This is a genomic window from Pseudomonas sp. R1-6, assembly GCF_051132115.1.
Taxonomy (GTDB): domain Bacteria; phylum Pseudomonadota; class Gammaproteobacteria; order Pseudomonadales; family Pseudomonadaceae; genus Aquipseudomonas.
The window spans coordinates 1,371,305-1,427,720 of the sequence record NZ_CP071662.1 but is presented as its reverse complement, the minus strand read 5'-3'; the positions used below and the strand labels follow the sequence as shown (position 1 = coordinate 1,427,720).

Below are 56,416 nucleotides of genomic sequence, written 5' to 3'. Positions count from 1 at the left end.
CCCCGCACGCAAGACAAGCTGCGAGGCTTTCTCTGCGGCTTGATGGTGACCGGCGCGCTAACCCCTGAGCAGGCCCGCGAGTTCACCCAGCGCGTGAACGCGGGCCGCCAAGACGGGTGGTTGTGATGAGCGGTCGTGACGTTCACGCATCCAACGACCCCTTGGCCGCGCTGGCTCTGCCGGCTGAGGTCCGGGCGCGAGCCCTAAATCTGCTGGAGCGCATCCAACAGGCGCACACGGCGGAAGAGCTGTTTCGCGCCAGTGACCGCGCCGAAGGCTTTGTTATGGGCGTCGAAACCGTGAAAGCGTTAAACCCGGCGAGCATCGAGGCGCTGTATGTGCTCTTTGACAATGCGGCCACGGCGCGGCGCCAGGAACATGAGCAATGATTGCCACCGACTTACCGTATAGGTAAGCCTGCGGTAAGGGCGATAGCCTTCCCTTCTTTATCCAAGGGAGCACCGCACATGACCGAGACACCGGGTAGCCTGGACCGAAACGCAATAAGCCTAACAACCTCAGGCAGGTCCACTGAAAGCGAGTTTTTGACAGGATCTGAAACCATGGCCCTCGCGCAATTTGTGAAGCGCGTCGGCTGGTTCGAATTCAACAGCCACGCAGCCAACGAAGATGAGGCCCATCTCGTTAAACAGGCCGTCGATAAGCTGCAGAACGTCCTATCGCGCTCCGGCTACGATCCGCAATAACCACTCCGGTTCGGCAATGCTTATAAGGCTCCTACCTGCAGACAGATTAGGAGCCTTTTTTATGGGCGGGATACGTCATCTATGACCGCAGGTAAGCGACCACGCTCTTCAGTCATTACTTGCTGGAGCAGATGTAGCGCCGTGAGGTTGCCGCCTAGCTGTTCACGCCACGCCTGGTGCGTGACTTTGTACAGACGATCGATCTCTGCGATCACGCGCCGGTAACGCTCGACCTCGAGCACAAGTCGCCCGCATTCAGGATGATCGGTCCAGATGCATCGCAGTTCGGCCTGTGTCACAGGTTGGAATGGAGGCAGGTCTCGTGCCATTGAAAATCGCCTATACTGTATGGGTTAACAGTAGTCTTGCATGTGAGTGGTGGTCCGTACAGGTCCACCGGGCGCATTGCAAGGTAACCTAGGCCCGACGGCAATGCTCTCCCAAGCCGGTTGGCGCTTAGCAACTGAATCTTGATATCTGAGTACAGGTCCGCATGCACGAGACACTCGATCGAACCGTTGAGATCCGCACATTCAATACCATTGCTGAGATTGAGGCGCTGCCTGGCTTCAAAAAAGAAAACCCTGTGTCGCCGACGAACTATAAGCATCTGCTCGGCGATTACTTCTTTAGCGATGAGGTGAAGTGCTGTCTTCTAAAATCCAATGATAAGTTGTGCAACGAAGGCCACAAGTGGGGGTTCGTTGCTGTACTAACGGACGGCAGCATTACTTTGGTTGGAAACGAGTGCGCCCAAACCAAGTTTGATGGTGAGTCTCGACTCAGTGCCGATCGTTCGAAGTACCTGAATCAGAAGAAGCATGAAGAAGGGCTTGAACGACTCCGAGCTTTGGTAGCGCAGAAACAGTCTGCGCTAGAGGAAGTCCTGCAAGTAAAGTCGGATTTGGCCACTGTTCAAGCTCGTGTTCATGCCATGCGAGAAAAACTCGGGCCTCAGACAATGAGACATCTTGAGGCGATCGCCCGTACCGGTGCCTACGCGCTGTCAGTGATCGGCGTGACAACCAAAGAATACATAGACAAAAAAGGGAAAAAACAAACTGACCGTCGTACACAGCGGATGACGCTGGGTACGATAGCAAACACCTCATTTCTTCTTGAGGAGAGATACCGTGACGTTTTGCACAATCTCTCTGACGTCAAAAAAGCCTACGATGAGGCAGAAAAAATAGAGCAAAACGTCACGACACTGAAACTCAATGCTCTCACGAAAAAGATGGATATTATCGATCAGGCAAGAGCAAGAGCATTTGAATTGATCGAACAAGAGCGAAAATTTGCCGGCAGTGATTTAAGCCTGTTGTGCTACATCACTCCGGACAAAGTTGAGCGATACAAGTCGGCAAAATACGCTTTGGAACAAGCCGATCAAGATGCGGGAAAAGAAAAAGCGAAGGAATGGTTTACTGAGAGGGATCGCTTTTTCCGTGCTCAGTTGAATGTTACAAAAATCGACGTTTTGTAACTGATGAGAGGGCGCTAGTTGCGCCCTCTGCCAAGGCTCTACCAATTGGAATAAACCAACTCGTTCACCTCAATGCCGCCGTTACCGCCTACGGTATGCCTGAACGGCACCTCCTTCAGGCGCAACCCCGCAAACACCTCTCGGATCTTCGGATGGTCGCGGTACCGAAGGACCGGCCCTTTGCCTTGCCGCCAAAACACAGGGTCTGCAGGTAGAAAAAGCGCGCTGCGCGCTGGATATCGGTCAGCGTGCGCGGCGCCTGCTCTTTTGCCCATTCGAACATGGTGCGGCTCACCAATGCCCATTTGAACTGGCGCACGAACTCCTCCAGGTGATTGGCCACGACCCGATAGAGGTTTACCACCTCGCCGTCAAAGTCGTTGATGACCTCCACCCGGCTGGGCTCTTTCATAAAAAACAATGCCGCGCCGCCGCAGAACGGTTCGACGTAGCAATCATGGTCTGGAAACTCCGGCAGGATGTGTTTCGCCATGCGGCGCTTGCCACCCATCCAAGGGAAAATCGGTGCAGACATTGGTGATCCTTATTTCGGATTGATAAAGGGCGGCAGCTCCAGTGAACAGCCACCCGGGCTGATCATTGTTCGGAAACAGGTTCCAGCGGCCTCCAGCGAATCACCTCTTCGCCCAACCATTCATTGACCTGCTCCAGGCGTGCCTGGATGGGCTCGAGCTCGTTCATCGCCCAGATCTGCGCGGCCTCTTTGATCGAGCCGAAGCCGCCCGCGTTCTGCGGCACGATGCCCATCAATTGGGGGGGGATGGACGCCCCCTCTGCTGCCTTCCAGAAGACATTCGTCAACGCCGCTGCCGCTGTTGAAAAGCTGACGAACAAACACAACGCTCAGCGATCGGAGCTGCAGCGCCTGATTCCGCTAATAAAATCGACCGGCGCCGATACCCGCAACTTGGGGACCACTGAACGGCGCTTGAAAACCGAGATCGAGGCGGCCAACAAAGCCATCCAGTCGCAGAAGGATCGCCTTACCGCGCTCGCCAAACAGCAGGAGCGCGTATCACGCGCACAGAGAAACTACTCCCAAGGCCGCGAGCTAGCAGGCAACGCCGCTGTCGCCGGCGCGAGCGCCGGAGCTGTGGGCGCAGCCACGGGCATGCCCATCTTGGGGATGGTCAAAAACTACTCCCGCTTCGAAGATGCGATGGCGGGCGTAGCCAAACAGGTCGAGGGCGCCCGGGATGGGAATGGGCAGCTGACCCAGACCTATTACGAGATGGCCGCCGCCATCAAAAAGATGGCTGAAACCATCCCCATGGCCACGACGGACATCGCTGCCCTGGTAGAAGGCGGCGCCCGGATGGGAATTCAGGGCAAGGATGACCTGCTGGAATTCGCCCGGGTCGCAGCAACTGCCGCAACAGCGTTCGATCTGCCGGCCGAGGAAGTCGGCGAGAACCTGGCGCGGATCGCAAACCTCTACAAACTGCCCATCAAGAACGTCAATCAGCTCGGCGATGCGATCAACTTCCTTGACGACAACGCTATGTCCAAAGGCGCGGACATCATTGACGTGATGCAGCGCACGGCGGGCATTACGGCCTCGGTCGGCATGTCGTTAAAGGATGCCGCTGCTTTGGGTTCGACCTTCTTGACGCTCGGCGCATCATCGGAGATCGCCGCATCAGCCACGAACGCCATGATCCGTGAGCTCGCGATCGCCACGCAGCAACCGAAGCGGTTCGTCGAGGGGTTGAAGTCGATCGGTCTAGAAGCGAAGGCTGTCCAGGACGGCATGTCCAAGGATGCAACAGGCACCATCAACGCCGTGCTCGATGCCGTCAACAAGCTGCCCCAAGGCGAACAGCTTGGGGTGATGACCCAATTGTTCGGCAAAGAATACGGGGATGACGCGGCGAAACTCGCCGCCAACATGGAAGAATATCGTCGCCAGCTGGAGCTGGTGAACGGGGCAGACAACGCGCCCAAGCGCGATGGATCCATGCAGCGTGAAGGTGATATTCGCGCAGACCAGCTCTCTGCTCGATGGGAGATGTCCCAAAACCGCATGTTCAACCTGAGCAGCGCCTTAGGCGCCACGCTGCGTCCAGCGTTGATCGAGCTGATCACCGGTTTCAACGGCGTCCTCGAGCGCGTCAACGCGTGGGCAACGGCTAACCCCGGCCTGGTATTGGGAATCCTGAAAGTTGGCGCCGGCGTCGCCGCATTATCGATCGGCTTCAGCACGGTCGCCCTCGCCCTGGCGACCACTCTCGGACCGTTTCTCGCTGTACGGTACGGTCTCTCACTAATCGGGATCCGCCTGCCTTCGCTGATCGGGCTGTTGGTCAACCTTGGCTCCAAGGTGTTGCCCTTGGTCGGCCAGGCATTCATGTGGATTGGCCGGCTGTTCATGGCAAACCCAATCGGGCTGGCAATTACGGCAATCGCCGCCGCTGCGTATTTGATCTATGCCAACTGGGACAAGGTGAAGGCCTATTTCGCAAGTGCCTGGGCCGAGATCAAGCTGGGTTTCAGCGGCGGTATCAGCGGCATCCTGCAGACCCTGGTCAATTTCAGCCCCATCGGCTTGATCTACCAGGCCTTTGCGGCGGTGACGAGCTACATGGGCGTCGAGCTGCCGGCCCGATTCACCGAGTTCGGAGGAATGATTATCGCCGGCCTGGTCAACGGCATCACCAACGCCATGGGATCAGTAAAGACCGCCATTTCTGACGCCGGCAGCAGCACCGTCGACTGGTTCAAGGAAAAACTGGGCATCCACAGTCCGTCCCGGGTGTTCGCCGAGCTGGGCGGTTTCACTATGGCCGGTCTGGCGCAGGGCGTCACTGAAGGTCAGAGCGGACCTATGGAAGCCGTCAAAGCCGTGGGCGAACTGATGACCCAGGCGGGAACCGTGAGTGGTTCCGGTCTGTGATTCCAGTAAGCAGATCTGCTCATCGGTTACCTGCAGAAGAAAATCACTGATACCGGGTATCCGCCCCGTGATTGGGTAGCGCTGCACACCCAGCTATGGGAGGAACACCACGGGCCGGTGCCTTCCGGGCACTGTCTGTCCTTCAAGGATGGCAACAAGGAGAACATCGAGCTCGACAACCTGGAGCTAATCACCAGGGCAGAGCGAATGCGGCGAAACACCATCCACAGGTACCCACCTGAGCTCAAGGACACCATCCGCCTGCTGAACAAACTCAAGCGCCAAATCGAGGCTACCGATGAAGAATAAGATGACAGACCTGCGAAACCACCTCTTCGCCACGCTCGAGGCTCTGCAGGACGAGAGCAAGCCGATGGACATCGATCGGGCCAAAGCCATTGCCGAGGTCGGAAAAGTGCTGGTGGACTCTGCCAAGGTGGAAGTCATGTATTTAAAAGTGATGGATGGCGAGGGGCACAGCACCGGTTTCATTGAGTCGGAAAAACCTTTACCAGCGCTGCAGGGGAGATAATCGAAGGTGAGTAAGCTGGATCGATTTATGAGGGAGCGGGACGTTATCGCCGTTACCTCCCTGTCACACGCAACGCTTTGGCGGGCAATGAAAAGCGGAAGATTTCCACGCCCAGTTTCGATTTCCCCCGGCAGGGTGGGATGGCGAGAATCTGCGATCGTCGCCTGGCAGCAGAACCCAACGGAATGGAAACCTACCGAGGCCGCTTAAGCGGCCTCTTTGTTGTCACAGCTATACCTGATCTCCGAGCCTATATGGCAATATGCAATCCCACGTATGGTCATCTGCATCCACTTGACCTTTAACATCTGCGGAGCGAATCAGATTGTTCAACAAACAGGAAATAAAGGACGGAGTTAAAGAATACGGAAAGAGATGGTTATTTCCTGACTTCACCAACAAAGTCACGTGGCTTGTGGTTGGCGCAGGAGTAACAATACTCCTAACCCCGACGCCTCTAAAAGTACTTTTCTACAACTGGGTACTTGATACCGCCAATTTAAACTCCGTTGGACACTTCACATTTGCAGATTTAAAACCAGACTCTGCGGACTACATTTTTGGCGCAGTTATAATCGTGGCAGGACTGGCCCACAACATCCTCAACAGATACTTCCTATACAAAGAAAAGACAATAACCGAACAGCCTACAGAAGCCTTTAGTCCGGCTGATAAATTGCTATTCGAGAAATTCCTTGCAGAATTTCCGAGCAATTCTTCTTCCATACACATGCTGAAACATCATGACTGGGGCGGCTCATTCAATATGGACTACCTCAATGATATGGAAAAGTTCGTAACCGAATGGAACACACTGGAACGAGAGTTCCATAGCGAAGAGTTAGAAGAAAAGCGAAAGAGCCTGTGGGTGGTGTGCGATGACTTCTTAACCAAGCTATCTTTAGGTGCTTATCAGCTTCATGGGCCAATGTATAGCTGCATCCCGGATCTGTATCGAGGGACTGACAACTGGCCGCAGCATGTCGACGTCAAGTTAAAAGAGCTGAGCGACTTGGCAGACCAGAGCTGGGAAATGTATCGAGATTTTGTGCAATTTGGGCGTAAGCAGTTTCGTTGCTAGATGCTGGATACGCCTTCAAATCCATTATTAATCCAAAGCAAGTAATGGTGTGACACGCTGCTGTTTTGGCTGCGAAGCTACAACGTTTTTTTCCAGCCAGTCACACCAACGCTTCATGGCTTTCTTTTTTTCTGGAAAATAGGTGTAGCGGTCATAATGTTTGGAGGCTACGTCACCGAACGCGTGACCTTGAATACGATCTTTAAGTTCTTTGTTTAAGCCAGCTACTCCCATAAGGGTCTTACATGTCCGTCGAATATCGCGCAATGTGAAAGGGCCGCTAAACTTTTTTGCGTGTCGGCCGTACAGTTTCGTAACCGCTCGCGACAACGACTGAGTATGCAGCGCCTTGCCGTCTGCCTTACCCATAAAGGGATAAGCACTGAACGCATTCACCTCGTCCATCACTTTCAAGCTTTGGCGCATCAGCTTGTTGAACGGGACGACGTGTAACGAGCGCTCCCCTTCAACTCCCTTCCCACCGCTTTTTCCCTTTCTATTTCGGATTATCAGATGGTCCTTCAAGTAGTTGCTCCGCTCAGTTGCTAAGACCTGCTCTGGCCGCTGACCACCGGATGCTATGAGGAATTTCAGCAACTCAGATGTCACCAGGCTCAAATGCTCAGGTAATAACTGCCAGAGTGTCGCCAGCTCCTCCGTAGAAAGGGCCCGATCACCAGGCTGCTCCCAATCGTCCTGGACCGGCACGCTGGCCACCGGGTTACTCACCAGACCGAACCGCACCTGAACCTTGAGATAACTGCGCGGGTTGTATTCCTGCTCCAGCCCCACCTGGAAAGCTGCATGCAGCTGAGACCTGACACGATTGCAATAAGTGGTGATGCCAGCGTTGATCATCTTCACGATGATGTTGCGAATCTGGACGGGGCCGATGAGCGAGGCAGGCTTACTGACCAAGTCCGGGAACGGATCACTCACATAATGCTTGAGAGACCATTTAACATCGCCGGCCGATGCAGCACCTTCGGTTTCGAGCTTCTTTACATACAGATCAAGCAGATGCTGGAACGTACCAGGTGAGGCTCGCACTCCCTTTTCTTCACGGCATTTATCCCGCGCGGTCGTAAGTTTCATCTCGGGCCATGTACCGAGCTTGGTCAGTTTCTTTTTACCGGCGATATGCCGCTGAAAGTAAAACTCTTTTGTCCCGCTGGGGCGCACCTTAAGGACGAGCACCCCTTCGCCTTTTGCCGTGCGGCCATCTGAAATGACGTAGTCCCTCTCGCGAGGTTTCAGCGATTGAATCTGCTTTTCCGTGAGCATTGGTGACAGTTCCTGGTGACAGTCGGCCAGATCTAAGGTGATAGCGCGTGAAACAACACGATTGAACACCACCCTCTGAGAGCCGCGATTCTACTGGGCTACAGATAGAAATTGATATCCCCTGCGACACCATGAGACAGCACTAGTACAAGCTTCCCAAGCTGATAACGAGGGTTCGATTCCCTTCACCCGCTCCAATCGAATTCTGGTCTCGCGTCGTGGTGGTTTTTGACGGGAGATTGAAAAAACCGGCTCTTGGTGGCCGGTTTTTTTTGGTCTGGGGTTTGTGGGGCGCCCCTAATTGCGAAGCTTTATGCGCTGTTTATTGGCCAAGGCCTTAACCGTCGCTCAGACAGCACATGTTAGATCCGCGACGTTCGTTTGCTCTCAAGGGACAGGGTTAAAACTTTTGCCCGGTCAAGCAATACCGGGCAAAAGCGACACACTAGAAGACTAATGACGACAACCGCGCCCAATAAAGTAGCGGCAAAAATGCTGGCTTAGCTGTCAAGAAAACAGATCATCGGCATACGTCTTAATGCCTGACAGATTAACGAACTGCATATCAGCTGTCTGGATCTGTTCGATGCTATCGTAACCTGCGTACCAATCCTTGAGACGCACTCCTTCTTGCGGCGCCTCTCCTGGAGTGAAGCTCGATCGGTGCAGATAAAGGTCGTCGCCGATGCGATCAGCCAACAGTTCAGAGCTGCTGATATATGACAAAACCAATTTGTCGCCACTACTGATGCCGTCGTCCTGAATCGTCACGAATGTTGGAGTATTGATGGTGTATGTGTCGCCCCCCTCACCACCATTAGCAAAACCGCCGGCCTGTAGTACCAGTCTGTCGTCCCCCTGGCCTCCCGATAATGAGAAGCCAGCGCCTGTACCGGTCAATAGGTCACTGCCTTCCCCACCATCAGCCATGCCATGGGCCACAGTGATGGTGTCGCTTCCGGCCTCACCGTAGGCTTGAGTCCCCTCGTCGCTGGCAGCCGTGACGATGGTGTCGTTACCGTTTCCACCATACAAGATGTCTGCCTGCGGCCCATTCGCCGAGCTATCGAATGTGAAAGGTCCTATCCATGAAGTCAGCCCACCATAGAGAAAATCATCGCCGTCCCCGCCGTCGATGACGTCGCTGCCCAATCCGCCCTCCAGATAGTTAACACCCGTGTTTCCAACCAAGACATCGTTGAAGTGACTGCCCAGCACATGTTCGATGTTGAGCAATACATCACCTTCGGCATCGCCACCTTGATTGACTTGAGTCTGAAAGTTGATCGAGACGCCTGTCGCGCTTGTAATGTAAAAAGCACTGTCTAGACCTACGCGACCATCGATGACATCTGCCCCGGCTCCACCAATGAAGATGTCCTTTAGCCCAGAGCCCGTTAGCGTGTCGTTGAAATCGCTGCCTTGAAGCATTTCAATGTTGACGTAGGTATGACCAGCGGCCTCCCCTGTGTTAGTACCGTTGGTCAGGTCGATCGTTACCGCGCTGCCAGACTGCTCATAAGTGACTAGATCGATGCCACCCGCGCCATCGTGCTTCATGGGCGAGCTACCGCCATAGAAAATGTCGTTGAAATTCGATCCTCTGATCACCTCGATACCGGTATAGGTATCACCTGCCGCGATCCCGGTATGTACACCCGTCTTGAGGTTGATGGTGACAGCTTCTTCGCTGTCGATATAACCCGCTACGTCAGTGCCCGCACCACCGATGAACTGATCCGCGCCCGCCCCACCGTACAGCGTGTCGTTACCTGAACCGCCGGTAATGACGTTGTCGCTGTCGTTGCCGTAACCCGTGAATGCGCCAGTGCCGACGTAGGTCAGGCGCTCGACGTTCGCCGCCAGGACCGTGCCGCTGGTATTGAGCACCGACACGCGGACTTCATCGTTGCCGCCACCGGCCTGTTCGACGATCGTAGGGGTCTGGCCCATGTTGATGTTGTAGATGTCATCGCCGGCCCCCCCTTCCAAACGTATCCCTACGGCCGTGCTGTACGGACCTGCGGAGAACACGTCGTTGAAAGCAGAGCCTATGACGGTTTCGATCTCCGCCAAAATGGTGCCTTCGGCATCTCCGCCCGTTCCTGCGGTTCCCACCCCGCTACGGACATGGACGGTTACCCCGGTAGTCGAGCCCGAATAGTCGACCGTGTCGACCCCGGCTCCGCCATTGAAATCGATCCCCCCACCATCGCCAACGAACGTGTCGTTGAAATTCGATCCTATGATCGCCTCGATATCGGTATAGGTATCACCTGCCGCGATCCCGGTATGCACGCCCGTCTTGAGGTTGATGCTCACAGCTTGTTTGCTGTCGACATAACTCGCTATGTCATAGCCGGCGCCGCCGATGAGTTGATCCGCGCCTGCACCACCGTACAGTGTGTCGTTACCCGAGCCGCCGGTAATGACGTTGTCGCTGTCGTTGCCGTAACCGGTGAATGCGCCAGTACCGACGTAAGTCAGACGTTCGACGTTGGCCGCCAGAACCGTGCCGTTGGTATTGATCACCGACACGCGGACTTCATCGTTGCCGCCACCGGCCTGTTCGACGATCGTAGGGGTCTGGCCCATGTTGATGTTGTAGATGTCATCGCCGGCCCCCCCTTCCAAACGTATCCCTACGGCCGTGCTGTACGGACCTGCGGAGAACACGTCGTTGAAAGCAGAGCCTATGACGGTTTCGATCTCCGCCAAAATGGTGCCTTCGGCATCTCCGCCCGTTCCTGCGGTTCCCACCCCGCTACGGACATGGACGGTTACCCCGGTAGTCGAGCCCGAATAGTCGACCGTGTCGACCCCGGCTCCGCCATTGAAATCGATCCCCCCACCATCGCCAACGAACGTGTCGTTGAAATTCGATCCTATGATCGCCTCGATATCGGTATGGGTATCACCTGCCGCGATCCCGGTATGCACGCCCGTCTTGAGGTTGATGCTCACAGCTTGTTTGCTGTCGACATAACTCGCTATGTCATAGCCGGCGCCGCCGATGAGTTGATCCGCGCCTGCACCACCGTACAGTGTGTCGTTACCCGAGCCGCCGGTAATGACGTTGTCGCTGTCGTTGCCGTAACCGGTGAATGCGCCAGTACCGACGTAAGTCAGACGTTCGACGTTGGCCGCCAGAACCGTGCCGTTGGTATTGATCACCGACACGCGGACTTCATCGTTGCCGCCACCGGCCTGTTCGATAATGTAAGGGGTCAGCCCCAGATTGATGTTGTAGATGTCGTCGCCAGCCCCCCCTTCCAGCCGTACTGTTGGGATTACGGTGTATGGGCCAGAGGAAAGCACATCATTGAAGGCAGAACCTATGACGGTTTCGATATTCGCCAAAATGGTGCCTTCAGCATCTCCGCCCGTACCTGCGGTTCCCGCCCCGGTTCGGATATCGACGTTTACCCCGGCAGTCGAGCCCGAATAATCGACCGTGTCGATCCCGGCACCACCGTCGAAATCCATACCGCTACCATCGCCAACAAACGTGTCGTTGAAATTGGATCCTCTGATCGCCTCGATATCGGTGTAGGTATCACCTGCCGCGATCCCGGAATGCACACCCGTCTTGAGGTTGATGGTCACAGCTTCTTTGCTGTCGGTATAACCCGCTGTATCAGAGCCGGCACCGCCAATGAACTGATCCGCGCCCACACCACCGTACAGTGTGTCGTTACCCGAACCGCCAGTAATGACGTTGTCGCTGTCGTTGCCGTAACCGGTGAATGCGCCAGTGCCGACGTAAGTCAGACGTTCGACGTTGGCCGCCAGGACCGTGCCGTTGGTATTGATCACCGACACGCGGACTTCATCGTTGCCGCCACCGGCCTGTTCGATAATGTAAGGGGTCAGCCCCAGATTGATGTTGTAGATGTCATCGCCAGCCCCCCCTTCCAGCCGTACTGTTGGGATTACGGTGTATGGGCCAGAGGAAAGCACATCATTGAAGGCAGAACCTATGACGGTTTCGATACCAATGAGAATATCCCCCTCCGCGTCGCCACCCTGTCCAACCAGTCCAGCTCCCTGGCGCAGATCTATACTGATACCTTCAGCAGATGCCGAATAATCAACGGTATCTAAACCCGCACCGCCGTCAATTTTGTCCGCGCCAGCGGTGCCCCTGATTATATCGTTCCCACCCAGAGCACTAATTTCATCATCCCCGGCGGTGCCAATTAGCGCGTCTGCGCCAGCTGTTCCATTAATAACTGCCATTTTCTTTCCTTGCTTTAGGGATGGTAGGGAGCCCCGTGAATCAGTGTTCGGCTAGACCTGAAACATGAATCTCGGCGGTATTATTTTCGACAGTGACCATTAAAGCTTGAGCGGGGATTCATCTATCGATGAAAGGCTAAAGTGCCGTTCACTAAATTTCAGGCACGACAAAACTGCCCGAATTAAAGAAACGGACAGGTTTGATTTTTTACGGTTAATTAGCCATTGACGCAGGCGACCCATGCTGAGCTCCATCCGGCACCCTTTGGCCCCATTCGGAGGCTGACTGGGCACTGAGCGTCCTTCGTGATAGCACGACAATATCTCCTTGGTGATGCCCTATGTCAACGGTTGTTCGACGCTCCTCGAGCACGACGAGCCGCTCCAAATACCGCTCAAAGGCTGGGCAGATGCCCCAACGGCAACGGCCCCGGCGCCTTCACCGTGTTGATCGCGAAATTGCTGCGATTATCACTGACCCCCGGCAACTTCAGCAGCTTGCCCGTGACAAAACGGTCATAGGCTCGTAGGTCAGGCACCACCACTTGCAGCAGGAAGTCGGACTCACCGGACACCAGGAACGCCGAGATCACTTCGGGCAGCGCGGTCACCGCCTGACGGAAAGCCTCGGCTCGCTCGTCGGTGTGCCGTTCGACCTTGATGCCAACGAAAATCGTCATCCCAAGTCCCACTTCATCGCGATCCAGGATGGCTTGATAACCGCGAATCACCCCCGCCTCTTCAAGCATCCGCACGCGACGCAGACAGGGTGAGGGAGACAAGCCGATTTCTTCGGCCAGTTGCACGTTGCTCAGCCTACCGTCCCGTTGCAGTGCCGTCAGGATTTTGCGGTCGAACGTATCCAATTTCATAATTTGGCATTATCCGTTTCTATTACCCGATTATGTGGCAGGTTATGCCAATTTCAAGAGCTTTAGAAGCTGACTACGCAACCACCTGCCCTGCCCTTCGACCCTAGACTGGCGTCTCCAATCTACAGAATGCGGAGGGCTTGCAATGACAGGGCTCTGGTTGTTTTTCATGGCATTGACGGTGGCGTATCTACTGCCTGGGCCGGACATGATCCTGGTGCTGCAAACCGGCGCTCGACAGGGCAAAGGCGTGGCATTGGCAACGGCGCTGGGATTGGGCGTTGCCCGGGCATGTCATGTCGCGCTGGCAGCGATGGGCCTTTCGGTATTGTTCAAGACGGCGCCGTGGACGTTTGATGCGGTGCGCCTGGCCGGAGCTGCTTATCTGGCCTGGATCGGGTTTCAATGTTTGCGGACGACGTTGTTGCCCCGCTTCGAGGGAGCCGCCGCTGAAATCGAGAAGCGGCAATGGCATCAGGCGATCCGGCGCGGTCTGTTGACGAATTTGCTCAACCCCAAGGCGTTGCTGTTCTGCTCGGTGTTGCTCCCGCAATTCATCGATCCACAGGACGGGCCGGTGTTGGGGCAATTCGCGATATTGGGTGTAGTACTGGTCGGCGTTGGCCTGCTGTTCGACAGCGCTTATGCATTGATCGGTGTAGCGCTTGGGCGATGGCTCCAACGCTCGCCTTCGGCCCAGCGCGTGCAGCGGTGGGTGTTTGGTGGTTTGCTGATCGGTTTTGCGGTCCGGCTGACGTTTGTGCAGCAGTCGTGAGTCCTATGGATTTGTAGCGGATACGCTGAAAAACCAGGGCTGCTCCGCAGCCCAGCGGCAGCAAGCTCCCTCGCCACGTCAATATCAACCACCCCGTCTCACATCCCGAAATAAAGCCAACCCGCCCTTTCCCACCCTAGCGTGACGCTGCTCCTAGACTCCAAGCAAAGAGCTCGCCAGCCCCAACCGTCCTCAATGGTGGTTATGGTGTTGATCATTTTTCTTCAGTAGGTATAGTACTTACCGATGACACCACAGGGAGGTGTTGTGAACAGCCGATTTTTGATAAGCCAAATTGTTGCGGATGGTTGGTATCTGGTGCGTATCCGAGGCAGTCACCATCACTTCAAACACCCAACCAAACCGGGGCTGGTTACGGTTCCTCATCCCAAGAAGGACCTGCTCAAGAAGACGGCTATCAGTATCTTGCAACAGGCCCTTCTCCAGACGCCTGGTTGCCGCGCTTTTCCAGAGGACGATTGAATGCTTTACCCAATTGCGATTTCCATGGGCGATGACAAGCACGCCTGGGGTGTGGAAGTGCCGGATATTCCCGGTTGTTTTTCCGCAGGTGACGACCTGGACGAGGCCATGGCGATGGCGCGGGAGGCCATCGAGGGTCATTTCGAGATTCTGGCCGAAGACGGTTCGCCCATTCCATCGGCCAACACCGTTACCCTGCACGCAGCCAACCCACAATACGCCGGTTGCACCTGGGCGCTGGTGGACATCGATGTGACCAAGTACCTGGGCAAGGCGCAGAAACTCAACATCACGTTACCCGGCTACCTGCTCAACCGGATTGATGAATATGTATTGCACCATCCCGAAGAGAAGAGCCGCTCCGGCTTCCTCGCGTCGGCAGCGCTGAAGGTGCTGCAGCAAGGGAGATGAGCAATCACTGACGAAACACGAACCGGTGTGAGCGAGCTTGCTCGCGATGGCGTAGGGTCAGCGATATCAGGTTGTCTGACACAAAGCCATCACGAGCAAGCTCGCTCCCACCGTTTCACCGATTTTACTTGCTCTCCGACTTGGACTCCTGCATCTGCACCGAAGACTTGCTGCCGTCGGTGTTGTCCTTGGTCTCGTTACCCGAGTTGTCGAAGCAGCCTTGCAAAGCGAACAGGCAGCAGGCGAGGCAAAGGGTGCGGGCGATATTCATGATGTACTCCAATGCTGAGGGCTTTCATGAGTGACCCGTGGCAGCGGCAATGGTTGCGACTGTCATCGTGCTGCACGATGAACGTAAGGGACCTTGCGATTGAAATGTAAGTAGAATTTTCACCGCCTCGTTGCTGTCTCACCAGACAGGTGCATCCCAAAAGGAAACACAGCAATGACGTTCGCCAAAATCGCTCAAAAACTATCCCTCTGGGCCGGGAGCCCCAAGACCTTCCTAGGGGCCATCGTGCTGTTGGTGCTCTGGGCTGCCAGCGGACCTTTGTTCGGTTTCAACGATACCTGGCAACTGATCATCAACACCTCGACCACGATCATCACCTTCCTGATGGTGTTCCTCATCCAGAATACGCAGAACCGCGATACGGATATCCTGCACCTGAAAGTGGATGAATTGCTTCGGGCGTCCAAGGACGCGCAGAACGCAATGCTCGGTCTCGAATCGCTTGATCTCAAACAACTTGAAGCGTTGAGGAAGCGGTATCAGGACATGGGCAAGGTCGACGCCAAGAGCCTTGATGGCGTCGAACAGGAAAAAAAGGTAGACCTGAACCAATGCTGATACTGATGCGCGAGGGGCCCATGCCACTCGCGCACTCCCTTGGGCATCAGGGCAACGGGTTGCCTCCCGTCACGCCAAATACTTCTCCGGTGATATAGCTCGACTCCTGGGAAGCGAGCAGTACATAAAGCGGCGCGCATTCAGCGGGTTGGCCCGGACGTTTCATCGGAACCTGGGAGCCGAACGTAGGAATCTTCTCCCTAGGTTGTCCGCCGCTGGGTTGCAGCACGGTCCAGATTGGACCCGGCGCGACTGCATTGACACGAATGCCCTTGCTGATGACTTGCCCGGCCAGCGCCTTGGTAAACGCCACGATTGCCGCTTTGGTGGTGGCGTAGTCCAGCAGCGTCGCGGACGGATCGTAGGATTGGATAGAGGCGGTATTGATGATGGTTGCCCCAGCCGGCATCAGCGGAACAGCAGCCTTGCAGATCCAGAACATCGCATAGATGTTGGTCTTCATGGTGTCATCGAATTGCGCGGTGGTGATGTCGGCAATGTCTTTTTGCGCCTCCTGCTTACCGGCGACATTCACCAGGATATCCAGGCCATCGAGTTGCTGCTGCGCCATCTTCACCATCTGGACACAGAACGCCTCATCCTTAAGGTCGCCTGGTATGGCGATGGCCTTGCGGCCCTCAGCCTTGATCAGTTCGACGACTTGTTGTGCATCGCGCTCTTCGCTGGGCAGATAATTGATTGCGACATCGGCCCCTTCCCGGGCGTAGGCGATGGCAGCGGCGCGACCAATCCCCGAATCGCCGCCCGTGATCAAGGCCTTGCGCCCCTCCAGGCGACCAAAGCCTTGATAGCTTTTTTCACCATGATCCGGTTGCGGTTCCATATCCTGATCAATGCCAGGGGGTGACTGCGGCTGGTCGGGAAATTCCGGACGCGGGTATTGGGTCAGCGGATTCTGCATCGCGTATTGGTTGGGTTCTCGGCGTGTAGACATCGAGGTTCTCCTTTTCAGCGGGCAAAACAAGCCGGGACGTTGGCGCCCCGGCCCTGGAATTGACACAGGTGCAGCGAAGATCAACGGCTGGCTTGCAGGGCCCTGGCCATTTCAAGGTGCGTCTGCAATTTAGGCAGGGTTTCGTCGGCGAATGCCTTGATCTCCGGCACGTCAGTGGTCTGGGCCTGCTGCTGGATCTGCGCGATGGCGTCCTCAGTGGCCTTGACCTGGCTGGCGGCATACGCCGCTTCAAACGACTCGCCCTCGGCGACTTGCGGCTGCAGGGTCTTCGCTTTGTCCGCCACTACTTCCCGCGGCGCGACAGGCAAGTCGAGTTTCTTGGCGATCTTCGCCAGATGTTGGTTGGCGGTGGTGCGGTCGTTGATCACCATGATGGTGTAATCCTTGACTTCCCGTGACTCCGCCTTCGAATGTGCCTCGCGGCTGGCTTCGATGTCGGCCATGCCTTTGGCGGATGCATCGTTGATGAATTCGACAGGTGACTGGGCCCACGCACTGTTGGCACCCAGGCCCATCAGTACAACAACACTGGTGGTGCGTAAAAAGGTGGCCATCCGGCTCATGGTCGCGCCCTCCTCTGAAAGATATTGCGACGGGATTTTGCGCCGCAGAAATCAGAACCACCGTTGAACATTCAGCGAGACGTCCCGCCCGGCTTGCGGCCAATCTCGGCTTTCAGCGGACTTTTATCGACACTCGCGATGGTGGTTCTCCCACTTTTGCGACCCGCTTCGGACACCTTCGTTCGATCGTGGGCAATGTTTCCCGGATAAATGTTGCTTGATCCGCCCATAATCCAACCCTCCGTAAACAAAGAATGATGGGCACGCTTACCCCGTATTCATTTGAAGTGACGTGGGATTCAAGGTTTGGAAAAAACGCCCACGCCACGACGAACGGTGGCGCGAATTCAAATGCCGAAAGCCCTATGATTGTGGCGCTTGGCTGCGTACATCGCCTCATCGGCATGGCGGAACAGCGTTACGTCTTCGGTCCCGTGGTCAGGAAAACAGGCCAGACCGATGCTCGGCTCGATGCTGAGACAGTGGCCGTCCAGCCGCAGAGGTTGGGCCAATGCGAGACGAATTTTCTCCTGTACCCTGCCGGCATCTTCCACGCTGTGGACGCTATGGAGCAACACGACGAACTCATCGCCACCGATGCGCGCGACGGTGTCGGCGTCACGTATGCACCCCTTCAATCGGCTGGCGACCGCTTGCAGCAGCATATCGCCGACGCCATGGCCGTAGGTGTCGTTGACTTGCTTGAAACGATCCAGGTCGATGTACAACAACGCCATCCGTCCGGAGACAACACGGGCCGTGGCCAACGCGGCCTTGAACCGATCCCGCAGCAACTCACGGTTGGGTACCTGGGTCAGTTGGTCGTACTGCGCCATGTGCTGAAGCCGGGCGTGCAGTTGCTGGCGCTCGATGGCGAGGGTGATCTGGGCGCAGACGTATTGCAGCAATTCCTTGTCCTGCTCCGTATAGCGACCACTGTCCGGAGCACTCTTGACGATCAATGCGCCGATCGTACTGCCTTGCGAATTCAGCGGTACACCCAGCCAGCAAGGCGCATCAGGCTTCGCCACGAGGTCGCAGAATTCCACGGGCGACGAGCTGCAACCGGGCGTGAGCAGGATCGGCTGGCCGCTGCGTACCACTTCGGCGCACAAGCGCCCGATAGCCGTGCCAGGCAGCTCGGGCTGTCGTTCTCGATCGTCGACGTGATAGGCAAAGTTGAGCTGTGCGCACTGCTCGTCATACAACGCCACCGAGAAATTCAGCGCCGGCAACCACTCGCCAATGATGAGGTGGATACGCTTGAATAATGCCAGCAAGTCGGCGGCGGCATGGGCCGCCTCGGAAATTGCATACAACGCGGCCTGCCTGGATTCCGCCTGCTTGCGCTCGGTGATGTCGCGAGCCACGGCGATCCGAAGCTGGTCAGCCTCCGACCAGCGCGCCGACCACAAGATGTGCACCACGCCACCGTCCTTGCGCAGATAGCGGTTTTCGAAATTGAGCTTGGGCTCGCCCCCCATGATCTCCCGCGCCGCCTCGAGGGTCCGTTGGCGATCGGCGGGATGAACCAGCTCGATCATCGACCGACCGATCAGTTCCTGGGGGGTATAGCCGAAAATACGCTCGCAGGCGGCGCTGACGAATACGAAGCGTCCCTGGGCATCGACGGCGCAGACGGCATCGAGCAGCAGGTCGAGGTAACTGGCCAACGGCGTGGAGTTTCGGGTGTCCATGACGCGCAAGCCATCCGGGTAATCAAGCAATGGGCGAACCGGGTCGCCCCCGTTCATGACGCCGACGGAGCATGCAAAGCCGACGCGCCCCCCACGGTACCGATGAGGATAGCGCAGGGTATCGACACGCGGGGTGCCCAGACGCCTGAGGATAGCAAACGCCCCGGGCTCAGAGGCCAGGAAGCAGCTCCGACATGGCAAATGGATTTCCCGGCCAAGGTCCTAGGCAGGGTCCTACGCAGAAGTCTCCGGTAACACTCAAACACGCCGGAATCAGCCGATTCAAAGCCCCACCCATCGGTCTGTAAAGTCTGGACACACAAGCCCCACGGACAGCAACGCTAACCAAGGAATGTATTCACGCCATGAACCAGATTGCGCAGCCCACTCAGCACTTCAGTAACTATCGCAAAATCATTTCCCTGGCGGACCGGGACTGGCAGAACGCCGAAAACGGAAAGATCGCTGGACTGAACGTCGAGGTCCAGTCTCCCAACGTGCTCATCGACCAATATGGTCGCACCTTGCATCACTTTTGCACCACGTCGTACCTGGGCCTGGATTACCACCCCGCCTTGCTGGATGGCGCCATGACCACGCTGTGGGAAACAGGAACACTGCGTGTCGCCAACTCCAGAAACCGCAGCCGGCTAGCAATCCTGGACCAATACGAAACCCAGCTGTCGGAGCTGTTCGGCGCCAGCTGCCTCAGTGCGCTGTCCTGCAGTGCGGCGAGTGCGGGAATCCTGCCGCTGCTGGCCAGCGGCGCGCTGACGAAAAACCGCCCGCCGGTGATGGTGTTCGACAAGCACGCCCACTACTCGATGAACCATATCAAGGCCGCGTGTGCGGATGAAACCCAGGTCCTCACCTGCCCACACAACGACATGGATTTTCTTGAGGACGTCTGCAAACGCCAGGGCAACGTGGCCTACGTGACGGACGGCGCCTACAGCATGGGCGGCATGGCGGACCTGGACAGTTTGTTGTACCTCAGACAGCGCTATGGTCTGTTCCTTTATTTGGACGATTCCCATGCCGTGTCTACCGTGGGGCCCTGCGGCATCGGTCGGGTACGCTCACGGATCCACGCCTTGGATGAGCGAACCCTGATCGTGGCCTCGCTGGCCAAGTCTTTCGGGGCCAGTGGCGGGCTGGCCATGTTCGGCAGCGAGCGGCACAAGACGCTGGTGCAGCGTTACGGCGGCCCCGCCAACTGGTCGCAGAGCCTCAATTCGGCGGCTATCGGCGCCGGCATGGCCTCGATCCGCTTGCATCGCAGTCGAGAATTCCACGCCTTGCAAGAACGTTTGCAGGCTAATATCCGTTTTTTCGACAGCCTCATCCGCACCGAACAGTATGCAAGCCCCATGGCAATCCGCCTGGTGCGCTGCGGTGAGGCAGCCCTGGCTACCCGCCTGGCGGTGGAGTTGGCCGACCTGGGATATTTCACTTCAGCGGTCTTTTTCCCCGTGGTGCCGCAAGACAAGGCCGCGATCCGCATCACCCTGCGCGCCGACATGGAGCCGGACGTGATTCGTTCGTTCTGCGAACAGCTGACCAGTCTTTTGGTGGCCCACGGCCGTGATATCCGTCCTTGAAACGAGCCCTTGATGAAAAACCGTACAACACTGATCGTCACCTGCACCACGGTCTTCCTGGCACAGCTGGGCATGAGCATCTATCTGCCAGCCCTGCCGGATATCGCCCAGGCCCTGGGCGCCGATGCATCCCGAGTGTCGTGGGGGTTGTCGGTGTACCTGGTCGGCATGGCCTTGCCGATGCTGATGTGGGGCAGCCTGAGCCAGCGTCTTGGACGCAAACCGGTGCTGTTGGCGGCATTGACGCTGTACGGCCTCGCAAACCTGGCGCTGCCGTTGGGTACGACGATAGAAACGTTTCTGGCGTTCAGGTTGGTCCAGGGCGTCGGCGCCAGCGGTATTTCGGTGATGGCGAGGGTGCTGATCCGTGACAGCTTCAGCGGCGACCTGCTGGCCAAGGCCTTGTCCTGGATATCGATCGCCTTCGTGGTTGCCCTCGGCATCGGCCAGTACCTCGGCTCACTGATCCAGGCTGCGTTTGGATGGGAGGCGATTTTTCTCGGATTGGGCGCGGCCAGCCTGGTCATGGCCGCCGCGGTGTCCACGGCGGAGTTCCCGGTACTTGCCGAAAACAGCAATGGACAGTCGGCTTGGCGGATCTACGTACGGATACTCCAGCATCGTGGTTTTCTGTTGCCTGCGTTGGCGGGCGGGTTGGGTTATGGCGTGATCATCGCCTTCAACACCGCCGCGCCGCTGATCCTGCAACAGGGCTTTCACTGGTCTGCCATCGAGTATGGGCTGTTGGGCTGGCCGATCAGCGGCGCGTACTTGCTGGGCGCGCTCGCGGTCAATGCCTTTGTGCTGCGCACGGGCCAGCGCCGGCTGATGGGTTGGGGCATTGCCCTGGTCCTGGGTGGCAGCGCGACCATGCTGGCAGGAAGCGTTTCATTGAGCAGCGTCGCGCTTTTGTTCTGGTTGCCATACTGCTTCGCGGTGTTCGGCCAGTCGTTGAATTATCCGATCAGCCTGTCGCTGGCAAACGAAGGCTCGCCGATCGCCGGCGCTTACGCCATGGCGTTAAGCGGTTTCCTGCACCAGCTGATGGCGTCTATGATCGGCGCGATTGCCAGCCTCTTGCTAAGCCAACAGGCGTGGCCACTCGCGGTTTTATGCATGTTATTGGCGACGGCGGCGACGCTGTGCGCCATGTTCACGCCAAATGGACCGGGTCGGTAAAAACACAGGAAATCGACTGTTCAAAACGCATCTCGATCTGGCTCAAGACTGGGTCGTGATAAAGTCACGCCCTGCCTTAGCCACGTTTTGAGATGATTTTCGCGATGACCGATTTCCAGGAATACGACGCCCGGCTCGAAGATTGGGAGACCTTGCGCGCCGACACCGCCTTCAGCGGCTTGTTGGTGGGCAATGGCGCCAGCCGCGCCGTGTGGGATGATTTCGGCTATGACTCGTTGTTCGAGAACGCCCGCACCGTCGAGGAAAAACCCTTGAGCGCGTCGGAACTGAGCGTCTTCGACGCGCTGCAGACACGCAGTTTCGAACAAGTGCTGGGGGCGCTGAAAACCACCAGTCGGGTCAACAAGGCCTTGGCCGTCAGCTCCGCGGCGCCGCGCAATCGTTATTACGCGATCAAGGAAGCGCTGATCAACACCGTACATGCGGTGCATATTCCTTGGCGGTTGGTACAACCGTCGACCCTGGAGAACCTCAATCAGGAACTGGGTAGCTACCGTACGGTTTTTACCACCAACTACGATCTGCTGAGCTATTGGGCGATCCAACAAGCGCCCGAAACCCTCACCGATCTGTTCCTGGGGGCCGACCACAGCTTTGACCTGAGCCAGGCCCACCTCGACAAACCCCGTCTCTTGTACCTGCACGGTGGCCTGCACCTGGTGCGCAACCAGGACGGCACGGCACGCAAGCTCACCTCCACCGAAGGCACGCTGCTGGGCAGCTTCGCCATCAACAACACCATCAAGACCCTCGACGATGTGCCGTTGTTGGTCAGCGAAGGGCCGAGCCAGGACAAACTCAAAACGATTCGCAGCAGCGACTATCTGTCGTTCTGCTACGACCAACTGCTGCATCACCACGACAATCTGTGCCTGTTCGGCCACGCCCTGGGCGAGCAGGACAGCCACATTGTCGATGCCTTGCGCCTAGCCGCGCCGAAGACCGTCGCCATCTCGATCTACCCACGCAGCCAGGCGTTCATCCAGCACCAGAAACGGCATTACGCCAAGCTGTTCCAAGGTTTGGACACAGAGCTGCGTTTCTTCGATGCCAAGAGCCATCCACTGGGCGATCCGAAGCTGTCGGTGCCGGTGGAGGTCTAGACCGCTCCGATTGGCCCGGCGCCCTATAGGGTAATCGCCGTACCGAGCAACGTCAGGAACCCCGCCAGCCAGCTCGGGTGCGCCGGCCAGGCCGGTGCCGTGGCGAGGTTGCCCTGGACATGGCCTTCGGTCACCGGGATGTCGATGAACGTCCCGCCGGCCAAACGCACTTCCGGGGCACAGGCCGGATAGGCGCTGCACTCGCGCCCCTCCAGGATGCCCGCCGCCGCCAGCAATTGCGCCCCGTGGCACACCGCCGCGATCGGCTTGCCCGCCAAGTCAAAATCGCGCACCAGTTGCAAGACTTTTTCATTCAGCCGCAAGTATTCCGGAGCGCGACCGCCTGGCACCAGCAACGCATCGTAGTCGGCCGCCTCGACGCTGGCGAAGTCATGGTTGAGGGCGAACAGATGTCCCGGTTTTTCGCTGTAGGTCTGGTCGCCCTCGAAGTCATGAATCGCCGTGCGGACAGTCTGCCCGGTCGTTTTATCCGGGCACACGGCATGGACGGTGTGGCCGATCATCTGCAGGGCCTGAAACGGCACCATGACTTCGTAATCTTCGACGTAATCGCCGACCAGCATGAGGATTTTCTTGGCGGCCATGGAATGGGCTCCTTTGGAATGCGTGAGAGTGGACGCATTAAAGGTAGACCGCTGTAACGACAGCCCGCCATTAACTGACAGACTGCACCACTTGATGGGTGGGAGCGAGCAGGCTCGCGAATCAGGCAGCGCGGTTTGTCAGATATTCCGCGTTATCGTTCTTCGCGAGCCGGCTCGCTCCCACAGGGTTCAGGTCGGTTTGTCAGGCCAGGTAGCCATCCGCCCGCAGCAGCGTTTCGAGGCAGTGCTCGGTAATGTGGTAGAACGCCTTGAGTTCGTCGATCCTGGCCAGCAGTTCGGTAGGCTCCACCGGTTCGGGGCGTTTGACCGCCAGGATCATCTTGTTCTTGTTGGTGTGGTCCAGGGAAATGAACTCGAACACCTTGGTCTCATAGCCGCAGGCTTCGAGGAACAACGCCCGCAAACTGTCAGTGACCATTTCCGCCTGCTGGCCCAGGTGCAGGCCATATTGCAACATCGGCTTGAGCAGCGCCGGGCTCTGGATTTGCAGGCGGATCTGCTTGTGGCAGCACGGTGAGCACATGATGATCGAGGCGCCCGAGCGGATGCCCATGTGGATGGCGTAATCGGTGGCGATGTCGCAGGCGTGCAAGGCGATCATCACATCCACCGCGCTCGGCGCCACGGTGCGCACGTCACCGTGCTGGAAACTCAGGCCCGGATGCTCCAGTCGTGCCGCGGCTTCATTGCACAGCTTGACCATGTCTTCGCGCAGCTCGACACCCGTCACCACGCCTTCGGCCTGCAAGGTGTTGCGCAAGTAATCATGGATGGCGAAGGTCAGGTAGCCCTTGCCCGAGCCGAAATCCGAGACTCGCACCGGCTTGTCCAAGGCCAATGGCGAAGATGTCAGCGCGTGGCTGAACACTTCGATGAACTTGTTGATCTGCTTCCACTTGCGCGACATGGCCGGGATCAATTCGTGCTTATGGTTGGTCACCCCCAGGTCGGCCAAAAAGGGCCGATTCAGATCGAGGAAGCGGTTTTTCTCGCGGTTGTGCCCGGCGGACGGTACTTCCCGCAGTTGCTGCGGCTTGCTCTTGAACAGCGAGCTCTTGCCTTTCTTGCTGTATTCCAACTGCGCCTCGTCGGTAATCGCCAACAAGTGAGCATTCTTGAACGAAGTCGGCAACAGCGTGGCGATGGCATCCACGCCTTCGGACAGCGAAAAATTCTTGGTGATGTCGCGGGTCTTGTAGCGATAGACAAAGGACAGGCACGGCTGGTCCTTGACGGTCAGTTGCTTGATGACCAGCCGCTGCAGATCGCTTTCGTCACCGACGTACTTGGCCAGCACCAGCTTGATGAACGCGTTTTGTTCGAGACTGGTTTGCAAAAGCTCGATGAACTGAGCGTGGTGATCCGGCCCGGGACGGGTGGGAGTTGCGGTGACGGACATGGAAAAGCGGCCTCGGGGCGGGCGGATCGGGAATGACGGGTATTTTAGGGGGGATCGGATGCGGGGGCACGGGGAATTTCCCCAACGGTGCGAATGCGCAGCGCAATCTAGGTGGCAGCGCGCTTTGTGGCGAGGGAGCTTGCTCCCGCTCGGCTGCGAAGCAGTCGTCGATGTGCGAGCCCGTTGCCTGACCCTGGAATCGATGGGGACCGCTTCGCGGTCCAGCGGGAGCAAGCTCCCTCCCCATAAGGCGCCTTCGCCATGGTGGCCGGCAGCCAATCAGCCCAACACCACCAACCGATTCGGCAGCTCATTACGCGTATGGGTCACCGGCACGTGCTCCTTGAGCAATTCGCCGCAAGCCTCGATGCACGCCACAAAACCTTGCAACGTCTGGCCCTGGCGAACCTGCTGGGTGAACGTACCGACAATGGCGTCCCAATGGCTGTTGTCGAGTCGCTTGGAAATACCCTCGTCCACCAGGATTTCCACATACCGCTCGGCCTCGCAGACGAAAATGAGCATGCCGGTGCTGCCTACGGTGTGATGCAGGTTCTGTTCGAGGAATTGCCGGCGCGCCAGGTTGGAAGCCCGCCAGTGGCGTACCGAGCGAGGAATGAGGTGCGTGGTGACGGCAGGAATGCGAAACATCAGGCACAGCACGATGAAACCACCCCATTGCACCCACAACAGGCTATGCACGCTCAGCCATCCCGTCACGTAATGCAGGATGCCCGGCACCACCAGCGCCAGCAGGCTGGCCCAGAGCAAGGGGATATAGGCGTAGTCATCGGCGCGGGCGGCGAGCACCGTGACCAGTTCGGCGTCGGTGTCGCGCTCGACCCGAGCGATCGCCTCGGCCACTTTGCGCTGTTCATGTTCAGTCAGTAATGCCATGTTTGAAAATGCCCGCTCATTGTTATTGTCACCAGCCGCCGGACGAACCGCCGCCGCCGAAACTGCCGCCACCACCGCTGAAGCCACCGCCACCACCGCCGCCGAAGCCGCCTCCTCCGCCTCTATAACTTGCGCCGGAGCCCCCTCCGCTGGGCAGGATACCGAGCACTTGGCAAACGAAAATCGTCAGGATGAAAAGCATCGCGAGGAAGATGAACAAGCCTGGGTGGCGCTCGACGAAATCGCCCTCGTCCGCACTGCCCGCGCTGTATGCCGCAGCCGGTTCATCGAGGGGGTTGCCACCCAACACCACGAGCATCGCCGCCACACCGTCACTGATGCCCTTGTTGAAGTTGCCCGTCTTGAACGCCGGGGTGATCACCTGGTTGATGATCACCGAACTCTGGGCGTCGGTCAGGCGATCTTCCAGCCCGTAACCCACTTCGATGCGCAGTTTACGGTCATCGCGGGCGACGATCAGCAGCGCGCCGTTGTTTTTATCCTTTTGCCCGATGCCCCAATGGCGCCCCAATTGATAACCGAAGTCTTCGATGCTGGCGCCTTGAAGGTTCGCCAGCGTAACGACAACCACCTGCTCGCCGGTGGCCTGTTCATGGGCCTTGAGTTGCGCATCGAGTTGCGTGCGCACCGATGGGTCGAGCAACTGGGCGGTGTCCACCACCCGCCCGGTCAGCGCCGGGAAGCTCAATTCTGCCTGGGCCGTGGCTGCAAAAGCCCAGAGCAACAGCACGAACAGCTTCAAGCTTCGAGCAGCAAGCCTCAAGCCGAAAGCCGTACGCGTTACCTGAGCTTGCAGCTTGCCGCTCAGAACTTGAGGCTGCTCCATCAGAACTTCACTTCAGGCGCTTTTTCGGCATTCGGGCTGGTGGCCTCGAAAGTCTCGCGAACTGGCAGATCGCTGTACATCACGCTGTGCCACAGGCGACCCGGGAAGGTACGAATCTCTGTGTTGTATTTCTGCACGGCCAGGATGAAATCACGACGGGCCACGGCGATGCGGTTCTCGGTGCCTTCGAGTTGCGATTGCAAGGCCAGGAAGTTCTGGTTGGCCTTCAGGTCCGGGTAGCGCTCGGATACCACCATCAGGCGGCTCAATGCGCCACTCAACTGGTCCTGGGCCTGCTGGAACTGCTTGAGTTTTTCCGGGTTGTCCAGGGTGCTGGCATCGACCTGAATGGACGTGGCCTTGGCCCGGGCTTCGATCACCGCCGTCAAGGTTTCCTGCTCATGCTGGGCATAACCCTTGACGGTCTCCACCAGGTTGGGAATCAGGTCGGCGCGGCGCTGGTATTGGTTCTGCACCTGGCCCCAGGCCGCCTTTGCCTGCTCGTCCAGGGTCGGGATGTTGTTGATGCCGCAACCGGCCAGCAGCGTGGTGAACAGCATCAGGGCCAGCATTTGCAGCGCGCTGCGGTGGTTCAGTCGTCGAATCATCGGGTGAAGCTCTCCCTTGCATTGCATTAAGAAAACACCGCCACCTATCTTACCGGCGTCTGGGGCATAATCGCCGCCGCACTGGATCGAATCGGGTCTATGGGCTAAAAGATGCGCAGTGCGAAACTAAGTTCATCGGCACAGGTTCGAAAGTGTGCTGCATTTAACTGGATAACACCCGAACAACAATAGCCGTTCCTCACATTTAGGCTGACCGGCGTGTCCTGATCACCGCCCTTTAGGCTTGCGAGAAAACTATTCATGAAGAAGCTGTGTTTGCTGGGCCTGTTTGTCAGTCTGGCCAGTCAATCCGTATTAGCCGACAACCTGCCAGCCCCCATAGAGAACAAGGACGCTTTCATCAGCAGCCTGATGAAGCAAATGACCCTCGAGGAAAAGATCGGCCAGCTGCGCCTGATCAGCATCGGCCCGGAGATGCCCCGGGAGATGATCCGCAAGGAAATCGCCGCCGGCAACATCGGAGGCACATTCAACTCCATTACCCGCGATGAGAACCGTCCGATGCAGGACGCGGCCATGCGCAGCCGGCTGAAGATCCCGATGTTCTTCGCCTATGACGTGATTCATGGCCATCGCACCATTTTCCCGATTCCCCTGGCCCTGGCCTCGAGCTGGGACATGGACGCCATCTACCGCTCCGGCCGCATCGCGGCCAAGGAAGCAGCGGCCGACAGCATCGACATCACCTTCGCGCCCATGGTCGATATCTCCCGCGATCCACGCTGGGGCCGGACCTCCGAAGGCTTCGGCGAAGACACTTATCTGGTGTCGCGCATTGCCGGGGTGATGGTCAAGGCGTTCCAGGGCACCGGCGCCAACGCCGCCGACAGCATCATGGCCAGCGTCAAGCACTTCGCCCTGTACGGCGCCGTGGAAGGCGGCCGGGACTACAACACCGTGGACATGAGCCCGGTGAAAATGTACCAGGACTACCTGCCGCCCTATCGCGCCGCCATCGACGCCGGCGCGGGCGGGGTGATGGTCGCGCTGAATTCCATCAACGGCGTACCGGCCACCGCGAACACATGGTTGATGCACGACCTGCTGCGCAAGGAATGGGGCTTCAAGGGCCTGGCCGTCAGTGACCACGGCGCGATTTTCGAGCTGATCAAGCATGGCGTCGCTCGGGACGGTCGCGAAGCGGCCAGGCTAGCGATCAAGGCCGGCATCGACATGAGCATGAACGACTCGCTCTATGGCAAGGAGCTGCCAGGGCTGCTCAAGGCGGGCGAGATCGAGCAGAGCGACCTCGACAACGCGGTGCGTGAAGTGCTGGCCGCCAAGTACGACATGGGCTTGTTCAAGGATCCGTACCTGCGTATCGGCAAGGCCGAGGACGACCCGGCCGATGTCTATGCCGACAACCGCATGCACCGCGCCGATGCCCGTGACGTGGCGCGCCGCAGCCTGGTGCTGCTGGAAAACCGCAACCAGACCCTGCCCTTGAAGAAAACCGCGAAGATCGCCCTGGTCGGCCCGCTGGCCAAGGCGCCGATCGACATGATGGGCAGTTGGGCCGCCGCCGGGCGCCCGGCGTTGTCGGTCACGGTGTATGACGGCATGGCCCGCGCATTGGGCGGTGAGTCGAAGCTGATCTATGCCCGTGGCGCCAACATCACGGGCGACAAGAAGGTGCTCGACTACCTGAACTTCCTAAACTTCGATGCCCCGGAAGTGGTGGACGATCCGCGTCCGGCCCAAGTGCTGATCGATGAAGCGGTGAAAGCCGCGAAAGAAGCGGACGTAGTCGTCGCCGCCGTGGGCGAGTCCCGTGGCATGTCCCATGAATCGTCGAGCCGTACCGAACTGAACATCCCCGCCAGCCAGCGCGAGCTGATCAAGGCCCTGAAGGCCACCGGCAAGCCGTTGGTGCTGGTGTTGATGAATGGCCGCCCGCTGTCGTTGCTGGAAGAAAAACAGCAGGCCGATGCGATCCTGGAAACCTGGTTCAGCGGTACCGAAGGCGGCAACGCCATCGCGGACGTGCTGTTCGGCGACTACAACCCGTCGGGCAAGTTGCCGATCACGTTCCCACGCTCGGTCGGGCAGATTCCGACCTACTACAACCACCTGAGCATTGGTCGGCCGTTCACGCCGGGCAAGCCAGGCAACTACACCTCGCAGTACTTCGACGACACCACCGGCCCGCTCTACCCGTTCGGCTATGGGCTGAGCTACACGACGTTCAGCCTGTCGGACATGGCCCTGTCGTCCACCACGCTGAACAAGACCGGCAAGCTCGACGCCAGCATCACTCTGGAAAACACCGGCGATCGTGACGGCGAAACCGTGGTGCAGCTGTACATCCAGGACGTTACCGGCTCGATCATCCGTCCGGTGAAGGAGCTGAAAAACTTCCGCAAGGTCATGCTCAAGGCCGGCGAGAAGAAGGTCATCCACTTCGACATCACCGAAGACGACCTGAAGTTCTTCAACGCGCAGCTCAAGTACGCGGCAGAGCCAGGCAAGTTCAACGTGCAGATCGGCCTGGATTCCCAGGACGTGAAGCAGCAGAGTTTTGAGTTGCTCTGATCCAGCAACACCGCAATACCCTGTGGGAGCGAGCCTGCTCGCGAAGGCGATCTTTCAGTCATTGCATCATTGACTGTCAGGCCGCTTTCGCGAGCAGGCTCGCTCCCACAGTTGTATCCAAGGTGTTTGAACTAACCCCGCCGATCCAGCAGATTCACCACCACCCGATCCACCAACCCCCATACCCTTTGCTTGAAGCGCTTCCACAATGGCCGGCGCTGCCAGGTGTCGAGACTCACTTGCAGGCTCTGCTCGAAGTCCCGTTCAAAACTGGCGGCCACGGCCTTGCTCAGCCCAGAGTCCAGTGCTTCCAGGTTGGCTTCGAGGTTGAAGCGCAGGTTCCAGTGATCGAAATTGCATGAGCCAATGCTGACCCAATCGTCCACCAGCACCATTTTCAAGTGCAGGAAGCAGGGCTGGTATTCGTAGATTTTCACCCCTGCCTTGAGCAACCGTGGGTAATAGCGATGGCCTGCGTATCGCACCGATGGATGATCCGTGCGCGGGCCCGTCAGCAGCAGCCGCACGTCGATGCCTCGCGCCGCGGCCTTGCGCAAGGAGCGGCGCACGTTCCAGGTCGGCAAAAAGTATGGCGTGGCCATCCAGATGCGTTTCTGGCCGCTGTTCAATGCCCGGGATAGCGATTGTAGGATGTCGCGGTGCTGGCGGGCGTCGGCATAGGCGACCCGGCCCATGCCTTCGCCCACCGGCGGGACGCGAGGCAGACGGGGCAGGCCGAAATTGGACGCCGGTTTCCAAGCCCGTCGATGGCGGTTGGCAAGCCATTGGCGATCGAACAGCAACTGCCAGTCCAGCACCAGCGGGCCGACGATTTCCACCATCACCTCATGCCAATCGCTTCGGTCGTCCGAAGGGTTCCAGAATTCGTCGGTGACCCCGGTACCGCCCACCACCGCCAAGCGTTGGTCGACCAACAGCAACTTGCGGTGATCGCGGTAGAGATTGCGCACCCAACGCCGCCAACTCAGGCGATTGTAGAACCGCAGCTCCACGCCCGCCTGGATGAGGCGATTGCGCAGGCCCAAGGTAAACGCCAGGCTGCCATAGTCATCGAACAGACAGCGCACGCGCACCCCGCGCTCGGCCGCCTGGACAAGGGCCTGGACCATCGCCTCGGCGCAAGCGCCCGCTTCCACCAGGTACAACTCCAGTTCGACCTGTTCCTGGGCGCGGGCGATTTCCACCAGCATGCGCGGGAAAAATTGCGGGCCGTCGATCAACAGCTCGAAGCGATTGCCTTCACGCCAGGGAAAGACCGGGCCGCTCATGTCAGCGCGCCGTAAAAATCAGCACCGCACTCACCGGCACCGACAGGCTGATGGTCGACAATCCGGCCAGGTCGCGCAGCTTCTCCAACCCCGGCGCCAGGTCGAAATCCGCCGCGTTGAGCACCACCGGTTCCAGGGTCACGACCTGAAAACGCCGCTCATCCAGGCGAGTCGCCAGCAGTTGGACGTTGTACTCATGCTCCTTGCCATGCAGGTCCACGGTCACCGGCAGGCGCAGTTCCAGTTGCGCGCCGTTGGCCAGGTCCTGGATCGGCATCAGGTCGAGCTGCGCGGTGATGGTGGCTTCGGCGAATTGCTTGATATCGAACAACTCGGCGCGCATGCGCTCGTCCCGCAGGGGGATACCGCTGTTGATGGATTCGAGTTCGACCTCCAGCCGTGCCTGGCCCTTGGGCTGGACCTGCCCATGAAGCACCAGGAAACGTTGGACTTCGGAGACATTGCCGTTTTTGCTGCTGATAAAGGACAGTCGCGATGACTCACCATCCAGGTACCAGTCGGCCTGGGCCGGCAGCGTGGCGCAGGCCAGGAGCAAGGTGGTGACAGCGCGAGAAAATAACCGCTTGAACATACAGACTCGGGGGGCAAATAAACCTGTGGCGAACCTTAACCGGGCCGAGGGCGCTTGCAAACTGTCTGTTTCACAACATCGCTGCTTCCAACATAACCCAGTGGCGAGGGAGCTTGCTCCCGCTGGGCTGTGAAGCAGCCCCAAGTCGCGATTGACTGAAGGATTTGCGAGCGCTGCGCACTCGAGCGGGAGCAAGCTCCCTCGCCACAAAAGGCATCGCTGAAACAGCACTCAGGGTTCCAACCGACACCCCTGCCGCTCCCCCATCCACCGCGCACTGTGGCTACGCCCCAAGCCGCTGACTGTGATGCGTTTTGCTTCGACGGTCTCGAGGAAATCGCTGATCGGCACCGACTGCTTCACATAGCCGCGGCAATAGTCGGCCGGTTGCCGCATCACATAGCGGCACGAGCAGTATTCCTTCGCGGTATAGGCGCTGATGATGTCGGGGAACGCCCGCAAGGCCACCCGCTCCTGCCAGCCCCAACCGAACAGGCCAACAAGCAACATCGACAAAAGAATGAGCACTACCCTGCGCTTCATGGTTGCACCGTCCCGGCGAAGGCCGCCATGGCACGCTTGAGCAGTTCGTTGTGGCGATAGGTGCCGTCGCGGTCATCGCCGTAGCGCACGATCACCAGCCTGGCGCTGGGGATGACATACAACGCCTGGCCCCAATGGCCCAGGGCGGCGAACGTATCCGGCGGCGCGTCGGGCCACGGGCGGATCGACGGGTCGGCGCCGCGATTGAGCCACCAGTGTCCGCCAGGCACGGCTTCGTCCTGGCCCGCCTGAAACCGAGCGAAAGGCTCGCGGTTGAAGGCAATCCAATCCTTGGGAATCAATTGCCGATCGCCCCAACGGCCATCGCGTTGCATCAGCAGGCCGACACGCGCCAGGTCCCGGGCGGTGAGATAGGCATAGGACGAACCGACAAACGTGCCGCTGGCGTCGGTTTCCCAGGTCGCGTGGCGTATGCCCAGCGGTTCGAACAAGGCTGTCCAGGGGTAATCGGCATAACGCGCCGGGCCGACGATATTTTTCAGGGCTGCCGCCAGCAGATTGCTGTCGCCGCTGGAATAACGGAACACCTGCCCGGGTGGGCTGAAGCTTTCGTGCCTGGCGGTGAACGCGGCCATGTCGTGGCGCCCACGGGTATAGAGCATCGCCACGACCGAGGAATTGAGTGGCGCGTATTCATAGTCTTCTTGCCAGTCCAGGCCAGACGCCCAATGAAAAAGATCGGCCAGGGTCATGTCCGGATGTCGCTTGAGCGGCGGGTAGTACTGGGCGGCTGGATCATCCAGGGCAAAGCGTTTTTCACCGTAGGCGACGCCGAACACCGTCGCCAGCAGGCTTTTACTGATGGACCAGGTCAGGTGCGGGGTCTGTGCGTCAGTCGGTCCGGCGTAGCGTTCGTAGACCAGTCGACCGTCCTGGATAACCACCAGCGCGTCGGTGCGGATGCCTTGGCGGGTGGCGTCGTCCCTGGGTGCAAAAGCGTAATGCGCCAAGGCTTCGATGGCCGGCCCACTCGAGGCCTGGCCGGTCGGCCATTGTTCGCCAGGCCAGACTTCGGCGCGGGCCGTCAGGGTCAGCAGCAGGAGCGAAAGCAACAACCAGCCTTTGGGCATGCGCGGGGCTCGCAGAGGTGAACTTGCAGAGCCTATTCAGACTTGATGACAGTTTGAGTTTTGGTGTTCGGAAGGACGCCATCGCGAGCAAGCTCGCTCCCACAGCGACCTTATGCGCGACGCAAAGCCCCGAAGGAGCGAGCTTGCTCGCGATGAGGCCCTTCAAATCGACGAAGACCCCAACGCCTTGTCCAACCGCTTGGCCCGCGCCCCCGCCGCGATGTCCATCACCGCCTTGTCACGCCCCCACATCTCACGCCACGCCGCCGGCCCATCGGCCAAGGCATCGTCCAACTCAGCATCGAGCCCTTTGAATTGGGCGAACAGCCCACCCAGCAACACATGCGCGACAGCACTCGAAGGGTTGTGGCGACTCGTCTGCGCGCAACCGGCGAGCAACGCCAACAGACGCAGTTGCAACGGCCGGGACCAGCCGCATTCTTGCCCTAAGCCGTACAACCAGGCGGTCATCGCACTGAGCACGTAGACATCTTCCAAGGTGCGAAACGGTTTGACGTAGACGTCCCAGCCGTCGCCGGGGAGCAATTGGCACAGCGCACCGTCCAGCAACATCCGGCCATGGCTGATATCCGGCATGAACGGCAACGTCGGCAACTTTTCCAGCGTCACGCCCGGTTCGCCCGCATGCACCACCGCCAGGTTCAATCGCGGCGCCTCGCCGGGCGCCTCGCTTCGGGCCGCGACCAGCAACCACTCGGCGGCATCGCCCGCGGTGACGAAATCCTTGCGCCCGCTCAGCCGCAAGTCGGCGAGTCGGGTCTGCATGTCCGCCGGGCGCAAGCTGCGCTGCTCGGTGGCGCACAACGCACCGAGGCTTTGGGGCGCGCTCGGCCAAAGCGCCCGCAACGCCGCTTGGTAACCCACCAGAAACGCCAACCCGGGCGTGGCCATCGACCGACCGCCGACCACGGCCAACTCGAACGGCGTCACCGACCCCAGGCGATGCAGCAACGCGGCATAACCTTCGGCCAGATCCGCACAGGCGGGCAGCCGCTCGCCGCGTTCGATCAGGGTTTGCCAAGGCATCTGGGCCTCCTTGTGGGCTGTCATATAAGCATCACCAAAGCTTCATGGCGATGACACCGGGGCTACATAGCCTGACTTTGCACAACATGGCTGCATAAAGAAAGTCGACAGGCTGCAACTGAACAGCCCGCACGGAGATTCGCTATGACCCAGATCGCCCGCATCAGCGACACCGGCAATGAACGCCGCCTGCAAGCCGAACGCCTGATCGGCGCCCAGGCCTTGCAAGAAGCACAGGCCCTGCGCTTCAACGTCTTCAGCGGCGAATTCAACGCCAAGCTCAAGGGCGCGGAGATGGGTCTGGACATGGATGACTATGATGTTCACTGCGCTCACATTGGCGTGCGCGACCTGAACACTGGCCGCCTCGTGGCCACCACTCGCCTGCTCGACCACCAGGCCGCCAGCAGCCTGGGCCGGTTCTACAGCGAAGAAGAATTCGCCCTCCACGGCCTGATTCATCTCCAAGGCCCGATTCTGGAAATAGGCCGTACCTGCGTGGACCCGGCCTACCGCAACGGCGGCACCATCGCGGTGCTCTGGGGCGAGTTGGCCGAAGTCCTCAATCAAGGCGGCTACAGCTACTTGATGGGTTGCGCAAGCATCCCGATGCAGGACGGCGGCATCCAGGCCCAGGCAATCATGCAGCGCCTGCGCGAGCGCTACCTGTGCACCGAACACCTGCAAGCGGTGCCGAAAAAGCCGTTGCCGGCCTTGGACGTCCCGTCCAACGTCATCGCCGAAATGCCCCCGCTGCTCAAGGCCTACATGCGCCTGGGGGCGAAAATCTGCGGCGAGCCCTGCTGGGATGAAGACTTCCAGGTGGCCGACGTGTTTATCCTGCTCAAGCGCGACGAGCTCTGCCCGCGTTATGCCCGTCACTTCAAGGCGGCGGTCTGATGAGCCGGTTGCGGGTGTACGCGCGAATCGCACGAGTATTGCTGGTCGTCACCCTGGGCCTGGCCATGGCCAGTGTGTTCGGGATGCTGGAACGTCTGGGACTCGCTCATTCGATGGTGCGCCGCCAGCGCTGGTCGCGTTTCTTCATGGCGCGGCTGACCAATGCCCTGCCCTTTCGCGTCACCGTCCATGGGCAACTGCCGAAACAGCCGATGCTGTGGGTCAGCAACCACGTGTCCTGGACCGATATCCCACTGCTGGGCATGCTCACGCCCCTGTCGTTCCTGTCCAAGGCCGAAGTGCGTACCTGGCCGGTCGCCGGATGGCTGGCAGCCAAGGCCGGCAGCCTGTTCATCCGTCGTGGTTCGGGCGACAGTCAGTTGATTCGCAAGCAGATGAGCCGTCACCTGGAGCAGGCCTATCCGCTGCTCATGTTCCCCGAAGGCACCACCACCGACGGCCGCACGCTGCGCACTTTCCACGGCCGCCTGTTGTCGGCGGCCATCGATGCCGACGTGGCCTTGCAACCGGTGGCGATCCGTTACCTGCGCAAGGGCGAACCCGATTTGCTGGCGCCGTTCATTGGCGATGACGATCTGCTGTCGCACCTGATGCGATTGTTCGCCAATGATCGTGGCGATGTGGAAATCCATCTCTTGGAGCCGATTGCTTGCCACGGCCAGGAACGCGCGGCCCTGGCTTTCCAGGCGCAACAAGCAGTACACAAAGCATTGTTCGGCGAAATGCCCGAGAAGCAGACAATTCCGGTTCGGCCCGCGGCGATTGCGGCTTGATCCAGGATCTTGTGCAGTTCCCACTGTGGGAGCGAGCCTGCTCGCGAAGACGGCGCATCAGTCGATAAATATATTAGCTGACACACCGCTTTCGCGAGCAGGCTCGCTCCCACAGTTAGTTTTATGGCGTGACTTGGCCCAGCGCAAAATCCTGCAACTGCGGATAGAACAACCGAAAGTCTTCGCTCAACGGCTCATAGAGCCTGACCAGTTCTGACATCGCCCCCGCCAGTTCCTCCGGCCGCGATAGCCGCCGGGAAATGCCGCGCAGCACCTGGCCCAGCACCTCGAATTGCGTATACGACCCCAGCCAGTCGTCCGCCGCCATATAAGGTGCGATCTGCGCCAGGCGTCCCGGCAGTTGCGGTTCAGCAGCGAGGACCTGATAGACCCGGGAGGTGAAGTCCATCAGCGGTCCTTCGCTGTACAGCGTCCAATCCCGGGCCAGGCAATGGTCGAAGAATACATCCAGCACGATCCCGGCATAACGCCGCCGCACCGTGGAGAAACGCGACAAGGCGATATCCACCAGCGGATGGCGATCGGTGTACATGTCGATGCGTCGATGCAGGGCTATCGCCGCTTCGATCCGCGGGTTGAATTGGCCCTGCAGCGGCCCTTTGACGAAGTCGCCATAAAGGCTGCCGAGCAGTTGTTCCCGGCCAGGGCCGCCGAGGTGCAGGTGCGCGAGATAGTTCATGGCCCGCAGCTTAGCACCCCGACGCCTATATCGTTATAACCCGATATAGCGATTTCTAAGATCTTCAGATCAAATACATATTGGTATATCGCGAAGCAACGATTTAAGGTTCGCCTCATCGCGATATAGCGTTATTCATGTGAGCTGCCCCAATGACCCTCGACCTCGACGAAATAATAAAAGCCCTGGCACACCCAGTACGGCGAGACATCCTCAACTGGCTCAAGGACCCCAAGGTCCAGTTTCCCGAACAGTTGCACAACCACGAATTCGGCATCTGCGCGGGCCAGATCGACCAGCGCTGCGGCCTGTCGCAGTCCACGGTTTCGGCGCATCTGGCGGTGTTGCAACGGGCCGGGTTGATCACCAGCCAGAAGGTCGGCCAATGGCACTTCTTCAAACGCAACGAAGAAGTGATCCAGCAGTTCCTCAAGCAAATGAGCCAAGAGCTCTAAACCGACAAGGATTCGAAATGCCCCTTTCACTCTTGATTCTGGCGCTTAGCGCCTTCGCCATCGGTACGACGGAATTCGTCATCATGGGCCTGTTGCCCGATGTGGCGGCGGACCTGGGCGTATCGATTCCCGGCGCCGGCTGGTTGGTGACCGGCTACGCCCTGGGCGTGGCCATCGGTGCGCCGTTCATGGCCCTGGCCACCGCGCGACTGCCGCGCAAGGCTGCGTTGGTGGCATTGATGGGGATTTTCATTGTCGGCAACCTGCTCTGCGCGGTAGCCAGCGACTACAACGTGCTGATGTTTGCCCGAGTCGTCACCGCCCTCTGCCACGGTGCGTTCTTTGGCATAGGCTCGGTCGTCGCCGCCGGCCTGGTGGCGCCCAACAAGCGTGCCTCGGCCGTGGCCCTGATGTTCACCGGCCTGACCCTGGCCAATGTGCTTGGCGTACCGCTGGGCACTGCATTGGGCCAGCAAGCCGGCTGGCGCTCGACCTTCTGGGCCGTGACGATCATCGGCGTGATTGCCCTGATCGGCCTGATCCGCTTCCTGCCGGCCAAGCGCGACGAGGAAAAACTCGACATGCGTTCAGAGCTGGTGGCGCTCAAGGGCGCCGGCTTGTGGCTGTCGTTGAGCATGACCGCGCTGTTCTCCGCTTCGGTATTCACCCTGTTCACCTACGTCGCCCCGCTGCTCGGCGAAGTGACCGGCGTGTCGCCCCGTGGCGTGACCTGGACCCTGGTACTGATCGGCCTCGGCCTGACCCTGGGCAACAGCATTGGCGGCAAGCTGGCGGACAAGAGCCTGGCGAACACGCTGATGGGCGTATTCCTGACCATGGCCGTCGTGTCCACCGTCCTGAGCTGGACCAGCGTGGCGCTGATCCCGACCGAGATAACGCTGTTCCTGTGGGCCACCGCCTGCTTCGCCGCCGTGCCGGCCCTGCAGGTCAACGTGGTGACCTTCGGCAAAGACGCGCCCAACCTGGTGTCCACCTTGAATATCGGCGCCTTCAATATTGGCAATGCCTTGGGCGCCTGGGTCGGCGGCACTGTCATCGACCATGGCCTGGGCCTGACCACCGTGCCCCTCGCCGCTGGCGCGCTGGCCGTGCTGGCGCTGCTGGTGACCCTGATCACTTTCCGTCAGGGCGGCCATGCCGACCTGGCACCTGCCACTCACTGACTTCTGATCCTTCACTTTGCGAGGTTGTATTTCATGGCAACAATTTTCGACCCCATCAAACTCGGCGACATCGAGCTGAAGAACCGCATCATCATGGCCCCGCTTACCCGCTGCCGCGCCGACGCAGGCCGCGTACCCAACGCCTTGATGGCCGAATACTACGTGCAACGCGCTTCCGCCGGCCTGATCCTCAGCGAAGCCACGTCAGTCACGCCAATGGGCGTGGGTTATCCGGACACCCCTGGCATCTGGTCCAACGACCAGGTACGCGGCTGGGCCAACGTGACCAAAGCCATCCACGGCGCCGGCGGCAAGATCTTCCTGCAGCTCTGGCATGTGGGCCGGATCTCCCACCCTTCCTACCTGGACGGCGAACTTCCAGTGGCACCGAGCGCCATCCAGCCCAAGGGCCACGTAAGCTTGGTTCGCCCGTTGGCTGACTACCCGACACCGCGAGCACTGGAAACCGCTGAAATCGCCGACATCGTCGATGCCTACCGCGTCGGTGCCGAAAACGCCAAGGCCGCCGGTTTCGACGGGGTGGAAATCCATGGTGCCAACGGCTACCTGCTCGACCAGTTCCTGCAAAGCAGCACCAACCAGCGCACCGATCACTACGGCGGCTCCCTGGAAAACCGTGCTCGCCTGCTGCTGGAAGTCACCGATGCGGCCATCGAAGTCTGGGGCGCCGGCCGCGTGGGCGTACACCTGGCGCCGCGCGCCGACTCCCATGACATGGGCGACGAGAACCGTCTGGAAACCTTCAGCTATGTCGCCCGCGAGCTGGGCAAGCGTGGCATCGCCTTTATCTGCTCCCGCGAGAAAGAAGGCGACGACAGCATCGGCCCACAACTCAAGCAAGCCTTCGGCGGCCCGTACATTGCCAACGAGCGCTTCACCAAGGAAAGCGCTAACGCCTGGCTGGCAGCAGGCAAGGCGGACGCCGTGGCGTTTGGCGTGCCATTCATTGCCAACCCGGACCTGCCGGCACGCTTGAAAGCCGACGCGCCATTGAACGAGCCGCATCCGGAAACCTTCTACGGGAAAGGCCCGGTGGGTTATATCGATTACCCTGTACTTTAATCTCCACCTCTATAAAAGCCCTGCCTCGAAAGAGCCAGGGCTTTTTTAATTTCCAATATTCGGTCAAACATAAGACCTTTGTAATCAAGGCAAAGCCGCTCATTATCGGGAACAGTGAGCGCATACGGCGTTCCCCTCCTGCCATTGAAAGGCAACATTGAAAAAGGAATTTGAGAATGAATGACGCGACGGACAGCACGCCACCGGCCAATAACGACCTTATCGAGAGACTCCTTTCACAGTTCCGCTTTTTGCCCTTGTCAGTCTTGTACGAGCAATTCAAGTCACTCGACACGACAGAGTACCCCAAGGCACTTAACGCCTTGATAGAAAAGAATAAAAAGAACGATGAGGTCGACCGGAAGATTCAAGCCTGGGAGCAAGAAAAGATTCGCCAGGATAAAACCCGATTGCTGGTCAAGATATTCAACCACACCGACCAGGCTTTTCAATTTCGCGAAAATAACCTCAACCTGAACGCCATTGATCATGACTTCTTCAATATCCGTCGCGGGGATATCCAGGCGTTGAAATTCGACTTCTCGTACGTCAGGACATTGCGCAGCCGTAGCAAGGATATGTTCCAACACTTCATTGTTTTTGGCGACAAACAATGTGGATTCCGCTTCGATTTCGGCTTACGCGTGGAGACTTCTTTTGGCGTTTTCACCCCCACCCTGACACCGGTACGGACCCATAACGTGACCTCTATTGGCACAACGCCCGTCAATTGCACAACTCGCATCACGCACGCGGCGGAGGGAGAACCCTACGGCTTTACCGTAGAAATCGTAATTAGCTGAAGATACTGCCCCGTCAGGCCAACCCGATGGGCACATATTTCCACTTTGTAAGCGCACCGGGCCACTGCGCTTACAACCGCGAAACAATTTTCCTACAAAATTCGCCACCGATTTTATATACCCTTGGCCGACGTCAGTTTATAAAGCCTTTCTCACGCGCCCGTATTGACACAAACCGATTCAATTACGCATTTTGTTTCATTTGCGCAGGCTAGGGCTCAGGTGCAGCATATCCAGCCCGATGTCCACCCAGCGTTCGGCTTCATTCGCCAGGGCGAAACTGTCTGGAGCCAGCAACCACTGGTAAAGAATGCCGTCGATATAGGCATGGATGGCAACCGCCGCCCTTTCGGGATTGAGGTCATCCGGCAACTGGCCGCGTTTCATTGCATTGCGCAACGACAAGGCGATACGCACGTTGCAGTCGAGGCTGACTTCACGTCGCTGCTGGCGCAAATCGCACATTTCATCGGTGAACTCGCACTTATGGAACAGAATCTCATTGATGCGCCGGGTTTTCGGGTCCAGGGCCACCTGCTGGAACAACCGTACCAACAACTTGCGCACGCACCCCAGGGGATCAAGCTCTTCCTCGTTTTCGCTCGCGCGGGCCAATTCATCGAGCGGTTCATGCAGCGTATCGAGCATGGCCTGGAGCAGATCCGCCTTGTTGCTGAAATGCCAATAGATGGCGCCCCGTGTCACACCGGCGAGCGTCGCGATATCGGCCAGCGTGGTACGCGCAACGCCTCGCTCGAAGAAGGCTTTTTCGGCCGCTTCGAGTATCTGGCTGCGAGTCTCCAAGGCTTCCTCTTTGGTACGACGGACCATGGCAGTAAACACCTCAATCAGGATGCGTAAGCAATGCGTAAGGATCAGCAGGACAATCTATAGGCAACGTCTGCCTGCACGCGTCCCCGGTCCGCATTGGCCTTTGTCAGGCTTTTGTAAATCCGGATGGTACGCAATTTGGCTGTTTACAAACAACCGTGTACGTAAGTATATTTCTTAGCATCCTACTAATTGCTTATCTGGCTCTTTTTTCACCTTTCACTTTCGAGCGCGCCTGTTACGCGCCTGGACCCGAGGATTTCCATGCAATTCAAGCCAGCTGTTACCGCTCTGGTCACTGCCATCGCCCTGGCATCGCTGCTCAGCGGATGCAAAAAGGAAGAGGCTGCACCTGCGCCTCCCCCTCCTCAGGTCGGCGTCGTAACCCTCAAGACCCAGCCTTTTACCCTGACCTCTGAACTGCCGGGCCGCACCAGTGCGTTCCGCGTTGCCGAAGTGCGCCCTCAGGTCAATGGCATCATCCTCAAGCGCCTGTTCAAGGAAGGTGCCGACGTCAAGGCCGGCCAGCAGCTGTACCAGATCGACCCCGCCGTTTACGAAGCGAACCTCAAGAGCGCCGAGGCCAACCTGCGTTCCACCAAGTCGATCGCTGATCGCTACAAGCAATTGGTTGATGAACAAGCCGTGAGCCGCCAGGAATACGACACTGCCATGGCCAATCGCCTGGAGTCGGAAGCCAGCCTGCAGACCGCGCAGATCAATGTGCGGTACACCAAGGTCTATGCGCCGATTTCAGGTCGCATCGGACGTTCCTCGGTGACCGAAGGCGCGCTGGTCAGCAACGGGCAGACCGATGCCCTGGCGACCATCCAGCAACTCGACCCGATCTATGTCGACGTGACGCAAAGCTCCGTCGAACTCCTGCAACTGCGCCGCGAGCTGGAAAGCGGCCGCCTGCAGAAGGCCGGCGACAACGCCGCCATGGTCAAGCTGACCCTGGAAGACGGCAGCCAGTACCCCCATGAAGGCAAGCTCGAATTCTCCGAAGTCTCGGTCGACCAGACCACCGGCTCCGTGACCTTGCGCGCCGTGTTCCCCAACCCCGACCACACGTTGCTGCCGGGCATGTTTGTCCACGCGCAACTGCAGGCGGGCGTGAACAGCGCGGCGATCCTGGCACCGCAGCAAGGCGTGACCCGCGACCTCAAGGGTACGCCGACCGCCATGGTCGTGGGCGCCGATAACAAGGTCGAACTGCGTCAGCTCAAGGCCAGCCGCACCGTTGGCAACCAATGGCTGATCGAAGATGGCCTCAAGGCCGGTGATCGCCTGATCACCGAAGGGTTGCAGTACGTACGGCCAGGGGTAGAAGTCAAAGCCACCGAAGCCACCAACGTTGGCGCTAAGAACCCGGCCCCCGCTCAGGCAGCTGACAAAGCCGCCGGCGGCAAAGGGGAGTAAACCATGTCGAAATTCTTTATCGACCGTCCGATCTTCGCCTGGGTGATCGCCCTGGTGATCATGCTGGTCGGCGCTTTGTCGATCCTCAAGTTGCCGATCAACCAGTACCCGAGCATCGCGCCGCCGGCCATTGCGATCCAGGTGACCTACCCAGGTGCTTCCGCACAAACCGTGCAAGACACTGTGGTGCAGGTCATCGAGCAGCAGCTCAACGGCATCGACAACCTGCGTTATGTGTCCTCGGAAAGTAACTCCGACGGCAGCATGACCATCACCGCGACCTTCGAGCAGGGCACCAGCTCCGATACCGCCCAGGTCCAGGTCCAGAACAAGCTGAACCTGGCCACCCCGCTGTTGCCGCAAGAAGTGCAGCAGCAAGGCATCCGCGTGACCAAGTCGGTGAAAAACTTCCTGATGGTGATCGGGGTGGTGTCGCGCGACGGCAGCATGACCAAGGACGATCTGTCCAACTACATCGTGTCCAACATGCAGGATCCGATCTCGCGCACTGCCGGTGTCGGCGACTTCCAGGTCTTCGGGGCCCAGTATGCGATGCGGATCTGGCTCGACCCGGCCAAGTTGAACAATTTCAGCCTGACCCCGGTGGACGTCAAAAACGCTATCGCCGCGCAAAACGTCCAGGTCTCGTCCGGCCAACTCGGCGGCTTGCCTGCCCTGCCCGGCCAGCAACTGAACGCGACCATTATCGGCAAGACCCGCTTGCAGACCGCCGAGCAATTCAAGGCGATCCTGCTGAAGGTCAACCCGGACGGCTCCCAAGTGCGCGTTGGCGATGTGGCCGACGTTGGCCTGGGCGGCGAGAACTACAGCATCAGCGCCCAGTTCAATGGCGCACCAGCGTCGGGCCTGGCGGTAAAACTGGCCAACGGTGCCAACGCACTCGACACGGCCAAAGCCCTGCGCAAGACCATTGACGACCTCAAGCCGTTCTTCCCCCAGGGCGTAGAAGTGGTGTTCCCATACGACACCACGCCGGTGGTGAGCGAGTCGATCAAGGGTGTGGTTGAAACCCTGGTCGAGGCGGTCGTGCTGGTGTTCCTGGTGATGTTCCTGTTCCTGCAGAACTTCCGAGCCACCATCATCACCACGATGACGGTGCCGGTGGTGTTGCTGGGTACCTTCGGGATTCTCGCGGCGGCCGGCTTCAGCATCAACACCCTGACCATGTTCGGCATGGTGCTGGCCATCGGCTTGCTGGTGGACGACGCCATCGTCGTGGTGGAAAACGTCGAACGGGTGATGAGCGAAGAAGGCCTGTCGCCCAAGGAAGCCACCAAGAAGTCCATGGGCCAGATCCAGGGCGCCCTGGTGGGTATCGCCCTGGTGCTTTCGGCGGTGCTGCTGCCGATGGCGTTCTTCAGCGGCTCCACCGGCGTGATCTACAAACAGTTCTCCATCACGATCGTCTCCGCGATGGCGCTGTCGGTGTTGGTCGCCCTGATCTTCACCCCGGCCCTGTGCGCCACCATGCTCAAGCCCATTCCGAAAGGCGAGCACGGCACGCCGAAACGCGGTTTCTTCGGCTGGTTCAACCGCACTTTCGACCGTGGCGTCAGGAGCTACGAGCGTGGTGTGGGCAACATGCTCCAGCGCAAGGCTCCGTATCTGCTCGCTTACGTGATCATTGTGGTCGGCATGGTCTGGCTGTTCACCCGCATCCCTACCGCGTTCCTGCCGGAAGAAGACCAGGGCGTGTTGTTTGCCCAGGTACAGACACCGGCCGGCTCCAGTGCCGAGCGCACCCAGGTGGTGGTCGACAAGATGCGCGAGTTCCTGCTGCGTCCAAGCAAGGACGGTGGTGAAGGCGATGCCGTGGCCTCGGTGTTTACCGTGACCGGCTTCAACTTCGCCGGTCGTGGCCAGAGCTCGGGCATGGCGTTCATCATGCTGAAACCGTGGGAGGAGCGTAACGCCGACAACAGCGTGTTCAAGCTCGCCGCTCGCGCCCAGCAGCATTTCTTTACCTTCCGTGACGCAATGGTGTTCGCCTTCGCCCCGCCAGCAGTGCTGGAATTGGGTAACGCCACCGGTTTCGACGTGTTCCTGCAGGACCGCGCCGGCATCGGCCACGACAAGCTGATGGAAGCTCGTAACCAGTTCCTGGGCATGGCGTCCCAGAGCAAGGTCTTGACCCAGGTCCGTCCGAACGGCCTGAACGACGAGCCGCAATACCAGCTCGAGATCGACGACGAGAAGGCCAGCGCGCTGGGCATCACCTTGGCCGATATCAACAACACCCTGTCGATCGCCCTGGGCAGTAGCTACGTGAACGACTTCATCGACCGTGGCCGGGTTAAAAAGGTCTACGTGCAAGGCCAGCCGGGCGCTCGCATGAGTCCGGAAGACCTGAAAAAGTGGTACGTGCGCAACAGCGCCGGGACCATGGTACCGTTCAGCGCCTTTGCCAAAGGCGAGTGGACCTACGGTTCGCCGAAGCTCGCGCGCTACAACGGCGTGGAAGCGATGGAAGTCTTGGGTGCTCCGGCGCCGGGCTATTCCACCGGTGAAGCCATGGCCGAGGTCGAAGCCATCGCCAAGAAGTTGCCGGCCGGCGTCGGCATCTCCTGGACAGGCCTCTCGTACGAGGAACGCCTGTCGGGTTCCCAGGCCCCAGCCCTGTACGCGCTCTCGCTGCTGATGGTATTCCTCTGTCTGGCGGCACTGTATGAAAGCTGGTCGATTCCGATCGCCGTCATGCTCGTGGTGCCGTTGGGGATTATCGGTGCCCTGCTGGCCACCAGCCTGCGCGGTCTGTCCAATGACGTGTACTTCCAGGTGGGCTTGTTGACAACGATCGGCCTGGCGGCGAAAAACGCCATCCTGATCGTCGAGTTCGCCAAGGAACTCCACGAACAAGGCCGGACCCTGGTGGAAGCCGCCATCGAAGCCTGTAGGATGCGTCTGCGGCCCATCATCATGACGTCCCTGGCGTTCGTCCTCGGCGTCGTCCCGCTGGCGATTTCCACCGGCGCCGGTTCGGGCAGCCAGCACGCCATCGGTACCGGCGTGATCGGCGGTATGCTCACGGCCACCATCCTGGCAATCTTCTGGGTGCCATTGTTCTTCGTGACAGTGTCGTCGTTAGGTCGTCGCAAAAATGCCGACCAGGACAACACTCCTGAAACTTCTAAAGAGGCTGGCCAATGAGCAAGTCGCTACTCTCCCTGACCATCGCCGCGGTCGTGCTCAGCGGTTGCTCGCTGATCCCGGACTATCAGCGGCCCGAAGCTCCGGTCGCGGCGCAGTACCCGCAAGGCCCGGCCTACGAACCGGCCAACGCCCCCGGCCAGGCAGCCGCCGAGCAGGGCTGGAAGCAGTTTTTCCATGACCCTGCGCTGCAACAGCTGATCCAGGTTGCCCTGGAAAACAACCGCGACCTACGCGTCGCTGCGTTGAACATCGACGCCTACGCCGCGCAATACCGCATCCAGCGGGCGGACCTGCTCCCGGCGGTCTCGGCAACCGGCTCCGGCAGCCGTCAGCGCGTGCCGGCACGGGCTTCGCAGACCGGCGAAGCGGCCATCAGCAGTTCCTACTCCGCAACGCTGGGGATCAGCGCCTACGAATTGGACCTGTTCGGTCGCGTCCGCAGCCTGAGCGAGCAAGCGTTGCAAAGCTACTTCGCCACCGAAGAAGCCCGTCGCAGCACCCAGATCAGCCTGGTGGCCAACGTCGCCAACGCCTATCTGACCTGGCAGGCGGACAAGGAACTGCTCAAGCTGACCCAGGACACCCTGGGCACCTACGAACAGAGCCTGAAGCTGACCTCGCGCAGCGCCGAAGTCGGCGTGGCCTCGGCCCTGGACCTGAGCCAGGCGCGCACCGCGGTGGAAAACGCCCGCGTGCAACTGGCTCGCTACACCCGCCAAGTGGCCCAGGATGAAAACAGCCTGACGCTGCTGCTGGGCACCGGCCTGCCGGCCAACCTGCGCACTCAACCGTTGAGCGATGACCTGCTCAGCGAAGTGCCGGCCGGGCTGCCGTCGGACCTGCTGCAACGTCGTCCGGACATTCTCCAGGCCGAACGCAACCTGCTCGCCGCCAATGCCAACATCGGCGCCGCACGGGCCGCGTTCTTCCCAAGCATCAGCCTTACGGCCAACGCCGGTACCCTGAGCCCTGACCTGTCCGGTCTGTTCAAGGGCGGTTCGGGCACCTGGACCTTCGCGCCGCAGATCAACCTGCCGATCTTCAACGCCGGCAGCCTGCGGGCGAGCCTGGATTACGCCAAGATCCAGAAAGACATCAACGTCGCGCAGTATGAGAAGTCGATTCAGACAGCGTTCCAGGAAGTCTCCGACGGCCTGGCCGCGCGCCAGACCTACAACGAACAGCTGCAGGCCCAGACCGACTTCGTCGCCGCCAACCAGGACTACTACCGCCTGGCCGAGCGTCGCTACCGCATCGGCGTCGACAGCAACCTGACCTTCCTCGACGCCCAACGGCAGTTGTTCAGCGCACAACAATCGCTGATCACCGACCGCCTTGCGCAACTGACCAGCGAGGTCAATTTGTACAAGGCCCTGGGTGGTGGCTGGAATGCCGAGACGGGCAAGCACGAACCGCTGGCGGAAAAAGCGCCGGAGACGAAGTTGTTCTGATTGATGTACTGAAAACAAAAAGCCCACCGAAAGGTGGGCTTTTTGTTGGGGCCTTTTTTTACAACGACAGGGTTAACGCGGGTCGACGATATCCAGCGCTCGACTGGCCAGCAACTCGCTCAAGTCAATCATCTGCGCAACGCCTAGCGCGACATGCCGTCGCGAGCCTCCCAGATCGAACGCCAGGTCGTTGAGCATGGCATTGGCCGAGGCCAGGGTTTCGCTGAGATTTGCCAGTAGACACTCGGTGTCGAGGGTATCGATGACGGTGAACACTTGGGTGGTTGAGGTCTTGGGCTTGGGGTCGGGAGTGGTGCCCAGATGGTAATTGAGTGCTCGGTCTGCGGCTTCTTGGAGTTTTTGTGGATCGGGGTCGTTGTAGGGGAAGGTGGATTCAGGCGTTGGGGGATTTGGTGTTTCTTTGATCATGATGGTGCTCCTAACGAAAATGAGAGCCGCCAGCATCACTTGCAGATGATAGGTGGCAGCTGTATGCGGGTCTGCAAGACCGAGTCGTTAGGCAACCTCGGCAGACCCGAAGGTCTCCCGCACACAGCCACCATAAAACGATGGCACCAAAGCGCCATGGATTATAGGGGCGCGGCTAGGCGCCTAACAAATTCGGCGGGCTTGCAGTCCCGATCGCTGAATTGGCAGCGACACGAAGAACCTAGAGATATCGCTTCCGAGCAGCAACCTTAAAATCTCGTCGGAAAAATCGTTGCGTCTGTCAGACCGGAACAAATCGTGTGGGAACGAGCTTGCTCGCGGGTGGCGGCCTGACGGTCGGCCCTGCTTTTGTTGGCTGGGTACATATCTATTTCTGCGGTAACGGCCGCTGGCGGTTCCGCCCTTACGGCGGCTTACTTTTTTTCAGACGCCAAAAAAAGTAAGCAAAAAAGGCTTCGCCCCACCACTCGGTGCCTCGCCTAGGCTCGGCATGCCCGCACTCCGGCCTTGCTCCGTGGGCCGCCGCGAAGGGCCATCCATGGCCCAGCGCGGCTACCTCGGCATCCATGCCGAGGTACCCACTGCGCAAGACCTACGTGCGGCCATCGTGGTTAACGGGGCGCCAAGATCAAGATCAAGATCAAGAACGAGGCGGCCTCTTCGCGAGCGAGCCTGCTCGCGACAGCAATGGCTCTATCACATAGGTGCAGCGAAAGCCCCCGTGCTCTTGCTCTTGCTCTTGCTCTTGCTCTTGCTCTTGCTCTTGCTCTTGCTCTTGCTCTTGCTCTGCTCTTGCTCTGCTCTTGCTTTTGATCTGCTTTTGATCTCGACGCCCCGTTAACCACGATGGCCGAACGCAGGCATTGTGGAGTGGCCATCCCGGCATGGATGCCGGGATAGCCGCGCCGGGCCATGGATGGCCCATCGCGGCGGGCCCACGGAGCAATGCCGGAGTGCGGGCATGCCGAGCCTAGGCGAGGCACCGAGTGGTGGGGCAAGCCTTTTTTGCTTACTTTTTTTGGCGTCTGAAAAAAAGTGAGCCGCCGTAAGGGCGGAACCGCCAGCGGCCGTTACCGCAGAAATAGATATGTACCTAGATAACAAAATCCCGACCGGCTGTCAGGCCGCCTTCGCGAGCAGGCTCGCTCCCACAGGCCCCTCATCCAGCCAACTAGTGCTTTTGCCGTTCGTTAATCGCCCAAAACCCGCCAATCGCAATTGAACCGATCCCGGGCCGCCCTTCACCATCGCTCGCACAAAACCAATAACAACAGGTTCGATGCCATGTCCCCACGCCCTGCACCGTACGGCTGATCCTCAGTCGCTTTAACAACCTGCCCCCACCGTACCGTTCGCACCCAAAAAATGCGGCAACAACTCGCTTCGTCCACAAAAAATAAGAGACAACGCCCATGAAGCCCACACAGCACTTGTTCCCGAGCCTCATTGCCGTCGCCCTGACCAGCACCGCCCTCCCCGTCCTGGCGGCGGAATCGGGGTTCGTCGAAGATGCCAAAGCCACGCTGAACCTGCGCAACTTCTACATCAACCGCAACTTCACCAACCCGGACAATGCCCAGGGCAAAGCCGAGGAATGGACCCAGAGTTTCATCCTCGACGCCAAGTCCGGCTTCACCCAGGGCACCGTCGGTTTCGGCGTTGACGTGCTGGGCCTGTACTCGGTCAAGCTCGACGGCGGTCGTGGCACGGCCGGCACCCAGCTGCTGCCGGTGCACGACGACGGCCGCCCGGCCGATGACTTCGGTCGCCTGGGCGTGGCCCTGAAGGCCAAGGTCTCGAAGACCGAATTGAAAGTCGGCGAGTGGATGCCAGTGTTGCCGATCCTGCGTTCCGACGATGGCCGTTCCCTGCCGCAAACCTTCCGTGGCGGCCAGGTGACTTCCACCGAAATCAACGGCCTGAGCCTCTACGGCGGCCAGTTCCGCGCCAACAGCCCGCGTAACGACGCGAGCATGGAAGACATGTCGATGAACGGCCGCGGTGCATTCACCTCCGACCGTTTCAATTTCGGTGGCGGCGAATACGCTTTCAACGAAAAACGCACCCAGGTCGGCGTCTGGTACGCGGAACTGTCCGACATCTACCAACAGCAATATTTCAACCTGACCCACAGCCAGCCCATCGGCGACTGGACCCTGGGCGCCAACCTCGGTTACTTCACCGGCAAGGAAGACGGCAGCGCACTGGCCGGCGACCTTGACAACAAAACCGCTTTCGCCATGCTTTCCGCCAAATACGGCGGCAACACCTTCTACGTCGGCCTGCAGAAAGTCGGCGGCGACGATGCCTGGATGCGCGTCAACGGCACCAGCGGCGGCACCCTGGCGAACGACAGCTACAACTCCAGCTACGACAACGCCAAGGAAAAATCCTGGCAACTGCGCCACGACTTCAACTTCGCCGCCGTCGGCGTGCCGGGCCTGACCCTGATGAACCGCTACATCAGCGGTGACAACGTTCACACCGCCACGGTCGACGACGGCAAGGAATGGGGCCGGGAAAGTGAGCTGGCCTACACGGTGCAGAGCGGCGTGTTCAAGAGCCTCAACGTGAAATGGCGTAATTCGACGATGCGTAGGGACTTCAGTACCAATGAGTTCGATGAGAACCGGTTGATTGTCAGCTATCCGATCAGCCTGCTGTAAAAACCAAAGATGGATGGAGGCTGTACCACCGTCATCGCGAGCAGGCTCGCTCCCACAGGGGATTGGCGGTGGACGTAGATTCAATGGCCGCTGGAGATCATTGTGGGAGCGAGCTTGCTCGCGATGGCGTCATCACATCCAACATCGATGCAAGCTGACCCACCGCTTTCGCGAGCAAGCTCGCTCCCACAGGGGGATTGGCGGTGGACGTAGATTCAATGGCCGCTGGAGATCATTGTGGGAGCGAGCTTGCTCGCGATGGCGTCATCACATCCAACATCGATGCAAGCTGACCCACCGCTTTCGCGAGCAAGCTCGCTCCCACAGGGGGATTGGCGGTGGACGTAGATTCAATGGCCGCTGGAGATCATTGTGGGAGCGAGCTTGCTCGCGATGGCGTCATCACATCCAACATCGATGCAAGCTGACCCACCGCTTTCGCGAGCAGGCTCGCTCCCACAGGAATCGAGGTATGCCCTAACCCCGCGACTCGACACCCAGTTCATCCCAGACCGATTCGGCCAGATGGAAGGTGGCATTGGCCGCCGGAATGCCGCAATAAATCGCACTTTGCATGATCACTTCCTTGATCTCACTACGGCTGACGCCATTGTTGGCGGCGGCGCGCAGGTGCAGCTTGAGTTCTTCGTTGCGGTTCATGCCGATCAGCATGGCAATGGTGATCAGGCTGCGGGTATGGCGCGGCAGTCCCGGGCGGGTCCAGATGTCGCCCCAGGCGTGACGGGTGATCATCTCCTGGAATTCGCTGTTGAATTCGGTCAGGGCGTTGAGGCTGCGATCCACGTGGGCATCGCCCAGCACGGCGCGGCGCACTTGCATGCCTTCGTCGTAACGTTGTTTCTCGTCCACAAAAAACTCCTCAGGCCCGGCCAGAATCAAGCAGGAAATCCAGCACCCGCGCGCTGAACGCAGCGCCGGCCTGGACGTTGGACAAATGCGCGGCGCGGAACTCGGCGTATTCGGCCCCACTGACCCGCTCTTGGATAAAATGCCCGCCGGACGGCGGTGTCACCGCATCCTCAGTGCCCGCCACAACCAGCAACGGCACGCGGATCGACGCCAACTGCTCGCGAAAATCGGCGTCCCGAACCGCCGCGCAGTTTGCCGCATAACCCTGGGGCGAGGTGGCAGCCAGCATGTCGGTGATTTTCTTTACCGTCGCGGGGTGCGCCTCGGCGAAGTCCGGTGTAAACCAACGGCCAATCGACGCGTCACGCAAGGCCACCATCGCCGCCTGGCCGTCACGCAGCACGGTTTCGATGCGCGGGTTCCACACCGACGGGTCGCCAATCTTGGCCGCCGTGTTGCAGATGACCAGTTTGAACAATCGCTCGCCCGCGTTGATTCCCAGCCATTGGCCGATCAGCCCGCCCATGGACAATCCGCAGAAATGCACCTTGTCGATGCTCAAGGCATCAAGCATGGCCAGCACATCGCGCCCCAGCTGTTCAATGCTGTAGGGGCCTTCGGTCACCAACGACTGACCATGACCACGCGTGTCGAAACGCAGCACGCGAAAGTGTTCGCTGAAAGCTTGGATCTGCTCGTCCCACATGTGCAGGTCGGTGCCCAGGGAGTTGGAAAGCACCAGAACTGGCGCGTCTTCCGGCCCGTCCAATCGATAATTCAGATCGCCCTCGGCGAGTTTGACGAATCTCACAACAATCTCCTTTCAGGCATTCAAGGCAAGGTGTTCAGCCACGGCTCGGGCGACCCAGGTCTGGGCTTGTCCAAGGTAGTGGGCCGGGTCGAGCAGATGATCGAGCTCGGTCGTGGATAGCTGCGCGGTGACCTGAGGTTCGTCCCCCAGCACTTCGCGCAGGTGCCGTTGTTCGGCCACGGCGCGCTTGCAGCATTGTTCGAGCAGATGATGCGCGGTGTCGCGCCCCACACGCTGGGCCAGGACGATGCTCACGGCCTCCGCCAGCACCAGCCCTTGGGTCAACTCCTGGTTACGGGCCATGCGCGACGGATCCACGTCCAGCCCGTCGGCCAGCAGCCGCGCCTGTTGCAGCGCGCCGGATACCAGGCAGCAGATCTCCGGCAGGGTTTCCCATTCGGCGTGCCACAGCCCCAGGCTGCGCTCGTGTTCCTGGGGCATGGCGCTGAACAGCGTCGACAACAAGCCCGGCACCCGCGTCGCCGCGCCGATCAGCACGGCCGCGCCCACCGGGTTGCGTTTGTGGGGCATGGTGGACGAACCGCCCTTGCCCGGCGCCGAGGGTTCGAACGCTTCGCCGGCTTCGGTTTGCATCAACAGACTGATGTCACGCCCCAACTTGCCCAGGCTGCCGGCGATCAGGCCCAGCACCGAACCGAACTCCACCAGGCGATCGCGCTGGGTGTGCCACGGCTGCTCCGGCAGGTTCAATTGCAGCTCGGCGGCCAACGCCTCTGCGACTGGCAGCGCGTGCTCACCCAAGGCAGCGAGCGTCCCGGAAGCGCCGCCGAATTGCAGCACCAGCAGGCGCGGCTTGAGCTCGCGCAAGCGTTGGCGACTGCGGGTGATCGCCCCCAGCCAACCGGCGACCTTCATGCCCAGGGTCACCGGCGTGGCGTGTTGCAACCACGTACGCCCGGCCAATGGCGTCGCGGCGTAGCGTTCGGCTTGTCGGGCCAGGCTGTCGGCCAGTTGCGCCAGTTCGTTTTCGATCAGCCCAAGCGCCTGGCGCAGTTGCACCACCAGACCGCTGTCCATCACGTCCTGGCTGGTGGCACCCAAATGCACGTACCGCTCAGCTTCCAGGCTCTGGGTGGCGATGCGCTTGCCCAACGCCTTGACCAGCGGGATCGCCGAATTGCCGGCACTGGCGATCGCTTCGCTCAACGCGCCGAAATCGTACAGGTGGGCGTGGCAGGCGTTCTCGATCGGCGCCACCGCCTCGTGGGGGATCAGCCCCACTCGCGCCTCGGCCCGGGCCAGTGCCGCTTCGACGTCCAGCATGGCCTGCACCCGCCCCGCATCGCAGAACACGTCGCGCATGTCGCGGGCGGTGAAGTAGGCATCGAAGAGCTGATTGCCCGGTCGTTCGCTCATAAACATTCCTTGAGAAAATAGATGCAGTTATGGCGAGGGAGCTTGCTCCCGCTTGAGTGCGAAGCGCTCACAAGAGAGGGCTGCCGCGCAGCCCAGCGGGGATAAATCCCCTCACCACAATGAATCAAGCAAGCCTTAAAGATCGTGATGCAAATACGCCGGCTGCTTGGGCAGGCGCAGGCTGAACAGGAACGCCACTACCATCATCACCGTGACATACCAATAAAAGGCGTTCTCCATGCCCTGGGCCTTCAGGCTCAAGGCGACGTATTCGGCCGAACCGCCAAAAATCGCATTCGCCACCGCATACGCCAACCCTACTCCCAGCGCGCGCACTTCCGGTGGAAACATTTCAGCCTTCACCAAACCGCTGATGGAGGTGTAGAAGCTGACGATCGCCAACGCCAACGTGATCAGGACAAATGCCAGGAACGGGCTGCTGATGCTTTTGAGTATCAGCAGGATCGGCACCGTGCACAGCGCCCCAAGGCCACCGAACCAGAGCATGGAGTTACGCCGACCAATCTTGTCCGCCAGCATGCCGAACAGCGGTTGCATGCACATGTAGAGGAACAGCGCGCCGGTCATGATGTAGCTGGCGGTCTTGGCGTGCAGCCCGGCGGTGTTCACCAGGTATTTCTGCATATACGTGGTGAAGGTGTAGAAAATCAGCGAACCACCGGCGGTGTAGCCCAGTACGGTAATGAAGGCGGCCTTGTGGCTGCGAAACAGTGCAGCGATGCTGCCGGCGTCCTTGTTTTCGCGCATTTCCTTGCTGCTGGTTTCCTTCAGTGAGCGGCGCAGGAACAGGGAAATCATTGCCGCCACGGCGCCGACCACGAACGGAATCCGCCAGCCCCACGCGCGCAGTTCATCTTCGTTGAGAAACTGCTGCAGGATCACCACCAGAGACACCGCCAGCAGCTGCCCGCCGATCAGCGTCACGTACTGGAACGACGCAAAGAAGCCGCGCTGGCCTTTCAAGGCGACTTCGCTCATGTAGGTGGCAGTGGTGCCGTACTCGCCGCCCACCGACAGGCCTTGCAGCAGACGGGCGAGCAACAGCAGCACCGGCGCCCAGACGCCGATGTCCTTGTAGGTGGGCAGGCAGGCGATGAGCAACGAGCCGAAGCACATCATCAGCACCGAGATCATCATCGAATTCTTGCGCCCGTGACGGTCCGCCACCCGGCCGAAAATCCAACCGCCGATCGGCCGCATCAGGAACCCGGCGGCGAATACACCGGCGGTGTTGACCAATTGCACGGTGGGATTGTCCGACGGAAAGAATGCCGGCGCGAAGTATATGGCGCAAAAGGCATAGACATAGAAGTCGAACCATTCGACCAGGTTGCCGGATGAGGCACCGACGATGGCAAAGATACGCTTGCTGCGCTCTTCACCGGTGTAGTGGCTGGTTGGGGTGGTCATGATTTTTCACTCGTTGGGGACTGACGACGTCTAGACACACTTCGTAACAGTCCCGTTCCACAAACAGTCTTTCATGCAGTAGCGCCTGTACCAACGCTATCGCGAGCAAGCTCGCTCCCACAGGGCTTGCATCACACCCGTGGCGAGCAAGCTCGCTCCCGCAGGGCTTGCATCACACCCGTGGCGAGCAAGCTCGCTCCCGCAGGGCTTGCATCACACCCGTGGCGAGGGAGCTTGCTCCCGCTCGGCTGCGAAGCAGTCGCAAACCAGGCAGCGCGATTGGTCTGACGAAATGCGTCGCAAGCCAGCGGGAGCGAACTCCCTCGCCACCGAGATTTTCACTCAGTAATCGAAGAACACCGTTTCGGCATCCGTGCCCTGCAGGATCACGTTCCACTGGTACACCCCCGACGCATCGGGCTTGGCCACGAGGGTGCCGCGTCGTTCCTGCGGCACGCAGGCCAGCAGCGGGTCGGCTTCGTTACCGGGTTCATCGTCAAAATAGATCCGCGTCAGCAGATGCTTGACCAGCCCACGGGCGAACACCAACACCACCAGGTGCGGGGCTTGGGTCGTGCCGCCCAGCCCCGGCACGGTGCCGGGCTTGATGGTGGTGAAACGAAAACGTCCCTCGGCATCCACCGGTACCCGACCAAAACCGTCGAAATGCGGGTCGAGGGGTTTGTCCTGGTCGTCTTCCGGGTGGGCGTACTTGCCGGCCGCGTTGGCCTGCCAGACTTCCAGCATCGCGTCGTTGACGAACTGACCATTGCCATCGACCACCTGCCCGGTGATCGCCACCCTTTGGCCGAGGGTCTGCTCGTCGGTCAGGTCTTCGCGGTTCAGCCAGGTCAGGCCGATGTGGTAGTAAGGCCCGACGGTGTGGGACGTAGTGGCGTTGAGCGTCATCTTATTTCTCCATCGGCGTGGCATCGCGGCCGCGCAAGACGATGTCCCAGCGATAACCGAGGGCGTAGTGAGGGACGGTTTTTTCCAGGTCGAACCGGGCGATCAAGCGTTCCTTGGCACTGGTGTCCGGCACGCAGTTATAGATCGGGTCGTATTCCAGCAACGGGTCGCCGGGGAAATACATCTGCGTCACCAGGCGCGTCAGGATGCTCGGCCCGAACAGTGAGAAGTGGATATGCGCCGGGCGCCAGGCGTTGTGGTGATTGCCCCACGGGTAGGCGCCGGGCTTGATGGTCTGGAATTGATACCAACCGTCGGCGTCGGTGACGGTGCGACCGGTGCCGGTGAAGTTCGGGTCCAGCGGCGCGTCATGGTTGTCACGGTCGTGGTTGTAGCGTCCGGCGGCGTTGGCCTGCCAGATCTCCACGAGGACGCCCGGCACCGGCTCGCCGTGTTCATCCAGCACGCGCCCATGAATGATGATCCGCTCGCCGAGCGGCTCGCCAGTGTGCTGGGCGGTCAGGTCGTGGTCCTTCTCCTGGATGCGATCTGCGCCCACAGTCGGGCCGGTGATTTCCGACAGCGAATGAGGCAGATACACCAAAGGTTTCGACGGCGAACGCAGGTTGGTGGACTGGTACGACGGGTGCAGGTATTCCGGCTGGGTGCCCACTTGAGGGCGACGGTAACCAGGCTTGTCAGTCATGAAGCATTCCTCGGTTTCTTATTAGTGAAACGACCGTCAGACGCGTTCGATCGCCAGCGCCAGACCTTGGCCGACCCCAACACACATGGTCGCCAGGCCTTTCTTGCCGCCGGTCTTTTCCAGATGATGCAACGCG

Annotated in this window: 53 protein-coding genes and 4 pseudogenes (2 of these 57 cut by a window edge); 28 read left to right on the top strand and 29 right to left on the bottom strand. The window is 59.5% G+C overall.

The features are described 5' to 3' along the window. From J3P81_RS06725 to J3P81_RS06710, 4 genes are all read left to right on the top strand, one after another. A protein-coding gene (locus J3P81_RS06725; RefSeq protein WP_434562786.1) for a hypothetical protein crosses the window boundary here: on the top strand, positions 1 to 126 show its final stretch. It extends 153 nt beyond the left edge of the window; only the last 126 of its 279 coding nucleotides appear in the window; its start codon lies off the left edge, out of view; its stop codon occupies positions 124 to 126. After that, positions 126 to 389, top strand: coding sequence for a hypothetical protein (locus J3P81_RS06720; RefSeq protein ID WP_434562784.1), 264 nt, complete (start codon positions 126 to 128; stop codon positions 387 to 389). Before J3P81_RS06725 ends, J3P81_RS06720 begins: the two co-directional genes overlap by 1 nt. A 174-nt stretch (positions 390 to 563) precedes the next feature. Further along, positions 564 to 707 (top strand): DUF7706 family protein, encoded by a 144-nt coding sequence (locus J3P81_RS06715; RefSeq protein WP_434562782.1) that lies wholly within the window; start codon positions 564 to 566, stop codon positions 705 to 707. 493 nt (positions 708 to 1,200) lie between these two features. Further along, positions 1,201 to 2,193 (top strand): hypothetical protein, encoded by a 993-nt coding sequence (locus tag J3P81_RS06710; protein WP_434562780.1) that lies wholly within the window; start codon positions 1,201 to 1,203, stop codon positions 2,191 to 2,193. A 127-nt stretch (positions 2,194 to 2,320) separates the two neighbouring features. Here J3P81_RS06710 and J3P81_RS06705 read toward each other — a convergent pair. Together J3P81_RS06705 and J3P81_RS06700 are read right to left on the bottom strand one after the other, a co-directional pair. Next, positions 2,321 to 2,728 (bottom strand): annotated as a pseudogene (locus J3P81_RS06705) (DNA adenine methylase); the annotation flags it as partial. A gap of 62 nt (positions 2,729 to 2,790) precedes the next feature. Then, positions 2,791 to 2,976, bottom strand: a pseudogene (locus tag J3P81_RS06700) (phage portal protein); the annotation flags it as partial. On the opposite strand from J3P81_RS06700, the gene J3P81_RS06695 reads away from it, so the two are divergent. The 5 genes and pseudogenes from J3P81_RS06695 to J3P81_RS06675 all read left to right on the top strand — a co-directional run bounded on the left by J3P81_RS06695 (position 2,975) and on the right by J3P81_RS06675 (position 6,720). Further along, positions 2,975 to 5,107: a phage tail tape measure protein gene (locus tag J3P81_RS06695; protein ID WP_434562778.1), complete on the top strand. Its 2,133-nt coding sequence runs from the start codon at positions 2,975 to 2,977 to the stop codon at positions 5,105 to 5,107. The pseudogene J3P81_RS06700 and the gene J3P81_RS06695 overlap by 2 nt on opposite strands. A gap of 24 nt (positions 5,108 to 5,131) precedes the next feature. Continuing rightward, positions 5,132 to 5,416 (top strand): annotated as a pseudogene (locus J3P81_RS06690) (HNH endonuclease signature motif containing protein); the annotation flags it as partial. After that, positions 5,406 to 5,639 carry a hypothetical protein gene (locus J3P81_RS06685; protein ID WP_434562776.1) on the top strand — a complete coding sequence of 78 codons (234 nt, stop codon included), beginning with the start codon at positions 5,406 to 5,408 and terminating at the stop codon, positions 5,637 to 5,639. The pseudogene J3P81_RS06690 and the gene J3P81_RS06685, both read left to right, overlap by 11 nt. Positions 5,640 to 5,666: 27 nt before the next feature. After that, a complete protein-coding gene (locus tag J3P81_RS06680) occupies positions 5,667 to 5,849 on the top strand; it encodes a helix-turn-helix transcriptional regulator (RefSeq protein WP_189674036.1) in 183 nt (60 codons plus the stop codon). Between the two features lie 115 nt (positions 5,850 to 5,964). Continuing rightward, entirely contained in the window at positions 5,965 to 6,720 is a 756-nt protein-coding gene (locus J3P81_RS06675; RefSeq protein ID WP_434562774.1) for a hypothetical protein, read from the top strand. A gap of 27 nt (positions 6,721 to 6,747) precedes the next feature. On the opposite strand, the gene J3P81_RS06670 is transcribed toward J3P81_RS06675, so the two are convergent. From J3P81_RS06670 to J3P81_RS06660, 3 genes are all read right to left on the bottom strand, one after another. Further along, positions 6,748 to 8,004 (bottom strand): tyrosine-type recombinase/integrase, encoded by a 1,257-nt coding sequence (locus J3P81_RS06670; RefSeq protein ID WP_434562772.1) that lies wholly within the window; start codon positions 8,002 to 8,004, stop codon positions 6,748 to 6,750. A 507-nt stretch (positions 8,005 to 8,511) separates the two neighbouring features. Beyond that, the gene (locus tag J3P81_RS06665; RefSeq protein WP_434562770.1) at positions 8,512 to 12,243 is read right to left on the bottom strand and encodes a beta strand repeat-containing protein; all 3,732 of its coding nucleotides are present in this window, start codon (positions 12,241 to 12,243) and stop codon (positions 8,512 to 8,514) included. 395 nt (positions 12,244 to 12,638) lie between these two features. Then, positions 12,639 to 13,115: an Lrp/AsnC family transcriptional regulator gene (locus tag J3P81_RS06660; protein ID WP_434562768.1), complete on the bottom strand. Its 477-nt coding sequence runs from the start codon at positions 13,113 to 13,115 to the stop codon at positions 12,639 to 12,641. Between the two features lie 145 nt (positions 13,116 to 13,260). On the opposite strand from J3P81_RS06660, the gene J3P81_RS06655 reads away from it, so the two are divergent. From J3P81_RS06655 to J3P81_RS06645, 3 genes are all read left to right on the top strand, one after another. Further along, on the top strand, positions 13,261 to 13,890 hold the full coding sequence (locus tag J3P81_RS06655) for a LysE family translocator (protein WP_420766733.1): 630 nt from the start codon (positions 13,261 to 13,263) through the stop codon (positions 13,888 to 13,890). A gap of 267 nt (positions 13,891 to 14,157) precedes the next feature. After that, positions 14,158 to 14,373: a type II toxin-antitoxin system HicA family toxin gene (locus J3P81_RS06650; RefSeq protein ID WP_420766734.1), complete on the top strand. Its 216-nt coding sequence runs from the start codon at positions 14,158 to 14,160 to the stop codon at positions 14,371 to 14,373. Further along, positions 14,374 to 14,784, top strand: a complete 411-nt coding sequence (locus J3P81_RS06645; protein WP_198797116.1) for a type II toxin-antitoxin system HicB family antitoxin — start codon at positions 14,374 to 14,376, stop codon at positions 14,782 to 14,784. 124 nt (positions 14,785 to 14,908) lie between these two features. Here the strand turns inward: J3P81_RS06645 and J3P81_RS06640 are convergent, their stop codons facing one another. Next, a complete protein-coding gene (locus J3P81_RS06640) occupies positions 14,909 to 15,055 on the bottom strand; it encodes a hypothetical protein (RefSeq protein ID WP_434562766.1) in 147 nt (48 codons plus the stop codon). A 174-nt stretch (positions 15,056 to 15,229) separates the two neighbouring features. On the opposite strand from J3P81_RS06640, the gene J3P81_RS06635 reads away from it, so the two are divergent. After that, on the top strand, positions 15,230 to 15,634 hold the full coding sequence (locus J3P81_RS06635; RefSeq protein WP_420766736.1) for a low affinity iron permease family protein: 405 nt from the start codon (positions 15,230 to 15,232) through the stop codon (positions 15,632 to 15,634). A 46-nt stretch (positions 15,635 to 15,680) separates the two neighbouring features. On the opposite strand, the gene J3P81_RS06630 is transcribed toward J3P81_RS06635, so the two are convergent. From J3P81_RS06630 to J3P81_RS06620, 3 genes are all read right to left on the bottom strand, one after another. After that, entirely contained in the window at positions 15,681 to 16,589 is a 909-nt protein-coding gene (locus tag J3P81_RS06630; protein WP_434562764.1) for an SDR family oxidoreductase, read from the bottom strand. A gap of 80 nt (positions 16,590 to 16,669) precedes the next feature. Next, positions 16,670 to 17,173: a DUF4142 domain-containing protein gene (locus J3P81_RS06625; protein ID WP_420766738.1), complete on the bottom strand. Its 504-nt coding sequence runs from the start codon at positions 17,171 to 17,173 to the stop codon at positions 16,670 to 16,672. Positions 17,174 to 17,520: 347 nt separating this feature from the next. Beyond that, entirely contained in the window at positions 17,521 to 18,870 is a 1,350-nt protein-coding gene (locus J3P81_RS06620; protein ID WP_434562762.1) for a diguanylate cyclase domain-containing protein, read from the bottom strand. 365 nt (positions 18,871 to 19,235) lie between these two features. On the opposite strand from J3P81_RS06620, the gene J3P81_RS06615 reads away from it, so the two are divergent. The 3 genes from J3P81_RS06615 (at position 19,236) to J3P81_RS06605 (ending at position 22,774) form a co-directional block, all read left to right on the top strand. Beyond that, positions 19,236 to 20,471 (top strand): aminotransferase class I/II-fold pyridoxal phosphate-dependent enzyme, encoded by a 1,236-nt coding sequence (locus J3P81_RS06615; protein WP_434562760.1) that lies wholly within the window; start codon positions 19,236 to 19,238, stop codon positions 20,469 to 20,471. A gap of 12 nt (positions 20,472 to 20,483) precedes the next feature. After that, positions 20,484 to 21,650, top strand: a complete 1,167-nt coding sequence (locus J3P81_RS06610; protein ID WP_434562758.1) for an MFS transporter — start codon at positions 20,484 to 20,486, stop codon at positions 21,648 to 21,650. A 104-nt stretch (positions 21,651 to 21,754) separates the two neighbouring features. Further along, complete coding sequence (locus tag J3P81_RS06605) at positions 21,755 to 22,774, top strand: DUF4917 family protein (protein ID WP_434562756.1); 1,020 nt, start codon at positions 21,755 to 21,757, stop codon at positions 22,772 to 22,774. Positions 22,775 to 22,797: 23 nt separating this feature from the next. Here J3P81_RS06605 and J3P81_RS06600 read toward each other — a convergent pair whose 3' ends face one another. The 5 genes from J3P81_RS06600 to J3P81_RS06580 all read right to left on the bottom strand — a co-directional run bounded on the left by J3P81_RS06600 (position 22,798) and on the right by J3P81_RS06580 (position 27,151). Further along, on the bottom strand, positions 22,798 to 23,379 hold the full coding sequence (locus tag J3P81_RS06600) for a DJ-1/PfpI family protein (RefSeq protein WP_420766743.1): 582 nt from the start codon (positions 23,377 to 23,379) through the stop codon (positions 22,798 to 22,800). A gap of 202 nt (positions 23,380 to 23,581) precedes the next feature. Beyond that, positions 23,582 to 24,799: a class I SAM-dependent methyltransferase gene (locus J3P81_RS06595; protein ID WP_434562754.1), complete on the bottom strand. Its 1,218-nt coding sequence runs from the start codon at positions 24,797 to 24,799 to the stop codon at positions 23,582 to 23,584. 279 nt (positions 24,800 to 25,078) lie between these two features. Continuing rightward, positions 25,079 to 25,696: a TPM domain-containing protein gene (locus J3P81_RS06590; RefSeq protein WP_434562752.1), complete on the bottom strand. Its 618-nt coding sequence runs from the start codon at positions 25,694 to 25,696 to the stop codon at positions 25,079 to 25,081. A 28-nt stretch (positions 25,697 to 25,724) separates the two neighbouring features. After that, positions 25,725 to 26,543: a TPM domain-containing protein gene (locus J3P81_RS06585; protein WP_434562750.1), complete on the bottom strand. Its 819-nt coding sequence runs from the start codon at positions 26,541 to 26,543 to the stop codon at positions 25,725 to 25,727. Further along, complete coding sequence (locus J3P81_RS06580) at positions 26,543 to 27,151, bottom strand: LemA family protein (protein ID WP_420766747.1); 609 nt, start codon at positions 27,149 to 27,151, stop codon at positions 26,543 to 26,545. The genes J3P81_RS06585 and J3P81_RS06580 overlap by 1 nt, the downstream gene beginning before the upstream one ends. 261 nt (positions 27,152 to 27,412) lie before the next feature. On the opposite strand from J3P81_RS06580, the gene bglX reads away from it, so the two are divergent. Further along, positions 27,413 to 29,704: a beta-glucosidase BglX gene (bglX, locus tag J3P81_RS06575; protein ID WP_420766748.1), complete on the top strand. Its 2,292-nt coding sequence runs from the start codon at positions 27,413 to 27,415 to the stop codon at positions 29,702 to 29,704. A 131-nt stretch (positions 29,705 to 29,835) separates the two neighbouring features. Here bglX and J3P81_RS06570 read toward each other — a convergent pair whose 3' ends face one another. The 5 genes from J3P81_RS06570 to J3P81_RS06550 all read right to left on the bottom strand — a co-directional run bounded on the left by J3P81_RS06570 (position 29,836) and on the right by J3P81_RS06550 (position 34,266). After that, a complete protein-coding gene (locus tag J3P81_RS06570) occupies positions 29,836 to 30,993 on the bottom strand; it encodes a phospholipase D-like domain-containing protein (protein WP_434562748.1) in 1,158 nt (385 codons plus the stop codon). Between the two features lies 1 nt (position 30,994). Beyond that, entirely contained in the window at positions 30,995 to 31,585 is a 591-nt protein-coding gene (locus J3P81_RS06565) for a YceI family protein (protein WP_434562746.1), read from the bottom strand. 231 nt (positions 31,586 to 31,816) lie between these two features. Beyond that, complete coding sequence (locus tag J3P81_RS06560; RefSeq protein ID WP_434562744.1) at positions 31,817 to 32,128, bottom strand: amidase; 312 nt, start codon at positions 32,126 to 32,128, stop codon at positions 31,817 to 31,819. Beyond that, entirely contained in the window at positions 32,125 to 33,219 is a 1,095-nt protein-coding gene (locus tag J3P81_RS06555; protein ID WP_434562742.1) for a serine hydrolase domain-containing protein, read from the bottom strand. Before J3P81_RS06555 ends, J3P81_RS06560 begins: the two co-directional genes overlap by 4 nt. Positions 33,220 to 33,381: 162 nt before the next feature. Then, the gene (locus tag J3P81_RS06550) at positions 33,382 to 34,266 is read right to left on the bottom strand and encodes an acyl-CoA dehydrogenase (protein ID WP_434562740.1); all 885 of its coding nucleotides are present in this window, start codon (positions 34,264 to 34,266) and stop codon (positions 33,382 to 33,384) included. Between the two features lie 144 nt (positions 34,267 to 34,410). On the opposite strand from J3P81_RS06550, the gene olsB reads away from it, so the two are divergent. After that, the gene (gene olsB / locus J3P81_RS06545; RefSeq protein ID WP_434562738.1) at positions 34,411 to 35,166 is read left to right on the top strand and encodes an L-ornithine N(alpha)-acyltransferase; all 756 of its coding nucleotides are present in this window, start codon (positions 34,411 to 34,413) and stop codon (positions 35,164 to 35,166) included. Next, positions 35,166 to 35,960 (top strand): lysophospholipid acyltransferase family protein, encoded by a 795-nt coding sequence (locus J3P81_RS06540; protein ID WP_434562736.1) that lies wholly within the window; start codon positions 35,166 to 35,168, stop codon positions 35,958 to 35,960. The genes olsB and J3P81_RS06540 overlap by 1 nt, the downstream gene beginning before the upstream one ends. Before the next feature lie 121 nt (positions 35,961 to 36,081). Here the strand turns inward: J3P81_RS06540 and J3P81_RS06535 are convergent, their stop codons facing one another. Next, on the bottom strand, positions 36,082 to 36,660 hold the full coding sequence (locus tag J3P81_RS06535) for an ACP phosphodiesterase (protein WP_434562734.1): 579 nt from the start codon (positions 36,658 to 36,660) through the stop codon (positions 36,082 to 36,084). Positions 36,661 to 36,812: 152 nt separating this feature from the next. On the opposite strand from J3P81_RS06535, the gene J3P81_RS06530 reads away from it, so the two are divergent. The 4 genes from J3P81_RS06530 (at position 36,813) to J3P81_RS06515 (ending at position 40,185) form a co-directional block, all read left to right on the top strand. Continuing rightward, entirely contained in the window at positions 36,813 to 37,115 is a 303-nt protein-coding gene (locus tag J3P81_RS06530; RefSeq protein WP_003198672.1) for an ArsR/SmtB family transcription factor, read from the top strand. A gap of 17 nt (positions 37,116 to 37,132) precedes the next feature. Next, entirely contained in the window at positions 37,133 to 38,299 is a 1,167-nt protein-coding gene (locus tag J3P81_RS06525) for an MFS transporter (RefSeq protein WP_434562732.1), read from the top strand. 33 nt (positions 38,300 to 38,332) lie between these two features. Next, on the top strand, positions 38,333 to 39,382 hold the full coding sequence (locus J3P81_RS06520) for an alkene reductase (protein ID WP_434562730.1): 1,050 nt from the start codon (positions 38,333 to 38,335) through the stop codon (positions 39,380 to 39,382). A gap of 176 nt (positions 39,383 to 39,558) precedes the next feature. Next, entirely contained in the window at positions 39,559 to 40,185 is a 627-nt protein-coding gene (locus J3P81_RS06515; RefSeq protein ID WP_434562728.1) for a hypothetical protein, read from the top strand. Positions 40,186 to 40,383: 198 nt separating this feature from the next. Here the strand turns inward: J3P81_RS06515 and J3P81_RS06510 are convergent, their stop codons facing one another. Next, the gene (locus J3P81_RS06510; protein ID WP_420766760.1) at positions 40,384 to 41,016 is read right to left on the bottom strand and encodes a TetR family transcriptional regulator; all 633 of its coding nucleotides are present in this window, start codon (positions 41,014 to 41,016) and stop codon (positions 40,384 to 40,386) included. Between the two features lie 264 nt (positions 41,017 to 41,280). On the opposite strand from J3P81_RS06510, the gene J3P81_RS06505 reads away from it, so the two are divergent. Genes J3P81_RS06505 through adeC form a run of 3 tightly spaced genes read left to right on the top strand, consistent with a single transcriptional unit; the run spans position 41,281 to position 47,060 of the window. Next, positions 41,281 to 42,438, top strand: coding sequence for an efflux RND transporter periplasmic adaptor subunit (locus J3P81_RS06505; protein WP_420766761.1), 1,158 nt, complete (start codon positions 41,281 to 41,283; stop codon positions 42,436 to 42,438). Between the two features lie 3 nt (positions 42,439 to 42,441). Further along, a complete protein-coding gene (gene emhB, locus J3P81_RS06500; RefSeq protein ID WP_434562726.1) occupies positions 42,442 to 45,606 on the top strand; it encodes an efflux RND transporter permease subunit EmhB in 3,165 nt (1,054 codons plus the stop codon). Continuing rightward, positions 45,603 to 47,060 carry an AdeC/AdeK/OprM family multidrug efflux complex outer membrane factor gene (gene adeC, locus J3P81_RS06495; protein ID WP_420766763.1) on the top strand — a complete coding sequence of 486 codons (1,458 nt, stop codon included), beginning with the start codon at positions 45,603 to 45,605 and terminating at the stop codon, positions 47,058 to 47,060. The genes emhB and adeC overlap by 4 nt, the downstream gene beginning before the upstream one ends. A 72-nt stretch (positions 47,061 to 47,132) precedes the next feature. On the opposite strand, the gene J3P81_RS06490 is transcribed toward adeC, so the two are convergent. After that, the gene (locus J3P81_RS06490) at positions 47,133 to 47,489 is read right to left on the bottom strand and encodes a DUF6124 family protein (protein ID WP_434562724.1); all 357 of its coding nucleotides are present in this window, start codon (positions 47,487 to 47,489) and stop codon (positions 47,133 to 47,135) included. A gap of 559 nt (positions 47,490 to 48,048) precedes the next feature. On the opposite strand from J3P81_RS06490, the pseudogene J3P81_RS06485 reads away from it, so the two are divergent. Both J3P81_RS06485 and J3P81_RS06480 read left to right on the top strand, forming a co-directional pair. Continuing rightward, positions 48,049 to 48,135: pseudogene (locus J3P81_RS06485) on the top strand (nucleoid-structuring protein H-NS); the annotation flags it as partial. A 787-nt stretch (positions 48,136 to 48,922) separates the two neighbouring features. Beyond that, complete coding sequence (locus J3P81_RS06480) at positions 48,923 to 50,176, top strand: OprD family porin (RefSeq protein WP_434562722.1); 1,254 nt, start codon at positions 48,923 to 48,925, stop codon at positions 50,174 to 50,176. A 477-nt stretch (positions 50,177 to 50,653) separates the two neighbouring features. Here J3P81_RS06480 and pcaC read toward each other — a convergent pair whose 3' ends face one another. The 7 genes from pcaC to pcaF form a co-directional block, all read right to left on the bottom strand. After that, positions 50,654 to 51,046 (bottom strand): 4-carboxymuconolactone decarboxylase, encoded by a 393-nt coding sequence (gene pcaC, locus J3P81_RS06475; protein WP_030142291.1) that lies wholly within the window; start codon positions 51,044 to 51,046, stop codon positions 50,654 to 50,656. 10 nt (positions 51,047 to 51,056) lie between these two features. After that, entirely contained in the window at positions 51,057 to 51,857 is an 801-nt protein-coding gene (pcaD, locus tag J3P81_RS06470; protein ID WP_434562720.1) for a 3-oxoadipate enol-lactonase, read from the bottom strand. 12 nt (positions 51,858 to 51,869) lie between these two features. After that, the gene (locus tag J3P81_RS06465; protein ID WP_434562718.1) at positions 51,870 to 53,234 is read right to left on the bottom strand and encodes a 3-carboxy-cis,cis-muconate cycloisomerase; all 1,365 of its coding nucleotides are present in this window, start codon (positions 53,232 to 53,234) and stop codon (positions 51,870 to 51,872) included. Positions 53,235 to 53,369: 135 nt separating this feature from the next. Further along, complete coding sequence (locus J3P81_RS06460; protein ID WP_434562716.1) at positions 53,370 to 54,665, bottom strand: MFS family transporter; 1,296 nt, start codon at positions 54,663 to 54,665, stop codon at positions 53,370 to 53,372. Between the two features lie 342 nt (positions 54,666 to 55,007). Continuing rightward, a complete protein-coding gene (pcaG, locus tag J3P81_RS06455) occupies positions 55,008 to 55,574 on the bottom strand; it encodes a protocatechuate 3,4-dioxygenase subunit alpha (protein WP_420764443.1) in 567 nt (188 codons plus the stop codon). A gap of 1 nt (position 55,575) precedes the next feature. Next, entirely contained in the window at positions 55,576 to 56,280 is a 705-nt protein-coding gene (pcaH, locus tag J3P81_RS06450; protein WP_420764442.1) for a protocatechuate 3,4-dioxygenase subunit beta, read from the bottom strand. A gap of 36 nt (positions 56,281 to 56,316) precedes the next feature. Beyond that, positions 56,317 to 56,416, bottom strand: the end of a protein-coding gene (gene pcaF, locus J3P81_RS06445; protein WP_434564085.1) for a 3-oxoadipyl-CoA thiolase. Its footprint extends 1,106 nt past the window's final position; the window shows 100 of its 1,206 coding nt (coding positions 1,107-1,206); its start codon lies beyond the right edge, outside the window; its stop codon occupies positions 56,317 to 56,319.

Bases quoted from the DNA above. Each gene is read 5' to 3' on its own strand.
- J3P81_RS06520 (WP_434562730.1), top strand. From the start codon at position 38,333: ATGGCAACAATTTTCGACCCCATCAAACTCGGCGACATCGAGCTGAAG.
- J3P81_RS06515 (WP_434562728.1), top strand. From the start codon at position 39,559: ATGAATGACGCGACGGACAGCACGCCACCGGCCAATAACGACCTTATC.
- J3P81_RS06655 (WP_420766733.1), top strand. From the start codon at position 13,261: ATGACAGGGCTCTGGTTGTTTTTCATGGCATTGACGGTGGCGTATCTA.
- J3P81_RS06605 (WP_434562756.1), top strand. From the start codon at position 21,755: ATGACCGATTTCCAGGAATACGACGCCCGGCTCGAAGATTGGGAGACC.
- J3P81_RS06635 (WP_420766736.1), top strand. From the start codon at position 15,230: ATGACGTTCGCCAAAATCGCTCAAAAACTATCCCTCTGGGCCGGGAGC.
- olsB (WP_434562738.1), top strand. From the start codon at position 34,411: ATGACCCAGATCGCCCGCATCAGCGACACCGGCAATGAACGCCGCCTG.
- J3P81_RS06460 (WP_434562716.1), bottom strand. From the start codon at position 54,665: ATGACCACCCCAACCAGCCACTACACCGGTGAAGAGCGCAGCAAGCGT.
- J3P81_RS06610 (WP_434562758.1), top strand. From the start codon at position 20,484: ATGAAAAACCGTACAACACTGATCGTCACCTGCACCACGGTCTTCCTG.
- J3P81_RS06695 (WP_434562778.1), top strand. From the start codon at position 2,975: ATGGACGCCCCCTCTGCTGCCTTCCAGAAGACATTCGTCAACGCCGCT.
- J3P81_RS06625 (WP_420766738.1), bottom strand. From the start codon at position 17,173: ATGAGCCGGATGGCCACCTTTTTACGCACCACCAGTGTTGTTGTACTG.
- J3P81_RS06630 (WP_434562764.1), bottom strand. From the start codon at position 16,589: ATGTCTACACGCCGAGAACCCAACCAATACGCGATGCAGAATCCGCTG.
- adeC (WP_420766763.1), top strand. From the start codon at position 45,603: ATGAGCAAGTCGCTACTCTCCCTGACCATCGCCGCGGTCGTGCTCAGC.
- J3P81_RS06685 (WP_434562776.1), top strand. From the start codon at position 5,406: ATGAAGAATAAGATGACAGACCTGCGAAACCACCTCTTCGCCACGCTC.
- J3P81_RS06490 (WP_434562724.1), bottom strand. From the start codon at position 47,489: ATGATCAAAGAAACACCAAATCCCCCAACGCCTGAATCCACCTTCCCC.
- J3P81_RS06550 (WP_434562740.1), bottom strand. From the start codon at position 34,266: ATGCCTTGGCAAACCCTGATCGAACGCGGCGAGCGGCTGCCCGCCTGT.
- pcaH (WP_420764442.1), bottom strand. From the start codon at position 56,280: ATGACTGACAAGCCTGGTTACCGTCGCCCTCAAGTGGGCACCCAGCCG.
- J3P81_RS06680 (WP_189674036.1), top strand. From the start codon at position 5,667: ATGAGGGAGCGGGACGTTATCGCCGTTACCTCCCTGTCACACGCAACG.
- J3P81_RS06565 (WP_434562746.1), bottom strand. From the start codon at position 31,585: ATGTTCAAGCGGTTATTTTCTCGCGCTGTCACCACCTTGCTCCTGGCC.
- J3P81_RS06670 (WP_434562772.1), bottom strand. From the start codon at position 8,004: ATGCTCACGGAAAAGCAGATTCAATCGCTGAAACCTCGCGAGAGGGAC.
- J3P81_RS06645 (WP_198797116.1), top strand. From the start codon at position 14,374: ATGCTTTACCCAATTGCGATTTCCATGGGCGATGACAAGCACGCCTGG.
- J3P81_RS06615 (WP_434562760.1), top strand. From the start codon at position 19,236: ATGAACCAGATTGCGCAGCCCACTCAGCACTTCAGTAACTATCGCAAA.
- J3P81_RS06530 (WP_003198672.1), top strand. From the start codon at position 36,813: ATGACCCTCGACCTCGACGAAATAATAAAAGCCCTGGCACACCCAGTA.
- pcaG (WP_420764443.1), bottom strand. From the start codon at position 55,574: ATGACGCTCAACGCCACTACGTCCCACACCGTCGGGCCTTACTACCAC.
- J3P81_RS06505 (WP_420766761.1), top strand. From the start codon at position 41,281: ATGCAATTCAAGCCAGCTGTTACCGCTCTGGTCACTGCCATCGCCCTG.
- J3P81_RS06570 (WP_434562748.1), bottom strand. From the start codon at position 30,993: ATGAGCGGCCCGGTCTTTCCCTGGCGTGAAGGCAATCGCTTCGAGCTG.
- J3P81_RS06560 (WP_434562744.1), bottom strand. From the start codon at position 32,128: ATGAAGCGCAGGGTAGTGCTCATTCTTTTGTCGATGTTGCTTGTTGGC.
- J3P81_RS06620 (WP_434562762.1), bottom strand. From the start codon at position 18,870: ATGGACACCCGAAACTCCACGCCGTTGGCCAGTTACCTCGACCTGCTG.
- J3P81_RS06585 (WP_434562750.1), bottom strand. From the start codon at position 26,543: ATGGAGCAGCCTCAAGTTCTGAGCGGCAAGCTGCAAGCTCAGGTAACG.
- J3P81_RS06465 (WP_434562718.1), bottom strand. From the start codon at position 53,234: ATGAGCGAACGACCGGGCAATCAGCTCTTCGATGCCTACTTCACCGCC.
- J3P81_RS06525 (WP_434562732.1), top strand. From the start codon at position 37,133: ATGCCCCTTTCACTCTTGATTCTGGCGCTTAGCGCCTTCGCCATCGGT.
- J3P81_RS06535 (WP_434562734.1), bottom strand. From the start codon at position 36,660: ATGAACTATCTCGCGCACCTGCACCTCGGCGGCCCTGGCCGGGAACAA.
- J3P81_RS06640 (WP_434562766.1), bottom strand. From the start codon at position 15,055: ATGAATATCGCCCGCACCCTTTGCCTCGCCTGCTGCCTGTTCGCTTTG.
- J3P81_RS06660 (WP_434562768.1), bottom strand. From the start codon at position 13,115: ATGAAATTGGATACGTTCGACCGCAAAATCCTGACGGCACTGCAACGG.
- J3P81_RS06555 (WP_434562742.1), bottom strand. From the start codon at position 33,219: ATGCCCAAAGGCTGGTTGTTGCTTTCGCTCCTGCTGCTGACCCTGACG.
- J3P81_RS06715 (WP_434562782.1), top strand. From the start codon at position 564: ATGGCCCTCGCGCAATTTGTGAAGCGCGTCGGCTGGTTCGAATTCAAC.
- J3P81_RS06580 (WP_420766747.1), bottom strand. From the start codon at position 27,151: ATGATTCGACGACTGAACCACCGCAGCGCGCTGCAAATGCTGGCCCTG.
- J3P81_RS06510 (WP_420766760.1), bottom strand. From the start codon at position 41,016: ATGGTCCGTCGTACCAAAGAGGAAGCCTTGGAGACTCGCAGCCAGATA.
- J3P81_RS06665 (WP_434562770.1), bottom strand. From the start codon at position 12,243: ATGGCAGTTATTAATGGAACAGCTGGCGCAGACGCGCTAATTGGCACC.
- J3P81_RS06720 (WP_434562784.1), top strand. From the start codon at position 126: ATGAGCGGTCGTGACGTTCACGCATCCAACGACCCCTTGGCCGCGCTG.
- J3P81_RS06595 (WP_434562754.1), bottom strand. From the start codon at position 24,799: ATGTCCGTCACCGCAACTCCCACCCGTCCCGGGCCGGATCACCACGCT.
- J3P81_RS06710 (WP_434562780.1), top strand. From the start codon at position 1,201: ATGCACGAGACACTCGATCGAACCGTTGAGATCCGCACATTCAATACC.
- J3P81_RS06540 (WP_434562736.1), top strand. From the start codon at position 35,166: ATGAGCCGGTTGCGGGTGTACGCGCGAATCGCACGAGTATTGCTGGTC.
- J3P81_RS06600 (WP_420766743.1), bottom strand. From the start codon at position 23,379: ATGGCCGCCAAGAAAATCCTCATGCTGGTCGGCGATTACGTCGAAGAT.
- J3P81_RS06480 (WP_434562722.1), top strand. From the start codon at position 48,923: ATGAAGCCCACACAGCACTTGTTCCCGAGCCTCATTGCCGTCGCCCTG.
- J3P81_RS06590 (WP_434562752.1), bottom strand. From the start codon at position 25,696: ATGGCATTACTGACTGAACATGAACAGCGCAAAGTGGCCGAGGCGATC.
- bglX (WP_420766748.1), top strand. From the start codon at position 27,413: ATGAAGAAGCTGTGTTTGCTGGGCCTGTTTGTCAGTCTGGCCAGTCAA.
- emhB (WP_434562726.1), top strand. From the start codon at position 42,442: ATGTCGAAATTCTTTATCGACCGTCCGATCTTCGCCTGGGTGATCGCC.